The 57,671-nt window shown below is 69.5% G+C and carries 30 protein-coding genes and 1 pseudogene (1 of these 31 only partly in view); 15 read left to right on the plus strand and 16 right to left on the minus strand.

Annotated features, from left to right (window positions below):
* From VMT65_RS08780 to VMT65_RS08790, 3 genes and pseudogenes are all read right to left on the minus strand, one after another.
* Nucleotides 1-9,604, minus strand: a pseudogene (locus VMT65_RS08780) (type I polyketide synthase); its annotated part reaches 9,023 nt to the left of the window's first position; the annotation flags it as partial.
* Nucleotides 9,601-25,659, minus strand: coding sequence for a type I polyketide synthase (locus VMT65_RS08785; RefSeq protein ID WP_326307555.1), 16,059 nt, complete (start codon nucleotides 25,657-25,659; stop codon nucleotides 9,601-9,603). The gene VMT65_RS08785 and the pseudogene VMT65_RS08780, both read right to left, overlap by 4 nt.
* A gap of 57 nt (nucleotides 25,660-25,716) precedes the next feature.
* A complete protein-coding gene (locus tag VMT65_RS08790) occupies nucleotides 25,717-26,931 on the minus strand; it encodes an FAD-dependent oxidoreductase (protein ID WP_326307556.1) in 1,215 nt (404 codons plus the stop codon).
* Nucleotides 26,932-27,474: 543 nt separating this feature from the next.
* Here VMT65_RS08790 and VMT65_RS08795 point away from each other — a divergent pair.
* Entirely contained in the window at nucleotides 27,475-28,785 is a 1,311-nt protein-coding gene (locus VMT65_RS08795) for a S1 family peptidase (RefSeq protein ID WP_326307557.1), read from the plus strand.
* Nucleotides 28,786-28,794: 9 nt separating this feature from the next.
* On the opposite strand, the gene VMT65_RS08800 is transcribed toward VMT65_RS08795, so the two are convergent.
* A complete protein-coding gene (locus VMT65_RS08800) occupies nucleotides 28,795-30,096 on the minus strand; it encodes a carotenoid oxygenase family protein (protein WP_326307558.1) in 1,302 nt (433 codons plus the stop codon).
* A gap of 26 nt (nucleotides 30,097-30,122) precedes the next feature.
* The gene (locus VMT65_RS08805; RefSeq protein WP_326307559.1) at nucleotides 30,123-30,383 is read right to left on the minus strand and encodes a hypothetical protein; all 261 of its coding nucleotides are present in this window, start codon (nucleotides 30,381-30,383) and stop codon (nucleotides 30,123-30,125) included.
* 98 nt (nucleotides 30,384-30,481) lie between these two features.
* Here VMT65_RS08805 and VMT65_RS08810 point away from each other — a divergent pair, with 98 nt between their 5' ends.
* The gene (locus VMT65_RS08810) at nucleotides 30,482-31,003 is read left to right on the plus strand and encodes a PadR family transcriptional regulator (RefSeq protein ID WP_326307560.1); all 522 of its coding nucleotides are present in this window, start codon (nucleotides 30,482-30,484) and stop codon (nucleotides 31,001-31,003) included.
* 13 nt (nucleotides 31,004-31,016) lie between these two features.
* Here the strand turns inward: VMT65_RS08810 and VMT65_RS08815 are convergent, their stop codons facing one another.
* Nucleotides 31,017-32,024 (minus strand): alpha/beta hydrolase, encoded by a 1,008-nt coding sequence (locus VMT65_RS08815; protein WP_442790235.1) that lies wholly within the window; start codon nucleotides 32,022-32,024, stop codon nucleotides 31,017-31,019.
* A gap of 190 nt (nucleotides 32,025-32,214) precedes the next feature.
* On the minus strand, nucleotides 32,215-32,622 hold the full coding sequence (locus VMT65_RS08820) for a hypothetical protein (RefSeq protein ID WP_326307562.1): 408 nt from the start codon (nucleotides 32,620-32,622) through the stop codon (nucleotides 32,215-32,217).
* 184 nt (nucleotides 32,623-32,806) lie between these two features.
* Between VMT65_RS08820 and VMT65_RS08825 the strand changes: the two genes are divergently transcribed.
* Nucleotides 32,807-34,225 carry an amidase gene (locus VMT65_RS08825; protein WP_326307563.1) on the plus strand — a complete coding sequence of 473 codons (1,419 nt, stop codon included), beginning with the start codon at nucleotides 32,807-32,809 and terminating at the stop codon, nucleotides 34,223-34,225.
* Nucleotides 34,226-34,279: 54 nt separating this feature from the next.
* Nucleotides 34,280-34,684 (plus strand): SRPBCC family protein, encoded by a 405-nt coding sequence (locus tag VMT65_RS08830; RefSeq protein WP_326307564.1) that lies wholly within the window; start codon nucleotides 34,280-34,282, stop codon nucleotides 34,682-34,684.
* Nucleotides 34,685-34,761: 77 nt separating this feature from the next.
* Here the strand turns inward: VMT65_RS08830 and VMT65_RS08835 are convergent, their stop codons facing one another.
* The 3 genes from VMT65_RS08835 to VMT65_RS08845 form a co-directional block, all read right to left on the minus strand.
* Nucleotides 34,762-35,049: a hypothetical protein gene (locus VMT65_RS08835; RefSeq protein ID WP_326307565.1), complete on the minus strand. Its 288-nt coding sequence runs from the start codon at nucleotides 35,047-35,049 to the stop codon at nucleotides 34,762-34,764.
* A gap of 161 nt (nucleotides 35,050-35,210) precedes the next feature.
* Nucleotides 35,211-35,735, minus strand: coding sequence for an Ltp family lipoprotein (locus tag VMT65_RS08840; protein WP_326307566.1), 525 nt, complete (start codon nucleotides 35,733-35,735; stop codon nucleotides 35,211-35,213).
* Between the two features lie 414 nt (nucleotides 35,736-36,149).
* Nucleotides 36,150-36,728 carry a TetR/AcrR family transcriptional regulator gene (locus VMT65_RS08845; RefSeq protein WP_326307567.1) on the minus strand — a complete coding sequence of 193 codons (579 nt, stop codon included), beginning with the start codon at nucleotides 36,726-36,728 and terminating at the stop codon, nucleotides 36,150-36,152.
* A gap of 71 nt (nucleotides 36,729-36,799) precedes the next feature.
* Here VMT65_RS08845 and VMT65_RS08850 point away from each other — a divergent pair, with 71 nt between their 5' ends.
* Entirely contained in the window at nucleotides 36,800-37,663 is an 864-nt protein-coding gene (locus VMT65_RS08850) for an SDR family NAD(P)-dependent oxidoreductase (protein WP_326307568.1), read from the plus strand.
* Here VMT65_RS08850 and VMT65_RS08855 read toward each other — a convergent pair.
* The 4 genes from VMT65_RS08855 to VMT65_RS08870 form a co-directional block, all read right to left on the minus strand.
* On the minus strand, nucleotides 37,621-38,511 hold the full coding sequence (locus VMT65_RS08855) for a tetratricopeptide repeat protein (protein WP_326307569.1): 891 nt from the start codon (nucleotides 38,509-38,511) through the stop codon (nucleotides 37,621-37,623). The genes VMT65_RS08850 and VMT65_RS08855 overlap by 43 nt on opposite strands.
* A gap of 105 nt (nucleotides 38,512-38,616) precedes the next feature.
* On the minus strand, nucleotides 38,617-39,849 hold the full coding sequence (locus tag VMT65_RS08860; RefSeq protein WP_326307570.1) for a cytochrome P450 family protein: 1,233 nt from the start codon (nucleotides 39,847-39,849) through the stop codon (nucleotides 38,617-38,619).
* Between the two features lie 35 nt (nucleotides 39,850-39,884).
* Nucleotides 39,885-41,084, minus strand: a complete 1,200-nt coding sequence (locus VMT65_RS08865) for a cytochrome P450 (RefSeq protein ID WP_326307571.1) — start codon at nucleotides 41,082-41,084, stop codon at nucleotides 39,885-39,887.
* A gap of 171 nt (nucleotides 41,085-41,255) precedes the next feature.
* On the minus strand, nucleotides 41,256-42,737 hold the full coding sequence (locus VMT65_RS08870) for a serine/threonine-protein kinase (protein WP_326307572.1): 1,482 nt from the start codon (nucleotides 42,735-42,737) through the stop codon (nucleotides 41,256-41,258).
* Between the two features lie 178 nt (nucleotides 42,738-42,915).
* Between VMT65_RS08870 and VMT65_RS08875 the strand changes: the two genes are divergently transcribed.
* Complete coding sequence (locus tag VMT65_RS08875) at nucleotides 42,916-43,362, plus strand: hypothetical protein (RefSeq protein WP_326307573.1); 447 nt, start codon at nucleotides 42,916-42,918, stop codon at nucleotides 43,360-43,362.
* On the opposite strand, the gene VMT65_RS08880 is transcribed toward VMT65_RS08875, so the two are convergent.
* Nucleotides 43,321-44,085, minus strand: a complete 765-nt coding sequence (locus VMT65_RS08880) for a FadR/GntR family transcriptional regulator (protein WP_326307574.1) — start codon at nucleotides 44,083-44,085, stop codon at nucleotides 43,321-43,323. The two genes, VMT65_RS08875 and VMT65_RS08880, sit on opposite strands and share 42 nt — an antisense overlap.
* Before the next feature lie 124 nt (nucleotides 44,086-44,209).
* Here VMT65_RS08880 and VMT65_RS08885 point away from each other — a divergent pair, with 124 nt between their 5' ends.
* From VMT65_RS08885 to VMT65_RS08910, 6 genes are all read left to right on the plus strand, one after another.
* A complete protein-coding gene (locus tag VMT65_RS08885; RefSeq protein ID WP_326307575.1) occupies nucleotides 44,210-45,622 on the plus strand; it encodes a GntP family permease in 1,413 nt (470 codons plus the stop codon).
* 9 nt (nucleotides 45,623-45,631) lie between these two features.
* Nucleotides 45,632-46,168 (plus strand): gluconokinase, encoded by a 537-nt coding sequence (locus VMT65_RS08890; protein WP_326307576.1) that lies wholly within the window; start codon nucleotides 45,632-45,634, stop codon nucleotides 46,166-46,168.
* A 47-nt stretch (nucleotides 46,169-46,215) separates the two neighbouring features.
* Nucleotides 46,216-47,169: an extracellular catalytic domain type 1 short-chain-length polyhydroxyalkanoate depolymerase gene (locus VMT65_RS08895; protein ID WP_326307577.1), complete on the plus strand. Its 954-nt coding sequence runs from the start codon at nucleotides 46,216-46,218 to the stop codon at nucleotides 47,167-47,169.
* A gap of 131 nt (nucleotides 47,170-47,300) precedes the next feature.
* Nucleotides 47,301-51,203 (plus strand): Pls/PosA family non-ribosomal peptide synthetase, encoded by a 3,903-nt coding sequence (locus VMT65_RS08900; RefSeq protein ID WP_326309129.1) that lies wholly within the window; start codon nucleotides 47,301-47,303, stop codon nucleotides 51,201-51,203.
* On the plus strand, nucleotides 51,203-52,558 hold the full coding sequence (locus tag VMT65_RS08905; protein WP_326307578.1) for a M1 family metallopeptidase: 1,356 nt from the start codon (nucleotides 51,203-51,205) through the stop codon (nucleotides 52,556-52,558). Before VMT65_RS08900 ends, VMT65_RS08905 begins: the two co-directional genes overlap by 1 nt.
* Before the next feature lie 223 nt (nucleotides 52,559-52,781).
* Nucleotides 52,782-54,413: a DEAD/DEAH box helicase gene (locus tag VMT65_RS08910; RefSeq protein WP_326307579.1), complete on the plus strand. Its 1,632-nt coding sequence runs from the start codon at nucleotides 52,782-52,784 to the stop codon at nucleotides 54,411-54,413.
* Between the two features lie 36 nt (nucleotides 54,414-54,449).
* On the opposite strand, the gene VMT65_RS08915 is transcribed toward VMT65_RS08910, so the two are convergent.
* Nucleotides 54,450-54,779, minus strand: a complete 330-nt coding sequence (locus tag VMT65_RS08915) for a hypothetical protein (RefSeq protein WP_326307580.1) — start codon at nucleotides 54,777-54,779, stop codon at nucleotides 54,450-54,452.
* Nucleotides 54,780-55,042: 263 nt separating this feature from the next.
* Between VMT65_RS08915 and VMT65_RS08920 the strand changes: the two genes are divergently transcribed.
* The 3 genes from VMT65_RS08920 (at nucleotide 55,043) to VMT65_RS08930 (ending at nucleotide 57,525) form a co-directional block, all read left to right on the plus strand.
* Entirely contained in the window at nucleotides 55,043-55,207 is a 165-nt protein-coding gene (locus VMT65_RS08920) for a hypothetical protein (RefSeq protein WP_326307581.1), read from the plus strand.
* A gap of 46 nt (nucleotides 55,208-55,253) precedes the next feature.
* Nucleotides 55,254-55,655: a nuclear transport factor 2 family protein gene (locus VMT65_RS08925; protein WP_326307582.1), complete on the plus strand. Its 402-nt coding sequence runs from the start codon at nucleotides 55,254-55,256 to the stop codon at nucleotides 55,653-55,655.
* 130 nt (nucleotides 55,656-55,785) lie between these two features.
* Nucleotides 55,786-57,525, plus strand: a complete 1,740-nt coding sequence (locus tag VMT65_RS08930) for a sensor histidine kinase (protein WP_326307583.1) — start codon at nucleotides 55,786-55,788, stop codon at nucleotides 57,523-57,525.
* Nucleotides 57,526-57,671 lie beyond the last annotated feature (146 nt).

Here is a 57,671-nt window from a genome sequence, read left to right on the forward strand (position 1 = left end):
TCTCGGTGTGGGACAGCAGTCGTTCGGCCTGCGCCCGCAGCGCGTTCCGGTCGCGGGCCGAAATCGGCCACGCCACCATCGATCCGGTCTCGGGGTCGCCCGCCGTGATCGCGGCGTCCTCGGTGAACTGTTCGAGAATGACGTGGGCATTGGTGCCGCTCACGCCGAAGGAGGACACACCCGCCCGATGCGGGCGGTCGTGGTCGGGCCAGGGGCGGGGTTCGGCGAGCAGTTCGACCGCGCCCGCACTCCAGTCGATGATGGGCGAGGGCACCTCGACGTGCAAGGTCTTGGGCAGCAACCCGTTTCGCATGGCCAGGACCATCTTGATGATCCCCGCGACACCGGCGGCGGCCTGCGTGTGGCCGATGTTCGACTTGATCGATCCGAGCAGCAGCGGTGTCTCGCGGTCCTGTCCGTAGGTGGCCAGCAGCGCCTGCGCCTCGATGGGATCACCCAGCACCGTCCCCGTACCGTGCGCCTCCACGGCGTCCACGTCCGACGCCGACAAACCGGCATTCGCCAACGCCTGACGGATGACTCGTTGCTGCGACGGACCATTGGGCGCGGTCAAACCATTCGACGCGCCATCTTGATTCACCGCCGACCCGCGCACGACGGCCAGCACCCGATGGCCGTTGCGGCGCGCGTCGGACAGCCGCTCGACGAGCAGCATGCCCGCGCCCTCGGCCCACCCGGTGCCATCGGCTCCGGCCGCGAACGCCTTGCAGCGGCCGTCGGCGGCCAGCCCGCGCTGGCGGGCGAATTCGGCGAAGATCTCCGGGGTCGAGATGACGGTCGCGCCGCCGACGAGCGCGAGGGTGCTTTCGCCGCGCCGCAGCGATTCCCCCGCCAGGTGCAGCGCCACCAGCGAGGACGAGCAGGCGGTGTCGACGGTCAGCGCGGGCCCCTCGAGACCGAAGGTATAGGCGATGCGGCCCGACAGCACGCTGGCCGCGCCGCCGGTGAGCGCGTAGCCCTCCGCGCCCGACATGGGTTGCCGCGCCGCGTATCCGGAGGCCACCGCCCCGATGAACACCCCGGCCCGGCTGCCGCGCAGCGAGGTCGGGTCGATGCCCGCGCGCTCGAAGACCTCCCACGCGGTTTCCAGCAGCAGCCGCTGCTGGGGGTCCATGGCCAGCGCCTCGCGCGGGGAGATGCCGAAGAATCCGGCGTCGAATTCGGCCATGTCGTGGACGAATCCGCCCTCGAGGGTGGTGGAGCTGCCCGCGGCGGCGGTGTCGTAGAGGTGTTCGAGGTCCCAGCCGCGGTCGGTCGGGAAGGCCCCGACGGCGTCCACCCCGTCGGTCAACAGCTGCCAGAGTTGTTCGGGCGTGCCGACTCCGCCGGGGAAGCGGCAGGTCATGCCGATAATCGCGAGCGGCTCGTCGGATGCGGCCGACACCGTCGCGGGTGTGGCCTCGGCCCGGGTTCCGGCCAGCCGGCCCAGCAGGTGGTCGGCGACGGCGGCCGGGGTGGGGTGGTCGAAGACCAGGGTGGCGGGCAGGCCGAGTCCGGTCGCGGTGTCGAGCCGGTTGCGCAGTTCCACGGCGGTGACCGAGTCGAATCCGATGTCGCGGAACGGCTGTCGGGCGGGAACCGCGTCGACCGTGGTGTGTCCGAGCACGGCGGCGACGGTGGACCGCACCAGGTCGAGCGCCGCCCGTTCCCGGTCGGCCGCGGGCAGTGCGGCGAGCGTGCCCGCCCACCCGGTGTCCTCGGCGGGTAGCGGCATCGAGGCGGCCGCGACCTGCGGGCTGCCCGCGGCGGGTGCGTCCAGCCAGTAGCGTTGGCGCTGGAAGGCGTACGCGGGCAGGTCGATTCGGCGCGCACCGGTCCCGGTGAACACGCTCGACCAGTCGACGGACGCGCCGTAGCTATAGGACTGCGCGACGGCCGTCAGGAACTGGTCGTAGCCGCCCTGGTCACGGCGCAGGGTACCGACGACGGCGGCCGGATCGGGGGTGTCGTCGAGGGTCGCCTGCACGGCGGGCACCAGCACCGGGTGCGGGCTGCATTCGACGAACAGTCGGTGCCCGTCGGCGACCAGGCCGCGGATCGCGGTCTCGAATCGCACCGGGCGACGCAGGTTTTCGTACCAGTAGTCGGCGTCCAGCGTCGTGGTGTCGGCCCAGTCGCCGAGGGTGGCGGAGAAGAACGGCACCGAGGCGGCCCGGGGCGTGAGGTCGGCCAGGGCCGCGAGCAACTCGGCGCGGATCCGCTCGACCTGGGTGGAGTGCGAGGCGTAATCGACGGGGACCTGGCGAATTCGAATGTCGTGCGCGGCACAGTGTTCGACCAATTCGGCCACCGCGGCCGGATCGCCGGACACCACGACCGCCGACGGTCCGTTCACCGCGGCGAGTTCGAGTCTGCCGTCCCATCGGCTGAGCAGCGCGGTCGCCGCCTCGGCGGTCATCGCGATCGAGGCCATGGCTCCGCCACCCGCCAGGGCCGTGAGCGCGCGGCTGCGCAATGCGACAACCTTGGCCGCATCGGACAGACTCAGGGCACCGGCCACACACCCCGCCGCGATCTCACCCTGCGAATGACCCACCACCGCAGCCGGTTCCACACCGTGCGCACGCCACAGCTCCGCCAACGACACCATCACCGCGAACAACACCGGCTGCACCACATCGACGCGTTCCAGCAGGTCGTCGTCACGCAGCGCGTCCAGTAGCCGCCAATCCACGTGGGGTTCCAGGGCGGCGGCGCATTCGGCCATGCGGGCGGCGAACTCCGGTGCGGACTCGAGCAGTTCGCTCGCCATCCCGACCCACTGTCCGCCCTGTCCCGGGAAGACGAACGCGACCCGGCCGCCGACGGCGACACCGCGCACCACGCGCGCGGATTGTTCACCGCGCGAGAGGATTTCGAGTTCGCGGCACAGCTCGTCCCGGTCACCGCCAAGGACGACTGCGCGGTGGTCGAAGGCGGCGCGGGTGGTCACCAGGGAGAAGCCGACATCCAGCGGGTCGGCCGTCCGCGCGGTCGACAGCAGCCGGGCGGCCTGGGCGTGGAGTGCGTCGGCGCTCTTGCCCGACAGCACCCACGGAATCGGTTCGACCGCGTGACGTTCGGGGGTATTCGACTGTGCCGCAGCGGCTTCGATCGGCACGCCCTCGACGATCACGTGAGCATTGGTGCCGCTGATGCCGAACGAGGACACCGCCGCGCGGCGCGGGCGCTCGTGCGCGGGCCATTCGATCGCCTCGGTGAGCAGTTCGACCGCGCCTTGGGACCAATCGACCTGCGGGGTGGGCGCATCCACGTGCAGGGTCTTGGGCAGGGTGCCGTGCCGCATGGCCATGACCATCTTGATCACCCCGCCGACGCCCGCGGCCGCCTGGGTGTGGCCGATATTGGACTTCAGCGAGCCGAGCCACAGCGGGTGGCCGTCGGGGCGCTCCTGCCCGTAGGTGGCGAGCAGGGCCTGCGCCTCGATGGGGTCGCCCAGCACCGTCCCGGTCCCGTGCGCCTCCACCGCGTCCACATCCGACGCCGACAAACCGGCATTCGCCAACGCCTGACGGATAACCCGTTGCTGCGACGGACCATTGGGCGCGGTCAAACCATTCGACGCACCGTCCTGATTCACCGCGGACCCGCGCACAACCGCCAAGACCCGATGGCCGTGGCGGCGTGCGTCCGAAAGTCGCTCGACCAGCAGCATGCCCACGCCCTCGGCCCAGCCGGTCCCGTTGGCGGCGGCGGAGAAGGACTTGCTGCGACCGTCCGGCGCGAGCGCCTGCTGCTTGCTGAATTCGACGAATACCGCCGGGGTGGGCATCACGGTCACGCCACCGGCCAGCGCCATGGAGCATTCCCCATTGCGCAACGCCTGACACGCCAGATGCAAGGCGACCAGCGAGGAGGAGCAGGCCGTGTCGACGGTGACCGCCGGGCCTTCCAGTCCGAACACGTACGACACCCGGCCCGAGGCGATGCTAGCCGCCCCGCCGGTGCCCACGTATCCGGCCAGTGCCTCGGGCACGGCGTGCAGGCGGGAGAGGTAGTCGTGGTACATGACACCGGCGAAGACGCCGGTGCGGCTGCCGCGCACCGTGTTCGGGTCGATTCCGGCGTGTTCGAAGGCCTCCCAGGTCGCTTCGAGCAGCAGCCGCTGCTGCGGGTCCATGGCGGTGGCCTCGCGCGGGCTGATTCCGAAGAAGCCCGCGTCGAATTCCGTGGCGTCGTAGAGGAATCCGCCCTCACGGACATAGCTGGTGCCGGTCCGTCCCGGATCGTCGCTGTATTCGACGCGCCAGCCGCGGTCGGCGGGGAACGCGCCGATGGCGTCGGTGCCCGCGGCCACCAGTCGCCACAGGTCGTCGGGTCCGGTGACGCCGCCGGGATAGCGGCAGCTCATGCCGACAATGGCGATCGGGTCGTCGGCGGTCGCGGCGGCCACCGTGATCGGGGCCGGTGCGCTGGTTTCGCCGAACAGTTCGGCGCGCAGCCAGCGGGCCAGCACCAGCGGTGTCGGGTGGTCGAAGACCAGGGTGGCGGGCAGGCGCAGGCCGGTGCGCTCGGCGAGCCGGTTGCGCAGTTCGACCGCCGTCAGTGAGTCGAATCCGAAGTCCCGGAAGGCCCGGGTCGCCTCGATCTCGCCGGATCCGGTGTGCCCCAGTACCACCGCGACCTCGGCGCACACCAGGTCGAAGACCACGCGCTCCTGTTCGACCTCGGCGAGGCCGGAAAGCCGTGCGGTCAGGGATGATTCGGCCGTCGCCCGCTTCGCCGGCACCCGGACCAGGCCGCGCAGCAGGGGCGGCAGCGACCCGTCGGCGGCCTGGGCGCGCAGCACGGACAGGTCCAGGCGCACGGGCGCGAGGACCGCTTCCTCGGAGGTCCACGCGGCATCCAGCAACGCCAGACCCTCGCTCGCGGACATGGTTCCGGAGCCGATTCGGGCGAGGCGGGCGGCGGTGGCCTCGTCCAGGTCCGCGGCCATGCCGTCGCTCTGCTCCCAGGTGCCCCAGGCCAGCGAGGTCGCGGGCAGGCCGCGGTCGCGGCGGTATTGGGCGAGGGCGTCGAGGAAGGTATTGGCGGCCGCGTAATTGCCCTGCCCGGACGCGCCCAGCACACCGGCGGCCGAGGAGAACAGCACGAAGGCGGAAAGCCCACGCTCCGCGGTGAGTTCGTGCAGGTGTACGGCGGCGTCGAGCTTGGGCCGCAGGACGGTGTCGAGACGTTCGGGGGTGAGGGCGGGGATCACGCCGTCGTCGAGCACACCGGCGATGTGCACGATCGCGGCCAGCTCGCGGTCGGCGAGCAGCTCCGCCACGGCGGACCGGTCGGCCAGATCGCAGGCGGCGGCCGTGACGGTCGCGCCGAGTGCGGTGAGTTCGGCGATCTGCTCGGGGCCGGGCGCGCGCCTGCCTACCAACAGCAAGCTGCGGACGCCGTGCTCGGTGACCAGGTGTCGGGCGACGAGGCGGCCCAGTGATCCGGCCGCGCCGGTCACCAGGACGGTGCCCTCGAGGGTCGGGAACTCGGTGGCCGACACCGGCATCGGGGCGAATCGGGGCACCCGATTCTGCCCGTCCCGCAGCACGATTTGCGGTTCACCGGTCGCCAGCGCGCGGGCCAGGAGTTCGGGGGCCGCGCCGTCGTGGTCGAGCAGCACGAACCGGCCGGGGTTCTCGGTCTGTGCGGAGCGCACCAGGCCCCACACCGCGGCATCGACCAGATCGGTGATCTCCGGTCCCGCCGCGCCTCGGGTCAGGAAGACCAGCGTGGAGTTCGCGAATCGCTCGTCGGCGAGCCAGGTCTGGATGGCGGCCAGCGCGCGATGGGTTGCGGTGTGCGCGGCCGCCACGACGTCCCCGCCGGTTCCCGGCTCGAAGGTCAGGGCCACATATTCCGCTGCGTCCGTGTCGATTTCGTCCAGCTCGCGAGCGAACTCGAGTGTCACCGGGTTGGGTGCCGCCGCGACCGTCGGCCAGTCGATGCGGAACAGTGACTGCCGCCGCGCCGTGCGGGGGCGTTCGAGTCCGGCCGCCGAGACCGGCCGTAGCGCCAGCGCGCCAATGGTGGCCACCGGGGCACCCGTGCCGTCGGCGAGGTCCAGGGCGACCGCGTCGGCCCCGGCCGGGGTCACGCGCACGCGCAGTGCGCTCGCGCCCACCGCGCGCAGGGCGATATCACGCCAGGAGAAGGGAACCCGACCCTGTTCCGCGTCGCGTCCGAGGCCCAGGGTGTGCAGGGCGGCGTCCAAGAGCGCGGGGTGCAGTCCATAGCGTTGGGCCTGTTCGGCATCGGGCAGTTCGACCTCGGCGAACAGTTCCCGACCGCGTCGCCATGCCGCGCGCAGCCCTTGGAACATCGGTCCGTAGTCGAATCCGACTGTCTCGCTGGCCCATTCGTAGTAGTCGTCCACCGCGAGGGCTTCGGCTCCGGCGGGCGGCCAGTCGGTCAGCGCTGCCGCTTCGAGGGACCCGGTGGCCAGCACGCCGGTGGCATTGCGGGTCCACGGCTCGTCCGCGTCGGCGTCCTCGGGGCGGGAATGCACGGTGACCGCCCGCCGTCCGGTGGCGTCGGGCGCGCCGACCAGCAACTGCACCACCATCCCGGTGCCGTCGCGCAGGATCAGCGGCGCTTCGAGGGTGAGTTCCTCGATGCGGTCGCAACCGACCTGATCGCCTGCCCGCGAAGCCAATTCGACGAACGCGGCACCGGGCAGCAGCACCCGGCCCAGCACGACGTGGTCGGCCAGCCACGGATGCGTGCGGGTGGACAGTCTGCCGGTCAGCAGCACCGAATCGGCGTCGGCCACGGTGATGGTGGCGCCCAGCAGCGGATGCTCGGCCGCGCCCAGGCCGGCCGCGGTGACATCCCCGCCCCCGGCGGGCGGCTGGATCCAGTACCGCTGCCGATCGAAGGCGTAGGTGGGCAGTTCGACACGGTGCGCGCCGGTCGCGGCGAGGACCCCGGTCCAATCGACCGGTGCGCCATGGACGTACGCCCGCGCGGCGGCGGTCAGGAACTGGTCGTAGCCGCCTTGATCGCGGCGCAGGGTGCCGGTGACGGCGGCGGGATCGGCATAGCCGTCGAGGGTTTCCTGCACCGCGGGCACCAGCACCGGATGCGGACTGCACTCGATGAACAGCCGGTAGCCCTCATCGAACAGGCCCCGGATGGCGGTGTCGAATCGCACTCGCTGCCGCAGGTTCTCGTACCAGTACCCGGCGTCGAGGCCCGTGGTGTCGATCCACTGTCCGGTCACCGTGGAGTAGAACGGCACCGTGGCGCGGCGCGGTGTGATCCCCGACAGCAGGGTCAGCAGTTCGTCGCGGATCTGCTCGACCTGGGCGGAGTGCGAGGCGTAATCGACCGGGATGCGCCGGGTTCGAATGTCGTGTCGGTCGCAGTGGTCGATGAGTTCGGCCATGGCGTCGGGCGCGCCGGAGATCACCACCGAGGTCGGTCCATTGACCGCCGCGAGCGCGAGTCGCCCATCCCACCGGGCCAGCAGGGTTTCGGCGGCCTCGGGGGTCAGGGCGAAGGACACCATGGCCCCGCTGCCCGCCAGCGCCGTCAGCGCGCGGCTGCGCAGCGCGGCGATCTTGGCCGCGTCGGTCAGGCTCAGGGCACCGGCGACACACGCGGCCGCGATCTCGCCCTGCGAATGCCCCACCACCGCAGCCGGTTCCACACCGTGGGCGCGCCACAGCTCGGCCAGCGACACCATCACCGCGAACAGCACCGGCTGGACCACATCGACGCGCTCGAGCAGTGCGCTGTCGTGGATCGCGTCCAGCAGTCGCCAGTCGACGTAAGGCTCCAGGGCCGCAGCGCATTCGGCCATTCGAGCGGCGAACACGGGCGATGACTCCAGCAGCCGCGCGGCCATACCGACCCACTGTCCACCCTGGCCGGGGAACAGGAAGGCGACACCGCCTTCGGCGACCACGCCCGTAGTCGTCCCGGGCGCGGGCGTGCCGTCGGCCAACGCGGTCAATTCGGTGAGGAGTTCGGCACGATTGCGGACCACCGCCACCGCGCGGTGCTCGAGCACGGCGCGGGTACTCGCGAGGGAGAACGCGACGTCGGGCAGCGCCAGATCCGCATGGGTGGTGAGATGGGACCGCAGCCGATCGGCCTGGGCCCGCAGCGCGGTGGCGGTGCGGCCGGACAGCATCACCGGAATAGCGTCCGGCACAAGCGCTTCCGTCGTCGGCGCGTCCGTCTCGGCGCTCGCGTCCCGCTCGTCTGCGACGGGAACGTCCTGTTCGAGGATGACGTGCGCGTTCGTGCCGCTGACGCCGAACGAGGACACCCCGGCGCGGCGCGGCGCACCGGTCCGCGGCCACGGCAGGTGTTCGGTCAGCAGCGACACCGCGCCCGCGGACCAGTCCACGTGCGGGGTCGGCTCGTCCACGTGCAGCGTGCGCGGCAACTGGCCGTGCCGAATCGCCATGACCATCTTGATGAGACCGGCCGCGCCCGCGGCGGCCTGGGTGTGACCGATGTTCGACTTGACCGAGCCCAGCCACAGCGGGCGTTCCCGGCCCTGGCCGTAGGCGGCCAGCAGTGCCTGCGCCTCGATGGGATCACCGAGCGTGGTTCCCGTGCCGTGGGCTTCGACCGCGTCGACCTCGGCGGCAGTGAGCCGCGCGTCGGCCAGCGCCGCCCGGATCACCTGCTGCTGTGACGGCCCGTTCGGGGCGGTCAGCCCATTGGACGCACCGTCCTGATTGACGGCCGACCCGCGTACCACCGCCAGCACCGGATGCCCGTGGCGGCGGGCGTCGGAAAGCCGTTCCAGCAGCAGCACTCCCGCGCCCTCGCCCCAGCCGACCCCGTCGGCGGCGCTGGCGAACGCCTTGCTGCGGCCGTCGGCGGCCATGCCGCCCTGGCGGGAGAACTCCACGAAGATGGTCGGGGTGGTCATGACGGTCACGCCACCGGCCAGGGCCATCGAACATTCGCCGCGCCGCAGCGCCTCGGCCGCGAGATGCAGGGCGACCAGCGAGGACGAGCAGGCGGTGTCCACGGTGAGCGCGGGCCCGGTGAATCCGAACGTGTAGGAGATGCGACCCGACAGCACCGCGGCGGTGGCGGCGGTGGCCAGGTAACCCTCGGTGAGCCGGGGCGCGGCCGTCAGCAGGTTCGCGTAGTCCTGCCCGTTGGTGCCCGCGAAGACGCCGATCTCCTTGCCGCGCACCGAGTCCGGGGCGATTCCGGCCCGTTCGAACGCCTCCCAGCAGACCTCGAGCAGCAGTCGCTGCTGCGGATCCATCAGGACCGCTTCGCGCGGCGAGATCTTGAACAGGCTCGGATCGAATGCCGCCGCGTCCGCAACGAAAGCGCCGTGGCGCGTGTGGGATCGGCCGGGTCGGGTCGGGTCGGTGCTGGCGAGGGCGTCCAGGTCCCAGCCGCGGTCGACCGGGAAGTCCGCGACCGCGTCGCGGCCCGCGGCCACGAGATCCCAGAGCTGCTCGGGTGATTCGACACCGCCCGGAAAGCGGCAGCTCATGGCGACCACGGCGATCGGCTCGTGCCGGGCATCCTCGGCCTCGCGCAGCTGGCGGCGGGTCTGCCGCAGCTCGGCGGTCGCCCACTTGAGGTGCTCGAGTAGCTTGCTCTCATCGCTCATTGCACGTCACCCACCGATTTCCCGAATTCCCTGTGGAGAATGTCGAACAGTTCTTCCGCTGTGGCGGAATCGATTTCGTCGACCGCATCGCCCTGGCCCGCCGCGCGGTCGGGCGTTCGGTCGTGCCGCTTCCAGGCGGCCAGCAGTTCCTCGAGCCGGGTCGTGATCGTCGCGTACTCGGCCGCCGTGGGCTCGAGGGCGGCGAGGGTCCGCTCCAGCGTGTCGAGGTGGTCGAGGCCCGGCGCGACCGGATCGGTCGGCTCGGGAATCAATCGCGTGCGCAGGTTGGTGGCCAGCGCCTGCGGTGTCGGATGGTCGAAGACGACCGTGGCGGGCAGCCGGACTCCGGTCGCGGCGGCGAGCCGATTGCGGAATTCCATGGCCGTCACCGAGTCGAAGCCGAAGTCGGTGAAGGGACGGGTCGATTCGATGGCACCGGCGTCGGCGTGCCCGAGCACGGTCGCCACCTGGGCGCGGACCAGGTTCACCAGCAGCCGATGCTGTTCCGCCGCACCGGATTCCGCCAGGCGCGCCAGCAGGTCGGTGGCGTCGGTTTCCGGTTCGTCGTTCGCTGCGGCGGGCTGTTTGCGGGCCTCCGGCAGGTCCGCCAGCAATGGGCTCGGCCTGGTCGCGGTGAACGCGGGCAGGAAGCGATCCCAGTCGATGGCGGCGACGGTCAGCGTCGTCTCATCGCCCGCGAGGGCCATGCGCAGCGCCGCCAGCGCGAGCTCCGGGGCCATGGCGGGCACGCCGTGGCGGCGCGCGGTATCGCCGCCCTCGTGGTCGGCCATGCCGCCGCCCGCCCAGGGACCCCAGGCAATGGCGGTGGCGGGCAGGCCCTGTGCGCGCCGATGCTGGGCCAGTGCGTCCAGGTAGGCGTTGCCGGGCGCGTAGTTGCCCTGGCCCGGTGTGCCCGCGACCCCGGCGAGGGACGAGAACAGCACGAACGCCGACAGATTCCGGTCGGCGGTCAGCTCGTGCAGGTGCCACGCGGCCCGCGTCTTGACGCGCAGCACCCGGTCGACCTGCTCCGCGGTCAGCGCGTCGAGCACCGCGTCGTCCAGCACCGCGGCGGTGTGCACCACCGCGTCCAGCACCGGGAGCCGCGAGAGCAATTCGGCCAGTGCGGCGCGGTCGGCCACATCGCAGGCGGCCACGGTGACATCGACACCGAGAGCGCGCAATTCGGCTTCCAGCTCCGTCGCACCCGCCGCCGCGGGTCCCCGGCGACTCACCAAGACCAGGTGATCGGCTCCGGCGGCGGCCAGCCACCGCGCGGTGTGCGCGCCCAATGCGCCGGTGCCGCCGGTCACCAGGACGGTGCCCGCGGGCTGCCAGCCGTCGGCGGCGGTCGTCGAGGGCCCGTGGGTCAGGCGTCGGCCGTAGACGCCCGAGGAACGCACGGCGACTTGGTCTTCCGCGCCGGTCAGCACGGTCGGCAATGCCTCGCCGACAAAGTCCGGCAGTCGCTGTCCGGCCGCTTCCGCGGGCAGGTCCAGGAGTCCGCCCCACCGTTCCGGGTGCTCGAGTGCGGCGACTTGGCCCAGGCCCCAGAACAGGGCCTGGTCGGGTCGCACGTCCTCCCCCGCCACCGCTGTCGCGCCGAACGTCGCACACCACAGCGGGGCATCGAGGCCCGCGGCGCCGAGGGCCTGCCACAGCGCGAGCGTCATCGCGTATCCCGCTGGGACAGCGGGGAATTCCGGCATCGGCTGGTCGTCGAGCGCCAGCAGCGACAGCACACCGTCGACCGGTGTCGTGGGCAGTCGCCGGGCGAGGTTCTCGCGATCGGCGTGCGTCAGTTCCATCTCGACCACGCTCGCCCCGTGCGCGGTCAGCGCGTCCACCACGGGACACGAATCGGCTCCGGTTGGCGATACCACCAGCCAGGTACCAGTCAGCGGCTGGAATTCGGTGTGCGCGAGCGCCTTCCAGGTCACCTTGTACCGCCAGGTGTCCACGGCCGAACGCTCGCGCAGGCCACGTCGCCAGGCCGATAGGGCGGGCAGCGCCTCGGCCAGCGGACGATCGGGCGCGACCCGCAGCGCGGATTCGAGGAAGGCCAGGTCGTCGTGTTCCACCGCTTCCCAGAAGCGGGCGTCGACGGGGTCGGCTACCCGGCGGGGTTCGAGCCAGAAGCGTTGGCGTGCGAAGGGGTAGGTGGGCAAATCGACCGTGCGGGCGGGCCGGAGGACGGTTCGCCAGTCGGGGCTGATGCCGCGCACGTGCAGGTGGGCCACCGCCGTCAGCAGTGCCTCCGATTCCGGCTGTCGCCTCCGCAGCAGCGGCACGAATCCTGCCTCGGGCACGCAGTCCTGGCCCATGGCGGTCACCGTGGCGTCCGGGCCCAGCTCCACGAAGGTGGTCACACCCAGCTCCGCCAGGGTGCGCATGCCGTCGGCGAAGCGAACGGGCTGGCGCACGTGCCGGACCCAGTAGTCGGCGTCGTAGGCGGCCACGGGCGCACCGGTCAGGTTGGATATCACGGGGACTCGCGGCGGCGCGTAGGTCAGGGCCTCCGCGACCTCCCGGAATTCGGCCAGCATGGGATCCATGCGATGCGAGTGGAATGCGTGACTCACCCGCAGCCGCTTGACCTTCCCGTCCTCGAACAGCAGCGTGATCTCCTCCACCGCGTCCTCGTCGCCCGAGATCACCACCGCCTCCGGCCCATTGAGGGCCGCGAAGCCGACCCGCTCCGACAGCAGCGGGGCGATCTCGTCCTCGGTGGCCTCGATGGCGGCCATGGCTCCCCCGGCGGGCAGCGCCTGCATGAGCCGGGCGCGGGCGGCGACCAGCGTGCACGCGTCGTCGAGGGAGAGCACCCCGGCCACATGGGCGGCGGCGAGTTCGCCGATCGAGTGGCCCATCAGCTGATCCGGGACGATGCCCCAGTGCTCGAGCAGTCGATAGAGCGCCACTTCCAGTGCGAACAGGCCGGTTTGGGTGAACATCGTGCGATCGAGCAGCGCGCCGTCACCGTGGAGGACCTCGCGCACCGCGGGGTCGAAGCGGTCGCAGATCGCGTCGAACGCGGCGGCGAACACCGGGTGGTGGGCATAGAGCTCCTGCCCCATCCCGGCACGCTGGCTGCCTTGACCGGCGAACAGGAATCCGAGCTTGCCGGGCACCACCGAGCCCCGAATGGTCGGTGCGGCAAGTTCTTTCAGAAATTCCTCGCGGTCACCGGCGAGCACGACCATTCGATGCGGATGCGCGGCCCGGGTGGTGGCCAGCGACCAGCCCACATCGGCCACGTCGAGATCAGGGTGCCGCTCCACATACGCGCGCAAGCGTGCGGCCTGCTCACCTAGTGCCGCAGCGCTTTTCGCCGACAGCACCCAGGCAACGTTCCCACCCGTCATTCCGGCATGCTGTTGGCCGGAATCCACCAGGCGCTGCGGCTCCCCCGCATTCCCCGGTCCTTCGTCCCGTTGCGCGTAGGACTCCACAATGACGTGCGCATTGGTGCCGCTCATCCCGAAGGCCGACACCCCGGCCCGGCGCGGCCGTCCCGCGTCCGGCCACGGAATCTGTTCGGTCAGCAGCGAAATCGCACCCGCGGACCAGTCCACGTGCGGGGTCGGCTCGTCGGCGTGCAGGGTGCGCGGCAGGACGCCGTGGCGCAATGCCAGCACGGTCTTGATGATGCCGCTCATCCCCGCCGCGGCCTGCGCGTGACCGATGTTCGACTTGACCGAGCCCAGCCACAGCGGCCGTTCCCGATCCTGGCCGTAGGTGGCCAGCAGCGCCTGCGCCTCGATGGGATCACCGAGTTTCGTTCCGGTGCCATGCGCTTCGACCGCGTCGACCTCGGCGGCGGTGAGACGCGCGTCGGCGAGCGCGGCCCGGATGACCCGCTGTTGCGCGGGACCGCTCGGCGCGGTCAGGCCATTGGACGCGCCGTCCTGGTTCACCGCCGACCCGCGCACCACCGCCAGCACCCGGTGCCCGTGACGGTGCGCATCCGAAAGCCGTTCCACCAGCAGCATTCCGACGCCTTCGGCCCATCCGGTGCCGTCGGCCGCGGCGGCGAAGGACTTGCACCGGCCGTCGGCGGCCAGTCCGCCCTGGCGGGCGAAGTCGATGAACGCGCCCGGCTGGGACATCACCGCGACGCCGCCGACCACCGCCAGCGCGCACTCGCCGTGCCGCAGCGACCGGGCGGCCAGATGCAGCGCCACCAGGGACGAGGAGCAGGCGGTGTCGAGGGTGAGCGCGGGTCCCTCCAGCCCGAAGGTGTAGGCGAGGCGGCCCGAGGCGACCGCGGTGACGCTGCCGGTCAGGGCGTAGCCCTCGGCACTGTCGGCGGCACCGCTGAGCCCGGGTCCGTACTCCGAGTTCGACGCGCCGATGAAGACGCCGGTCTGGCTGCCGCGCAGGGTGGCCGGATCGATTCCGGCCCGCTCGAACAACTCCCACGCCGATTCCAGCAGCAGGCGCTGCTGGGGATCCATGGTGAGCGCCTCGCGGGGCGAGATGCCGAAGAAGTCGGCGTCGAAATCGGTGGCATCGTGGACGAATCCGCCGGCGCGCGGGCGGTCGGGCAGGGTGTGCGGGTCCCAGCCGCGGTCGGCCGGGAATTCGGAGACCACGTCCACGCCGTCGCTGACGACCTGCCAGAGATCCTCGGGCGAGGCGATGCCGCCGGGGAAGCGACAGCTCATGCCGACGATGACGATCGGGTCGTCGTCCGCGGGCAGGGTTGTCGTGTCGATGCGCACGGGTGTCCGTCGACCGCGCAGCTCCCCGGCCAGATACTCCGCGACCGCGCGCGGGGTCGGGTGGTCGAAGACCAGGGTCGCGGGCAGCGCCACCCCGCTGTCGGCGGTGAGCCGGTCGCGCAGTTCGACGGCGGTCAGCGAGTCGAATCCGATGTCGTGGAAGGACCTTTCGGGTTCGACGGCCCCCGCGCCGGTGTGGCCGACGACCTCGGCGACCCGGGCGCAGACCAGATCCAGCAGTGCGCTGTCGTCCATGGCGACCGGCTGGTCCGTCGCGGTCGGCGCGGCGGGTTCCGGCGTGGGTGTCGCCTCCGGGATTCCGGCCAGCAGGGGGCTGGGTCGTTCGAGGGTGAACAGCGGGGCGAATCGGGCCCAGTCCACCTCGGCGACGGCGAGCGTCACATCGTCGTGGTCGAGTGCCTGTTGCAGTGCGGCCAGCGCCCGTTCGAGGGCGAGGACCGGAACACCGCGCCGCCGCAAGGGGTCTCGTTCGCCTTGCGCTTCGACCATGCCGCCGTCGTCCCAGGGTCCCCAAGCGATGGAGGTGGCGGTGCGTCCGCGAGCCCGGCGCTGCTGGGCCAGGGCGTCCAGGTAGGCGTTCCCGGCCGCGTACGCGCCCAGCCCGCCGACGCCCCAGACCGCGGAGACGGAGGAGAACAGCACGAAGGCGTCGAGGTCGCGGTCGCCGAGCAGTTCGTCGAGATGCCGTGCGCCCAGCACCTTTCCGGCCGCGATGGCGGCCACCTCGTCCGGTGTGGTGCCCGCGAGGGGCGCGATATGGCTCAGTCCGGCGGCGTGGACGACGGCGTCGGCCGGATGCTCGGCCAGTACCGCCGCCAAGGCCGCGCGGTCGGCGACATCGCAGGCGACGACGGTGGCCGTCGCTCCCAGTGCGGTCAGCTCGGCGATCAGGTCGGTCGCGCCGGGCGCGGCGGGGCCGCGCCGCGAGGTGAGCACGAGCTGCCGCGCGCCATTGCGGGCCAGCCAGCGCGCGACGTGTGCGCCGAGCGCACCGGTGCCGCCGGTGATCAGGACGGTGCCGCGCGGCCGCCACGTGGTGGGGGCCAAGGTCTTTCGCGTTGTCCGGGTCAGGCGGCGTCCGTACAGGCCGGACCCGCGCAGCGCCACCTGATCGTCCCCGGCCGCGCCGGAGAGCACCTGGACCAGGCGGTCTTGGGCCGATTCGTCGAACTCCTCGGGCAGATCGATCAGGCCGCCCCAGCGGGTCGGGTGTTCGAGGGCCGCCGCTCGGCCCAGTCCCCAGATCTGCGCTTGCGCAGGGCTTTCCAGTCGATCGGCGGCATCGATGGAGACAGCGCCGCGAGTGAGGCACCACAGCGGTCCCGTGGTCGTGGACGCCAGCAGGGCCAGTGTGTCGGCGACCGCCCGCGTCTCGTTCAAGGCCGCCAGTGACAGCACACCGTCGGCGGCGAGGCCGCGAATCTCCGCGGCCGTACTCACGATGCGAACGGTCGCGCCGTGACGTTCCAGTGTTTTCGCGCAGGTCTCGGTCAGGTCCGTCTCGGCCGGGCCGACCACGAGCCAGGTGCCGGTGAGCGCCGGTACGCCCGTGTCGGGCAGCGGCCACCAGTCGATCCCGTACAGCAGCGAGTCGACGGGCGACTCCGCGCTCACCGGCCAATACCGCCGACGCTGGAAGGCGTAGGTCGGCAGGCCCACGACGCGTGCGCCCGGCAACATGGCCGCCCAGTCCGGGCCGATCCCGCGTATATAGAGCTGCGCCACGGCGGACATCACCGCTTCGGACTCGTCACGGTCCTTGCGCAGCGCGGGGGTGAAACCGGCCTCGGGCACGCAGTCGCGGCCCATGGCGGCGAGCGTGCCATCGGGACCGAGCTCGAGGAACGTGGTCACGCCCAGATCGGCCAGGCATCGCATGCCGTCGGCGAATCGCACCGCCTCCCGCGCGTGCCGCACCCAGTATTCGGCGTCGTAGTGCTCGACCGGCTGCCCGGTCACATTGGACACCACCGGAATTCGCGGAGGCTGGTAGGACAGGCCCGCGGCCACCCGCCGGAACTCGTCGAGCATCGGTTCCATGCGCGCGGAGTGGAAGGCGTGGGATACCCGCAGCCGCTTGGCTTTCCGGTCACCGACCACCGACCACACGGCATCCTCGTCACCGGACAGCACGATCGCGTTCGGGCCGTTGATCGCGGCGATGCTCACCCCGGCCACCAATAGCGGTCGCAGTTCGTCCTCGGATGCCGCCACGGCGACCATGACGCCACCGGCGGGCAGCGCCCGCATCAACCGTCCGCGCGCCGTCACCAGTGCGGCCGCGTCCGGCAGGGACAGCGCACCGGCGATATGCGCGGCCGCCAGCTCGCCGATCGAATGGCCGAGCAAGAAGTCCGGGTACACGCCCCAGCCTTCGAACAACCGGAACAGCGCCACCTCGAGGGCGAACAGCCCGGCCTGCGCGAAGTCGGTCCGGTTCAGCAGCTCGGCATCCTCACCCCACAGCACCTGTCGCAGTGGTAAATCCACCGCCGCGCACACGTCGTCGAAGGCCCGAGCGAAGCCAGGGAAGGCCGCGTAGAGCTCGCGGCCCATGCCCAGCCGTTGCGAGCCCTGGCCGGAGAACAGGAAGGCCAGTTTGCCCTCGACGGCCGTACCCGCGACGACTCGCGCCGAGGGGGTTCCGTGCGCCAAGGCCCGCAGACCCGCGAGCAAATCGGCCCGGTCTGCGCCCAGGACGACCGCGCGGTCCTCGAGCGCGGCACGCGTCGTCGCCAGCGAGAACGCGATGTCCACCGGCGACTGTTCGCCGGATTCCATAGCTTCGAGCAAGCGCGCCGCCTGCGCCCGAATCGCGTGGTGGCCCTTGCCCGACAGCACCCACGGCACGACCGCGGCGACTTCGGTTTCCGCGATGAGCCCCGGACCGGGTTCCGGCTCGGATGGCGTCTCGGCCGGGTCCGCCTCCAGAATCACATGCGCGTTGGTGCCGCTGATCCCGAACGCCGAAATACCCACGCGCCGCGGCCGATTCGCCTCCGGCCACGCCTGCGCCGCGGTGAGCAGCGCGACCGCGCCCTCGGACCAGTCCACGTGCGGTGTGGGCGTATCGGCGTGCAGGGTGGCGGGCAGGATGCCGTGGCGCATGGCCATGACCATCTTGATCACCCCGGCCACGCCCGCGGCGGCCTGGGTATGGCCGATATTCGATTTGATCGAGCCCAGCCACAGCGGCCGGTCGCGATCCTGCCCGTAGGTGGTCAGCAGCGCCTGCGCCTCGATGGGATCGCCCAATGTCGTTCCGGTGCCGTGCGCTTCGACCGCGTCGACGTCGCGCACCGACAGTCGCGCGGTCGCCAGGGCCGTGCGGATGACCCGCTGCTGCGACGGCCCGTTCGGCGCGGTCAGACCGTTCGACGCGCCGTCCTGATTGACCGCGGAGCCGCGCAGCACCGCCAGCACCGGATGTCCGTGGCGGCGCGCGTCCGACAGCCGTTCCACGATCAGCACGCCGACGCCCTCACCCCAGGCTGTGCCGTCCGCGTTCGCGGAGAACGGTTTACAGCGGCCGTCGGGGGCGAGCCCGCCCTGGCGGGAGAACTCGACGAACAGATCGGGGGTGGACATGACGGTGACGCCGCCCGCGACCGCCAGCGCGCACTCGCCCTTGCGCAGGGCCTCGGCCGCCAAATGCAGTGCCACCAGCGAGGACGAGCACGCGGTGTCGACGGTGACGGCGGGGCCCTCGAATCCGAAGGTGTAGGCCAGCCGCCCGGACAGCACCGCCGCCGAAGTTCCGGTGGCCAGGTAGCCGTCGAATCGGTCGCCGCCGTCGGAGCGCAGCACCGCGCCGTAGTCCTGGCCGTTGGTCCCCGCGTACACGCCGACCGCCCGGCCGCGCAGCGAGCTCGGATCGATGCCGGTCCGCTCGAAGGCTTCCCACGCGGTTTCGAGCAGCAGCCGCTGCTGGGGGTCCATGGCGACGGCCTCGCGCGGCATGATGCCGAAGAACTCGGCGTCGAATTCGGTTGCGTCGCTGAGGAATGCGCCGGACCTGGTGGTGAGGCGGCCGGACTCGGCCAGCCGGTCCACATCCCAGCCGCGATCGGCCGGGAAACCGGAGACGACCTCGCGTCCGTCGAGCACCAGGCGCCACAGGTCCTCGGGTGAGCGCACCCCGCCGGGGAACCGGCAGGCCATGCCGACTATGGCGATCGGCTCGTCATCGGTGGCCGCCGCCGCTTCCGGGGTCGTCGTTTCGCCTGTGCCGCCGAGGAATTCGGCGAGTGACCGCGCGGTCGGGTAGTCGTAGATGGCCGTGGCCGGTAGCCGCTGACCGGTCGCCGCGACGAGGCGGTTGCGCAGATCCACCGCGGTCACCGAGTCCAGGCCGAGGTCCTTGAAGACCTTGTCGGCGGGCACCGATTCGGCGTCGGCGTATCCCAGGACAGTCGCGACCTGCTGGCGCACGACCTCCAGCAGCGGCCGCGCCTCGTGCGCGGTCACGGGTGTCTCGAGCGCGGGGATCAGTTCGCTCAGCAGCGGGCTGGGCCGGGTGGCGGTGAAAGCGACACCGAAACGGTCCCAGTCGATATCGGCCACCAGGACACCGGATTCCGCGCGCAGCAGCGACTGCTCCAGCGCGCGCAGCGCAGCCCGGGGCGGCAGCATCGGCACGCCGTGTCGACGTGCGACGACCCCGAATTCCCCCTGCCCCATGCCTTCTCCGGCCCAGGGTCCCCAGGCGATGGCCGTGGCGTGCAGGCCCAGCGATCGGCGGTGGCTCGCCAGAGCGTCCAGGTAGGCATTGCCGGGCGCGTAGTTGCCCTGGCCCGGTGTCCCGACCACCCCGGCCAACGACGAGAACAGCACGAACGCCGACAGATTCCGGTCCGCGGTCAACTCGTGCAGGTCCCACGCCGCCCGCGCCTTGACCCGCAACACCCGATCGACCTGCTCGACACTCAGCGACTCGATCACGCCGTCGTCGAGCACGGCCGCGGTGTGCACCACCGCATCCAGGACGGGCAGGCTCGCGAGCAAATCGGCCAGCGCCGCTCGATCGGCCACATCGCAGGCGCGGACCGTGACCCGGGCACCGAGTTCACGCAGTTCGGCCGTGAGTTCGTCGACGCCCTCGGCCCGCGGTCCACGTCGGCTCGCCAAGACCACATGCTCGGCCCCACCGGCGGCCAGCCATCGCGCCGTATGCGCGCCCAGCGCCCCGGTTCCGCCCGTGACCAGGACGGTTCCCGACGGACGCCAGCCGTCGAGTGCGGTGAGCGGCAGCGGAGCGCGGACCAGCCTGCGGCCGAACACTCCGTTCGGACGTATGGCGACCTGATCCTCGGCTCCGGCGACGACCGAGGCGATGGACTGCGGAATCGACTCGTCCCACCGCTCGGGCAGGTCGATCAATCCGCCCCAGCGGTCGGGAAGCTCCAGCGCCGCAACCCTTCCCAGTCCCCACCACAGGGCCTGTGCGGGCTGGACGTCTTCGTCCGACACCGACACCGCACCCCGAGTGACGCACCACAGCGGGGCCTCGACGCCCGCCGCGCCCAAGGCTTGGATCAACGCCAGGGTCATCGCGTAGCCGCGGGGCACGGCCGGGTATCGCGGGTGTGGTTCGGCGTCCAGCGCCAGCAGCGACAGCACCGCGTCGACCGGGCCGATCCCGGCGAGTTCGGCGGTCAGGTCGTCGCCGGGCGCGACGCGCAGCACGCGAGCTCCGCGTTCGGACAATCCGGCGGTGATTTCGTTCTCGTCGGGCGGGGCGATCACCAGCCACGTGCCAGCCTGAGAATCGTTGTGCGCCAGCCGCTTCCAGGTCACGCGGTAACGCCACGACTCGGACGCCGACCGATCTCGATCGAGTTCCCGCGGCGCGGTCAGCCAGTACCGTTCCCGCTGGAAGGGATACGTCGGCAGCTCCACTCGCCGGGCACCGGGGAACATCGACTCCCAGCGCACCGGGAGACCCCCGGCGAACACCTCGCCCAGCGAGGTCAGGAATCGGCGCAGACCGCCGTCGTCACGGCGCAGGGACGCGGCGACCAGGCCGTCGATATCCTTGGCGTCCAAGGTTTCCCGGACCGCCGCCGCCAGCACCGGGTGCGTACTGGTCTCGACGAATACGCGGTGTCCGTCGGCGAGCAAGGCGGCGGTGGCGCGCTCGAATCGCACCGTCTCGCGCAGGTTCCGGTACCAGTACTCGCCGTCCAGTCCAGCCGTGTCCATGGGCGCGCCGGTGACGGCCGAATAGAACGGCACCTCGCCGGTGCGCGGCCGCACCGGTGACAACAGCTCGGCCAACTCCGCGCGGATCGACTCCACGTGCGCGGAGTGCGACGCGTAATCCACCGGAATCCGGCGGGCGCGAACGCCTTCCGCCGCACATCGCGCCTCCAGCGCGTCGAGGGCGGCCGAATCCCCGGATACCACCACGGATTCGGGTCCGTTCACCGCGGCGAGGGACAGCCCCTCCCCCAGCATCGACCGCAGCGTGTCGGCGGACAGCGCGACCGACAGCATGCCGCCGCGGCCCGACAGCGCCAGCAGGGCCCGACTCCGCAGGGCCACCACCCGCGCGCCGTCGGCGAGGGAGAGCCCACCCGCGACCACCGCGGCGGCGATCTCACCCTGCGAATGTCCCACCACCGCGGCCGGTTCGATGCCGTGGGAGCGCCACAGGGCGGCCAGGGACACCATGACGGCCCACAGCGCGGGCTGGACCACGTCGACGCGTTCCAGCGCGGCCTCGTCGGTGAGGACGTCCCACAGCGACCAGTCCACGAATTCGTCCAGCGCCGCCGCGCATTCCGCGAGCCGCGCGGCGAACACCGGTGCGTGCGCGGCCAATTCCACGGCCATGCCCGGCCACTGCGAACCCTGCCCGGGGAAGACGAACACGACCTTGTCGTTCTGGTCGACGACTCTCGGAGCGGCCGGGGCGTCGGCGAGGGCGGCCAGCGCGGCCAGCATCTCGGCGCGGTCCGCCCCGACCACGACCGCGCGGGTATCGAACACCGACCGTGCCGTCAGCGTCCGACCGACGGACGCCAGCTCCAGGTCGGGTTCGTGATCGACGAACGACCACAGCTGCCGTGCCCGATCACGCAGCGCCGCCTCGGTTTTGGCCGACAGCACCCACGGCACGACCGGTAGTACCGGGTCAGCGGGCAGGTCGGCGGGAGCGGCGGGCTCCTCGATGATCACGTGGGCGTTGGTGCCGCTGATCCCGAAGGACGAGACACCGGCCCGGCGCGGGCGGTCGGTCCGCGGCCAGGGCACGGGTTCGGTCAGCAGCTCGACCGCGCCCGCGGTCCAATCCACATGCGGCGACGGCGCGTCCACGTGCAGGGTCTTCGGCAGCAGCTCGTGCTGAAGCGCCAGCACCATCTTGATCACGCCCGCGACGCCGGCGGCGGCCTGGGTGTGTCCGATATTCGATTTCAACGAGCCCAGCCGCAGTGGGTGATCGCGGTGCTGGCCGTAGGTTGCGAGCAGGGCTTGCGCCTCGATCGGATCGCCGAGCGTGGTCCCGGTGCCGTGCGCCTCGACCGCGTCCACCTCCGCGGCCGACAGGCCCGCATTCGCCAGCGCCTGCCGGATGACCCGCTGCTGGGACGGCCCGTTCGGCGCGGTCAGCCCGTTGGACGCGCCGTCCTGATTGACGGCCGAGCCGCGCACCAGCGCCAGCACGCGGTGCCCGTTGCGCTGCGCGTCCGAGAGGCGTTCCAGGACCAGCAGTCCGGCCCCTTCGCTCCACCCCGTGCCGTCCGCGGCGGCCGCGAACGCCTTGCATCGCCCGTCGGGGGCGAGTCCGCGCTGCCGCGAGAACTCCACGAACATGCCCGGATTGGCCATGACCGTGACGCCGCCAGCCAGCGCCAGCGACGATTCGCCCTGCCGCAGCGACTGACACGCCAGGTGCAGCGCGAGCAGGGACGACGAACAGGCCGTGTCGACCGTGACGGCGGGCCCTTCGAGACCGTAGACATAGGCCAGCCGACCCGACGCGACCGAGGTCAGCGTGCCGGTCAGCGCGAAGCCGTCGGTCGAATCGTGCAGGCGCGGACCGTAGTCCTGTGCCATCGCGCCGAGGAAGACGCCGGTCCGGGTGCCGCGCAGGGCGGCCGGGTCGATACCGGCGCGTTCGAGAGCCTCCCAGGAGATCTCGAGCAGTACCCGCTGTTGCGGGTCCATGGCGAGCGCCTCGCGCGGTGCGATGCCGAAGAAGGCCGGATCGAATTCTGTTGCGCTGTCGAGGAATCCGCCGAATCGGGTGTAGGAGGTGCCTGGGTGCTCCGGGTCGGGGTCGTACAGCCCGGCCAGGTCCCAGCCGCGATCGTCCGGGAACTCGCCGACCGCGTCGCCGCCCGCGGCGACCAGCCGCCACAGCTGTTCGGGTGAATCGATGCCGCCGGGCAAGCGGCAGCTCATGGCGACAATGGCGATCGGCTCGAGCGCGGTGGCCGACGGCGCTTCCGGCGCGACGAATTCCCCTGCCGCACCGGTGTTCTCCGCATTGAGGAAGGCGGCCACGGCGGTGCAGGTGGGGTGGTCGAACAGCAGCGTGGCGGGCAGCGGCAGTCCAGTTTCGGCGCTGAGTCGATTGCGCAGTTCCACCGCGAGGTGCGAATCGATGCCGAGGTCCCGGAACGGGAGATCGGCATCGATGATCTCCGGGTTCGGCTGTCCGAGGACGGCCGCGGCGTGGGCGCGGACCAGGTCGAGCTCCGCGCCCGGCGTCAGCGATACGGCCGAGATCGCCTCGGCGGCAGTGTTTTCGGCCTCGTCGAACCAGTACCGTCGGCGTTGGAAGGCGTTGGTCGGCAGGTCCACCCGCCGTGCCCCGGTGCCCGCGAACAGCGTCTCCGGATCCACCTCCAGGCCGTGTGCCCAGGCCCGACCGACCGAGGTGAGGAACCGCCGCCACCCGCCGTCGTCGCGGCGCAGCGATTCGACCACGACGGCGTCGGCCGCGGTTTCCTGAATCCCGCCGGCCAGCACCGGATGTGGGGCGACCTCGAGGAAGATCCGTCGCCCACGGTCGGCGAGTGCGCGCACCGCGCGGTCGAGCCGGACGGGCTCCCGCAGATTCCGATACCAGTAGTCCGCGTCCAGCGTGGTCCCCTCGACCCACTCCCCGGTGACGGTCGACAGCATCGGGATCTGCGCCCGGCCCGGACGCAGATCCGAGAGTTCGGCCAGCAGATCGGCTCGGATCGGCTCGACCTGCGCCGAGTGGGACGCGTAGTCGACCGCGATCCGCCGGGCCCGCACACCCGCGGACTGATATCTGGCCACCAGCGCATCCACCGCATCGGACACACCGGAAACCACAACGGAATTCGGGCCGTTTATCGCGGCGATGGACAGCCCGTCGCCCAGGTCGACGCGCTCGGCGGGCAGCGCGATCGAGGCCATGGCCCCGCCGCCCGCGACCCCCGCCAGCAGTCGACTGCGCACCGCCACCACGCGCGCCGCGTCGGTGACCGAGAGCGCGCCCGCCACACAGGCCGCGGCGATCTCGCCCTGTGAATGGCCGACGACCGCGGACGGCGTCACACCCAGCGATTGCCACAGCTCCGCCAGCGACACCATGACCGCCCACAGCGCGGGCTGCACCACATCGACCCGCTCGAGCGCCCGCACGTCGCGCAGGACCTCCGGCAGCGACCAGTCGACGTGCGGTGCCAGCGCGTCGGCGCACTCCTGCAGCCGATCGGCGAAAATGGCCGAGCACGAGGCCAATTCGATGGCCATGCCGGGCCACTGCGAGCCCTGACCGGGGAACACGAACACCGCCGTACCGTCCCCGGCCACCCCGCGCACCAGATCCGGGACGGGAGCGCCGTCGACGAAGGCGTCCAGCAGCGCCCGCGGATCGTCCGCGATCAGCGCGGCCCGGTGCGCGAAGGGGGTGCGGGTGGCAGCCAGGGAGTATCCGATGTCCGCCGCGTCGGCGCTCGCATCGGCGCGCAGGTGTTCGCGCAGTGATTCCGCCTGTCCGCGCAGGGCTTTCGCGTCGCGGCCGGAGAGGGTCCAGAGCACGGGCGCGGGCGTCGCCGGTTGCCGCGGTCGCGGATGCTCGGCGGGCACGTGCTCGGCCAGCACGACATGGCAGTTCGTGCCGCCGACACCGAAGGAGCTGACCCCGGCCACCCGCGGCCGCGTCGCCGTCCACTCCGCGGTGGTCTGCTGGACCCGCAGGTTCAGGGCGTCCAGCGGGATGTCCGGGTTGGGGGTGGCGAAGTGGAGGCTGGCGGGCAGCACGCGATGATGAACGCTCAGAACGGCTTTCAGCAATCCGGCGATGCCCGCCGCGCCCTCCAGGTGCCCGATATTGGTCTTCACCGAACCGACGGCCAGCGGTGCCCCGCCGCGTCGGGCCGCGCCGATCACCGCACCCAGCGCCGCGGCCTCGATCGGGTCGCCGATCCGGGTTCCGGTGCCGTGCAATTCGACGTAGTCCACCAGGGCCGGGTCCACCCCCGCCTCGCGGTAGGCGGCCCGCAGCAGTTCCTGCTGCGCGAGCTCGTTCGGTGCGGTCAGCGTGGCCCCGCCGCCGTCATTGTTGACGGCGCTGCCGTGGATCACGCAGTAGATCCGGTCGCCGTCGGCGAGGGCGTCGGCGAGTCGCTTGAGCACGACCAGGCCGCCGCCCTCGCCGCGGACGAAACCATTGGCACGCGCGTCGAAGACGTAGCACGTCCCGTCCGGGGACAGCCCGCCGAAACGGTCCACGCGCAGGGTGCTCTCCGGCGCGAGGTTGAGCTGCACGCCGCCGGCCAGCGCGAGCTCCGACTCCCCGCGGCGCAGGCTCTCCACTGCCAGATGCACGGCGACCAGCGAGGCCGCCTGTGCCGCATCGACCGTCAGGCTCGGGCCGCGCAGACCCAGCACATACGACAGCCGGTTGGCGATCAGTCCCCGATTGGTCCCGGTCAGCGAGTGCTGGCCGACGACGCCGTGGCGCTGCGCGAGGGTGGCGTAATCGTCGGAGATCGCGCCGACGAAGACGCCGGTCGCCGTGGCGGTCAGCCGGGCGGGCACCAGGCGCGCGTCCTCGAGGGCCTCCCAGCCCAGTTCCAGCATCAGTCGCTGTTGCGGGTCCATGGCGGCGGCCTCGCGGGCGGAGATCCCGAAGAAGTCCGCGTCGAATTCGCCTGTGCCGGTGAGGAATCCGCCACGCGTTCCGGCGAGGGCGGGGTGTCGGCGGTCGGCCGGGATGTCGGTTACCGCGTCGCCGCCGGTACGCAGCAGACGCCAGAATTCGGCAGGTCGCGACGCCCCCGGAAAACGGCAGGAGGCACCGACGACCGCAATGGGGTCGGAGAGCATGGTGTGTGAGACCTCGTCGTGGACGCTTCGATCAGCGCGAGTGGCCGGATTCGGGAATCAGGAATCGGAGCGGGTGACGGGTATGACGCGCGCGTCGAAGTCGATGTGGTGTCCCTGTATCCACATCAGCGATTTACCACCGTCTTTGGCGGTCTTACCGAGAATGACGGGCATCATCAGATCCCGCAGGAAGCGGCCGATCGCGCCGGGCGGCTCGGGATTGCGGCCGTGCTTGACGATCTTCGTCACGCGGTCGCGGCGCAGGGCCTCGAAGGTGGTGAACGCGGTGGGCACATCGGGGCAGTCGCGCAGGCATTGCGCGAGGACGACGGCGTCCTCGATGGCGAGGGCCAGGCCCTGACCCGCGGTGGGCGAGGTGACATGGGCGGCATCGCCGATGATCACCATGCCGTGGTTGTCGTGCCAGCGGCGAGCCACCGGCAGGGTGTAGCTGGACCAGCCGAACAGGGGCGCGGGCGCAGCGTCGACGATGTCGTGCGCGAGCGCGGTCTCCCCGGCCATGATCTCGTGCAGCCAGCGGCGCAGCGCGGCGTCGTCGCCGTCGGACAGGACGCCGTCGGGGGTGTCGCCGGTCTTGGGCGGGTTGGCGAACCAGGCCGTGCCGCCGTCCGGGGTGCGCAACCAGGCGAAGGAGCAGCGCGTGCCGAGGTTGATGTGCAGATCGCGCTCGGGGGCGGCGATGGTGAAGTCGGGGATGTAGCCGCCGGTGGTCAGGACCGGCACCGGGCCGGGTGCGGGAGCGTCCGGGTCGATCAGGGTGCGCACGGTGGAATGCACACCGTCACAACCGATCAGGAGATCGCCGTCGGCGGTGGAGCCGTCGGCGAAGACCGCCTGTACGCCCCCGCCGGGTAGTCGCACCACGTCACGCAGCGTCTTGCCGTACTCGACCGCGATGCCGCGTTCACGGGCGGTGCCGTCGAGCGCTTCCCGCAGGGCCGCGCGCGGCACCATCATGGATTTCAGGCCGTCGGGCCGGGCCGGTATCGGCATGCGGCCCAGGGACCGGCCGCGGCTGTTGGCGAAACTCATGGTCTCGACCTCGTAGCCGAGCTTCTCCACCGGTCCCGCGGCGTCGATGGCGCGCAGGGCGTCGATCCCGTTGGCGGACTGAAAGTTCAGCCAGGAGCCGTCCTCCCCGACCCCGGCCGCATCACCCTCGAAAATCCGGGATTCGATGTCGGCCTGCTGTAATGCCATCGATAGCACCGGACCGGCGACGCCGGACCCGATGATGAGTGCGCGGGTCATTCGCGCTCCTAACGGGAATGCGGTCGAACATGTGGACGCCGTGCTCCATGGCGGCTCGTGGCCGCCACCCGTCTTTCGAATTGCCCTGGTAGGGAACATGATTCGTCAACGGCCGCGACCCGGCCGGCCGGCGCGCACGTACGCGCTCGAACGATTGAGCCGCGCGAACAAAAAGTGAGCCTAATCACCCCGTTCGAAGCGTGTCAATCAAATCCGTTGCGGCTGAACAATATGCGCAAGGCGAGTCCTCACCACGCGCTCCCCTGAAGCAGATTGATTAAACTGAACACTCGTCCAGCGGCAATGTGCCCAGCCCCCTCGACCAAGAGTGGTGCACCGCAACATGTTTCACACCCCCTGATGCCCCTCGGGCACGACAGGTCGGCGATCTCGTTGACTCATTCGTAGCCAACCTCCCGATCCGCGACATGCTCGAAGTCCGATTCGCCCGCTTCGATGCGACGGTGGACTAGCATTCATGATCGGTATAACGCCTGTTCGGAGTTGGTGTCCATCGCACATCTGATCCTGGGAGAGGCGAAAATGGGTCGGGCCAAAGTCGTTTCGCTGTGCGCGTGCTGCGCGGCCATGTTCACCGCCGTCATGCCGATATCGGGGGCGGCACCGGTCGATCCGAATCCGGACGGGGTGACGACCGATCTGGCGGCCGCGGTCCGCCGCGATCTGCACATCGAGATGGCGGAGTATCTGTCCCGGGCCGCGACCTCGCAGCGGCTGGCCGACTTCGAGAAGCTCGCCCGCGTGGCGTATCCGATGGTGTTCGCCGGGGTGCGGATGGACGGTGCGCGGGCACTGGTGTCACTGAGCGACGGCACGGGACTCGACGCCGCCACCGATGCCGCGCGCAAGGCCGGGTTCGAAGTGGTTCGGGTCGGGTCCAGTACGGCCGCCCTACAGCAGCGGCGGGCGGCGGTACGGCGCTGGATCGACGCCCAGCCTCCGCGGACCGGGCCATCCACGGATGATTCGGAGATTCCGGTGACGGTCGCCGCGCCCGGCGAACCGTTCAAGGGCGGCCAGCCCTATGGCATCGGCTTCGACGCGACGCATTACGGCAACTGCTCGTTGGGATTCAACGCGACCGATGCCGACGGACACGACGTGGCGATTTCGGCCGGGCACTGCGATCCGAACAATCTGGTCGATCCCGCAGCGAAAACCACCGAGCCGCACAAGATTTACGACTACGCCGCCGACGGTCTCGGCGACGAACTGGGCTATTTCGGGACGACGGAGTTCGGGCCGCACGACTACTCGATCCTGCGGTTCAACCCCGACCAGGTCGCGCGCTTCCGCAACAATCTGGTCGTCGCCGGTCCGTCGGAGAAGCCCGGACCCGCACCCGACGCCCCGACCTCTCCCACCCCCGGCGGCGGTTCGTCATCGAGCGGCAGCTCGAGCAGCACCAAGACCGAGCACCTGTCCTCGGGCAGCAGCCTCCCGGCGCAGGGCATCGGCGTCGAGACGACCGCGGCAGCCGCGACGATCGCCATCGACGGTGTCGCCAGCCCGGTCACCGGCATGCCCGCGTGCAAATCCGGTGCGATCACCGGATACACCTGCGGCACGGTCGATATGGTCGGCCAGACCTTCGAGGAGGGAGGTCTGCCGGGCACGGACCGGAAGGTGCAGGTCGAGGGCTTCTTCACGGTGACCACCTGCAGTGTGCAGGGCGACAGCGGCGGGTCGGTCCTCAGCGGGACCAAGGCACTCGGCCTGGTCAGCGGCGGCACCAGCAAGAATCATCAGTGCGCCGCCAACGACATCCTCACTTCCCAGCCGATCGACGCCGTGCTCGCGGCGAATCCGGGCCTGCACCTGCGCACCAGCTAGCCGAACGAGTCAGTGATCGGGCAGCCAGTTGCCGTGGAAGCCGTAGGGAACGCGGCGCGGTAGTCGGATCGTGGCCGTTGGCGGTGCGGACAAGTCCGAGGCGTCGAGAATGACCAGATCGCTGCGGTCCTCGGACTGGTCGTAGACGTAGGTCATGAGATAGCCGTCCCCGCCGGGGGTTTCGTCGGCGGGGACGAAGGACGCCTCCGACGGGATACGGCCGGGGCCGAATTCGTGGGCCGCGCCGCTGCCGGTGTGCAGGTCGTAGCGCAGGAGCGTGCCCCCACCGTCGGAGGCAGTCACCACGTGGCCGTAGCGGCAGTCGAGTCCGGCGAGGCGGTCGTCGATGCGGGGGAATTCGGCGGCGCGGTCGTCGAGTTGCTCCTCGCGGACGGTTCCGGTGGTGAGATCGATGGTCCAGCGCCACAGGGTCGCGCCCTCGTCGAAGGTGCGGGAATCGGTGCGCCACATGCTCGAATAGCGCATGACGTAGACGACGATGCGGTCGCCGTCCTCGTGGGCGTTCAGGGTGTGGAAGACGTAGCACGGGTCGATCGGGAACCAGCGGACGGCGCCGAACGGGTCATCGCGGCGCAGCACGCCGAGGCGGGCCTGGTAGTCGTCGCTCCAGCGGAAGGGCAGACCCGCGCCGGACATGGCGGTCGCGGCGTCGAAGAGCACCGGCAGGTCCATGAAGACGACATGCGCTGCGGTCAAGACGAAGTCGTGGTGCATGGTGGCGGCGGGGACGTCGATCGGGCGGCTGATCTCGAGATTGCCCGCGGCGTCGGCGCGATGGTAGGTCAGGTACGGCTCGAGGAAGTCGTAGCCGAAGAAGTGCAGTTCACCGGTGGTGGGGCAGGTCTTCGGATGCGCGGTCATGGCGGTGGTCAGCTTGCCGTCGAAATCGTGCGGCCCGACGGTGTCCAGCTCGCAGGTGATCTCGTAGGGGAACGAGGATTCCACGAGGGCGAGGGTGCGTCCGGCGTGCCGGACCACATGCGTATTCGCCACACCCGCCGCGTAATCCCGGTTGCCCTGGGCATCGAACATCGGCGCGTTGTCGGTGAACGTGCTGGTGCGCACCCATCTATTGCGGTACGACACCGCGCGGCCACCCTCGACACGGACGCCGTGCACCATGCCGTCGCCGAGGAACCAATGCGCTGACGCACCGGCGTGCGGGTTGGGTCCGTTGCGCAGGTACCAGCCGCTCAGCTCGTCCGGAATCGTTCCGGTGCAAGGCAATTCGTAGGCGGTCACTTCCTCGGTGACGGGTGCGTAGTTCCCGGTGAGATGCGGGACGGTCATGATCGGTTCCTAACTTCGGGCGAGTGCTAATCCGCGAGCGCGGCGCGGGCCTTGCCCTGGATGTGAGCGACATAGCGGATCGTGAAGACGACGGGGATGACGAAGGCCAGCACCTGCGCGGTCACCCGCGGCCCGGCCGAGCCGTGGGCCAGCGCGGCGAGGACGACACAGGCGATCACGAAGCTCGCCGCCCACACCGAGGTGAGCACGTAGGCGGTCCGGATGAACAGCGGCTGGTCCCAGAACTCCCGGACGATCCAGGGGGCGAAGGTCCGGAGATAGGACACGGCGAGAACTCCTCGGCGACAGCACATTCCAGTTCTGACATGTCCAAGACTGAGCCTCCTATACCGACATGTCAATAGTGGAATGTAAGGTGATCCGCATGAGTCTCCGGTACGCCCTGCTCGGTCTGCTGTCCGACGGCCCCGCCAGCGGCTACGACCTGCTGCGAACCTTCAAGCACTCGCTGGCCAATGTCTGGCCCGCGACGCAGAGCCAGATCTATACCGAGCTCACCAAACTCGCCGACACCGGTCTCATCGAGATCAGCGACGAAGGGCCACGCGGCCGCAAGGAATACACCCTCACCGCCGCCGGGCTCGACGACCTGCGCACCTGGTTGACGACGACCAAGCCGAAACCGGTGGTGCGCAACGAGGCCCTGCTCCGCATCTTCTTCCTCGGCGTCGTCCCCCGCGACCAAGCCCTCGCCTACCTGGCCGACATGGAAGAGCGGTCCTCCGCGGCCCACGAGGAACTGACCGAGCTGGAACGCCAAATCGATTGGGACGACAGCAATCTCTCCCGCTACGGTCGCATCGCCCTGGAATACGGCGAGCGCCTCACCGCCACGAACCGCGAATGGGCCCGCTGGGCGATCGAACAACTCCCACCCGAGGACTAGCGCTCGAGGGTGGTCAGAGGCCGAGGCCGTGAGCGAGAACTGGCCAGGAGGCGGGGAACTCGTCGTCCCAGTAGCCCCAGGAATGGGTGCCGTAGGGATGCAGTTCGACCGTCGCCGGAATGCCGAGTTCCTTCAGCCGGTCGGCCATGTCGCGGGTGCATTGGTCGACGGCCGCCTCGAGGATGCCGCCCACGAGTAGTTGGTTCGCGAGATTGTCTCCGCCACCGGCGAAGTGGCGATCCCCCGCCTGGTCGTGCGGGCCGGGCAGACCGTTGCCGCTCGACAGGTATAGGTCGACTCCGCGTAGCGCGTCGGCGTGCAGGTACGGATCTTCTGCCGCCCACATGGGGTCGTTGAAGGGGCCGTACATGTTCGCGGCGTCTCCCCCGCCGAAGCCGACGGTGATGCGAACGAAGGCCTGTCCCACCGGGTCCGCGATGCGCGCGCAGCCGCTGTAGGCGGCGACCGAGCGGTACAGGCCCGGCTTGGCGATCGGGAGTTGCAGGACCGAGGTGCCCGACATCGACACTCCCACAAGGCCGTTCACGCCATTGGTGGCAAGGGCGGTGTCGATGAGCGGGGGTAGTTCCTCGGTGAGATAGGTCGTCCACTTCATGACGCCCAGCCGCGGGTCGGGCAGTCGCCAGTCGGCGTAATAGGAGGCCGCACCACCGATCGGCTGCACCACATTCACGTTCTTGTCGGCCAGGAAGTCGAAGGCATTGGTGCGGCTGTCCCAGGACGCCGGGCCCTTGCCGCCGCTGCCGCCGCTCAGCAGGTAGAGCACCGGGCGCGGGGCGGAATCATCGGCGGCGCGCTGGACGTCGACGGGGAAGTCGGCGTTCATGGCGGCGGAGTGGACCGTCAGCCGGAGGTGGCGGTCGTCGATGACGCGGGTGCCGACAATGGTCGAACCATCCGGTGCCACCGGCGAATCGGTGGGGGCCACGATGTCCGGTTCGGCCATGGCGGCCCGGTCGAACGGCGTCGAGGACAGGGCGACCAGCATTGCCGCCGCCATAATCGCCGCGCTGCAGATGATCGAGCGGAATCGCACGTCCGGGTCCTGGTTCTCTGGGGCCGCCGCGCCCCCGATCCGGTGCTCATCGGGCGCGCGGCGGCGAGTCTGGCACCTCGCTTCTAACGGCAGGTTTCCGGTTGCTTGCGCGCAGCGAACACCTTGCGCACCGAGGACTCGGGCGTGCGGGGGCTCAGTCAAGGGTGAGGAGTTTGGCGGTGCCGGAGACGACGGTTTCGCTCTGGTCGACCAGGGCCACGCGCACCTGCACCGGCGTGCCGGAGGTCAGGGGCGTCTCGCCCGCCATCGGGGTCAGCGCGATGGTGGCGGTGTGCGGGGAGCCGTCGCAGGTGACGGTGGTCTGACTGCCGGTGGCGGCCGGTCGATCCGCGTTCGGGTCGCCGACCATGGCGTCGATACTCGCGACGCCCGCGGCGGATTCGCAGGTGTAGTCGATGCCGACGGCCGAGGGTTTGGCCGCCTCGACGGTGACCGAATTGGCGGCCAGCGCCGGCGCGGCGGCGAGCAGCCCGGTCAGGCCGAGGGTCGCGAACGCCATCACGACGGCCGTGGCGCGTGCGGGAATTCGTGTGGTGACCATGGGTTTCGTTCCTCCTGGGCTCGACATTCGTTGAACACAGCGGACCTCCATGGTCCACCGTCGGAGCCCCATCTGGCGGGAAAACCGACCGGCCGGAAAATCACGAATCGGGGACCGTATACGGTCGCGGGCGCGGGTCTCGTGGGAGACCATGGAGGCGCAGGGCGAATGATGAGGAGCGCCTGTGGATTCCGATCTGTGTTACGCCTCGGCTCGGGAACTGGCCGGCTGGCTGCGGCGGCGCGAGCTGTCCGCCGTGGAGGTGGTGCGGGCTCATCTCGACCGCATCGAGCGACTCAATCCCAAGGTCAATGCCATTGTCACCCTGGTGGCCGAGCAGGCGTTGGACGCGGCGCACGCGGCCGACAAGCGACTCGCCGACGGGGTGGAGCCCGGTCCGTTGCATGGGATTCCCATGGCGCACAAGGACACCCACGACACCGCGGGGATTCGCACCACCTACGGCAGCCCGCTGCTGGCGGAGAACGTTCCGGCGCGGGACGAGCTGGTGATCGAGCGGCTGAAGGCGGCCGGGGTGATCACCCTCGGCAAGACCAATGTGCCCGAATTCGCGGCGGGCTCGCACACCGTGAACCCGGTCTTCGGCGCGACCCGAAACCCCTACGACCTCGGCAAGTCTGCGGGCGGCAGCAGTGGCGGCGCGGCGGCCGCCCTGGCGTGCGGCATGCATCCGCTCGCCGACGGCAGCGATATGGGCGGCTCGCTGCGCAATCCCGCCTCGTTCTGCAATGTCGTGGGTTTCCGCCCCTCCCCCGGCCGGGTGCCGACCTGGCCGGATCCGGCGGCCTGGCAGACCCTCGCGGTGCAGGGGCCGATGGCACGCACGGTGTCCGACGCGGCGCTGCTGCTCTCGGTGCTGGCGGGCCCGGATCCGCGCAGCCCCCAATCGATTTCGGAGCCGGGATCGATCTTCGCGGCACCCTTGGAGCGCGATTTGCGCGGGCTGCGCGTGGCGTGGTCACCCGACCTGGGCGGGACGGTTCCTGTCGATCGCGCGGTCCGTGACGTCCTGGAACGCGCCGTCCACGTGTTCTCCGACCTCGGCGCGATCGTCACCGTGGACTGCCCCGACCTCTTCGGTGCCGAACAGGTCTTCCGAACCCTGCGGGCATGGTATTTCGCCCTCGGCCTGGGACCGCTATTGGCCCACCGCGACCACATGAAGCCCACCCTCGTCGCCAATATCGAAGAGGGCCTGCGTCTCACGGGCGACGACATCGCCGAAGCCGAAGTCCTCCATACGAATCTGTTCCACCGAGTCCGAGAGTTCTTCGAACGCTACGACATTCTCCTGCTCCCGGTCAGCCAGGTCCCGCCCTTCGACATCGACCTCGACTATCCAGAAGAGATCGCGGGCGAGCCGATGCACACCTACCTCGACTGGATGCGCTCCGCCTATTTCATCAGCGCCACCGGCTGCCCGGCATTGTCGGTCCCGGGCGGCTTCACCACCGCGTGGCTCCCGGTGGGCCTCCAAATCGTCGGCCCGCACCGCTGCGACCGCCTGGTCCTCGAGGTCGGCCACGCCTTCGAACAGGCAACCGGCTTCGCCACCGTCCGCCCCACCCTCGCCACCCGCTGATCGAAAACCCCAATGCCACGCCGTCTTCCCGAGACAGGCTGCAATGATCACCTCATGGCTTCCATCTCCCGAGAAATCCTCATCGACGTCCCACCCGACCAGGTCTGGGAAGTGGTCTCCGACTTCATCAACGGCCCCCTCCGCATGGCCCCCACCCTCGTCACCGCCACCACCGACCTGGGCGACAACACCCGCGAAGTCACCTTCACCCACGGCACCGTAGTCCGAGAACGCCTCATAACCCTCGACCCGGATTCCCACCGCTTCGTCTACTCCGTCTACTCCGGCACCCCCACCCCCCTCCACGACAACGCCGTCATGCAAGTCTTCCCCCACGGCCCCAACGCATCCCGCTTCATCTGGTCCCGAGACATCCTCCCCGACTCCCTCGCAGCCCCCTACGCAGCCACCATGGACCAAGCCCTCACCCTCTTCAAGAAAACCCTAGAATCCGCGTAACCCACGAGCATGCAATCCAGCAGACGTCTTCTCGACGTTTACCCGCCAAATTGCATGCTCGTGGGCTGAGCTACTACTCAGTCGAACACCACGCCGCGCAGTCGAGCCGTGTACTGGGCAGCTCGCTGCATCGCATCCCCGGCCGCATCCAATTCGATCAGCACCTCCTCCAACACCTCCCGAGCCCCGGCCACACAGTAGCCCGGCGTCGTAAGGGCACCAGCGCCAACGGTATCGATAATCACCCCAGACTCAGGCAGCGCCGCATACTCCTCAGACAGCTCCGCAACCGCTCGACGCAATTCACTCAACTGCGCCAGCAACCGTCCGCGCCGAACTTCGAGTTCGATCGGATCCTCCACCACGGTCTCCAGTCTGCATCACCGTGCAGGCGCGGGCGTTCTCGAACCTTCCAGCGGCGGTACGTGAATCGCCCGAAGCGCGGCCTCCCGCGCGAGCACTGCGACCGGCTGCGCGCCGCAAGTGCTCGCTTCTCTCCAATAGGAGTTCCCGCCGAAAGAGGTTGTCAGTAGGAGGCATTGACTCCGTACTCGGCCTGGGCGCGTGTAAAGCCGTCGTACACCAGCTGATCGATCAGTCCGGACCGAGAGAACGAGGTGTAATCGAGGTACTGCTTGGCGCACTTTGCCGCCTGCTCGTTCCAGTCCACGTTCAGGCTGTCCACTGCGAACGTAGCGTCTTCGGTGGAGAAGCCCTCGTACTCCAGCTGGTGGATCAGACCGCTACGGGAGAAGGCAGAGTAGTCGAGGTACTGCTGGGCAGACTGGATGGCGTTGCGCTGGCTGGAGGTGATGTCCTGCTTGGCGGGAGAAAACTCGACCGCGAGTGGCGAAACGGGCGCCGCGATATCCGGTTGAGCGTGATCAGCCGCTGCTAAAGCGCTGTTCCATGCCGGTGCCGCCAGGGCGAGAGCCAATACCGGGGCCCCAACCAACCACACCCATTTCTTCTGCTTCCTCGGCCCGTCCGCGGCCGACGGGTAGCTGGGCTGCGGGGCGGGCAACGGCTCGACGCGGGTCGGTGTGTTCACGGGTATCCATTCGTCAGGTGATGGGTGAAGCATCATGCAGTCGTGCCATCTGCTGACGTCAGAGTGTTGTTAGCCGGTCAGGCGCGGTGAGCGCCGGTTAGGCACGCGATGTCGGTGGGATGGCAGTCCATGTCCCCTGAGCATTTACTGGTCCGCCGGCACGGACTCGGCGCAACACATCGCCCGGCCGACTGGTGGCCACATAAGTGCTCAGAACCGAACGGCCGGTATATCTTTCGCCGTGCGGCGGCTGGGCAAGCCTGTGTCGATGGACGGTTCGATCGTGGTTTCTGCCATCGATGTACAGATCTTGCATTTGCGTCGCACGTCGTCAGTGTGCCCGAACAGCCTGTCGCGCGCTCTCCCGCAGCCGTGAACGAAGCGCGTATCAGCGGCTTACCGTGTCCGGTGCCATCAGGGGCGACGGCCGCGGGGCTTGTTGGCGGTGGGGGCGGCAATACCGTGGAGGAGGATTGTCATTACCGTGTCGGCAGCTTGCTCGACTCCGATACCCGGTTCGGCGGTCATCGTGAGGCCCATGTCCAGGAGTCGGCCGTAGACGTTCACGAGTGTGTCGATCGGTAGGTCGGTTCGTAGTGTGCCGGTGTCGATTCCGCGCTGCAGCACGGTTCGCACCGGTGCGTCGAGGGTTGGTTCGACGTGTGTCGGATCGGGTTTGTGGCCGAGGCGCATCAAGGCGAAATACTTGCTGCCTGTTGCGATGAGGGCGCGGGTGAGTCTGGCGATCGCTTCGGTGGTGGGGACGGTTTCGAGGCGGGCGTCGGTGATCCGGTCTCCGAGTTCGTTGATCGCGGCCCTTGTCATCTCCTGGACCAGAGCGTCTCTGTTGGGGAAATGGCGATACAGGGTTGCCCGGCCGATCCCGGCCGCGTCCGCGATGTCGGCCATGCTGGCGTCTTCACCCTTGTCGGCGATGACCATCGCCGCTCGCTCGATGATCAGCGTCGCCGTTCGCTCTCGGATCGCACCCATTGATCGAGCGTAGCCCGCAGAGATGCACTACTCTCGAAATGAGACAGATGGTGTCTCACTGGAGGTGGGTTATGAAGGGTCCGGTACTTGTCACGGGCTGCTCGTCCGGCATCGGGCGTGCCACAGCGTTAGCGCTGGTCAAAGCCGGTCTACCGACGTGGGCCTCGGCGCGGCGGCGCGAATCGCTCACCGAACTGGAGGCCGCGGGCTGTCATACCATCGAACTGGATGTGACCATCGAGGAATCCCGCGTCAATGCGGTCGCAACGATCGAGAACGCCGCTGGGCGGCTGGGCGCGTTGGTCAACAACGCCGGGTATTCCCAGATCGGCCCAGTCGAGGAAGTGTCACTCGAGAGCCTGCGTCAACAATTCGAGACCAATGTCTTCGGCCTGATCCGGCTGTGCCAGTTGGTATTGCCGGGCATGCGGGAGCAGCACGGCGGCACCATCGTGAACCTCGGCTCCGCCGCCGGCCTGGTCACCCCGCCCGCCTCGGCCGCCTACAGCATGACCAAGTACTCGTTGGAAGCACTCAGCGACGCATTGCGTTTCGAGGTCCGCGACTTCGGTGTTCGGGTGGTGCTGTTGGAACCGGGTGCGGTCCGCAGCGAGTTCATCGCGACCGGGCAGGCCACCATGCCCATCGGTAGCGGCCCCTACGAGGCGTTCAAACACAACGTGATCACCATGATCGAACGAACCCACCGACCTACCGCAGGTGGTGTTCTCGACGCGAACACAGTCGCCGACGTCATCGTGAAAGCGATCACCGCCAAATCGCCCAAAGCGCGATATCGAATCGGTTCCCAGGCCCGTGTCATGCCCCGGGTGCGACACCTACTCGGCGACCGCCTCTGGGACGCAACGATGCGGCGACTCGTCCCGACCGGTCAATCGGCACCGGTCGCCTGGTCGCGGAGCCAGCGGGAGTAGGCCGGGTCGATGTCGGGGGCGAGGCGGTCGAATTCACGAAGTGCGGCTGCGGTGCCGGTCAGACGAGCGTGGTGGGCGGCTCGAGCGGCGAGCAGCTTGGGTTCGTTCGGTGCGTGGGTCAGGCCCGCCTGGGCGACGGCGAGGGCGGCGGGATGGTCGCCGCGCTCCGCGTGCAGGTCGGACAGGTCGAGATATAGAGACCAGTTGTCCGGCTCCAGGGCGAGTGCGCGGTGGAATGCCGCGGCCGATTCGTCGAGGTTTCCCAGTAGCCGCCAGGTCCCGCCTCGAACGACCTCGGTCAGCATGGTTCGGCCGATACGGTCGGCGCGGTCGCACAGCGCCAGCGACTCGTCCGTCCTACCCAACAGGCGAAGCGAGATCGCCAGCCCGGCAAAGTCTTCGGGACCCAACTCCGGCCGAGCCGTGATCGTCTCGATCGCCCGCGACCACGGCACCGCGGCGGCATCCTCGGGCACCGCCGCATGGTCGAAGAGCAGACACACGGCCTCCCGCACGGCTTCGATACTTACCGCGGACAGGAAGGACACGTCGGCGAACCACGGCGCGTCGGCCCACGGTATGTGCGGACTGACGCCGCTGAGCGCACCGAGAGTGACAACGGCATCGTCCAACCGACCGTCCAAGAAGTGGGCGAAGGCCAACAGCGGCGCGACAGTCGCATCATTGCCGGGCAACTCACCGAGGGTGGGTAGCAACTCGACCGCAGCCGCGTAAACCTCGGCGTCGGACGGCGCGGCGGCGATCGCACGAGACAGATAGCGGGCGGCCCGTTCACGATCACCACCGCAGTGAGCCAACACATTCGCCAGGACGACATCGACGGACATCCGACCACAGTATGGGATACAGACCCGCCGTCCAGACCCGAAATATATTGGGAGAGTGCGGTTGCCGTGTGCGGGCCGGGTTGGGCCGGCCCGCGAGGGCGGCGGTTACTCCGCAGGGGTGAGGAAGACCGGGAGGGCGGTGTGGCCGTTGGAGATGAAGCTGCCGAGGGGGGTCAGATCCTTGGCCTCCGTGGCCAGGCGGAGGTCCGGGAAGCGGGCGAACAGGGCCGGGAGGGCGATGGAAGCTTCCAGGCGGGCCAGCGGCGCGCCCAGGCAGTGGTGGGCGCCGTGGCCGAAAGCTACGTGTTGGTCCTTGGTTTCGCGGTGGATGTCGAAGGTGTCGGTGGTTTCGCCGTGGATTTTGGGGTCGCGGCTGGCTCCGGCGTAGGAGGCGAGGATGGCTTCGCCCTTGGGGATGGTGTGGCCGTCGATGTCGATGTCCTCCACCGCATATCGCAGCGGCAGGTGGGCGACGGGGGCCTGATAGCGCAGGGTCTCCTCGATGACGTCGCTCCAGGACGCGCGCTCGGCGAGCACGTCGGCCAGCTGCTCGGGATGGGCGAGCAGCGCGACCACGGCCTGGCCGAGCAGGTTGACGGTGGTCTCGTGCCCGGCATTGATGACCAGCATGAGGGTCGCGACCAGTTCGGCCTCGCTCAGCTGCGAGCCGTCCTCGTCGTCGCGCGCGGCAATCATGGCGGAGGTGATGTCGTCGCCCGGGTTGTCGCGGCGGTAGGCGACGAGTTCGCCGATGCGCTCGGCCATTTCGAGGTAGTTGGCCATCGACTCCTCGGCCGTCAACGAGCCGTCGAAGAAGCCGTCGACGCACTTGTGGATGGCCTCGTCCAGATGCTCGGGCACACCCATCAGGCTGGAGATCACATTGATCGGCACCGGGTAGGCGAACAGCGAGCGCAGGTCCACCTGCGAACCCTCGGGCAGCGCGGCCAGCTCGTCGAGCAGCTCGGTCACGATGGCCTCGATGCGCTCGCGCATGGCGGTGGTGCGGCGGTTGGTGAACGCCGGGGACACCAGCTTGCGCAGGCGGCGATGGTCGGAACCGTAGGCGGTGAACATGTTCTCCGCGATCACCCACGGCAGCAGCGGCCACGCCTCGGTGATCTCGCCATTGCGGAACGCCGCCCAGTGCTGGCGCGGGTCCTTCGACACGCGCGGGTCGGCGAGCAGGCTCTTCAGCACGGCCTGATCGGTAACCGACCACGCCGGCACACCGCCGGGCAACTCGACCAGCGTGACCGAGCCCTGCTCGCGAATCCGCGCGGACTCGCCCTGAATATCCGCGCCGGTGACATCCAGCACGATCGGGCTGTTGGACATAGGTAGTGCTCCTTGATTTCGCGCGTAGCGCGGGTTTACACCGCGCGCAGCGCGGGGGTGATCGGGAATTCGACCGGCAGTGCCACCATGGCGCGGTGGAACGGCCCTGGACGCCAAGAGATTTCGTGCTTCGGAACCGACAGCTGCATATCGGGCAGCGCATCGAGCAGCTGGTCGATGGCGGTCTGCACGACCAGATAGGCGACCGAGCGGGCGGGGCAGGCGTGCGGTCCCGCGCTCCAGGCCAGATGCGAGCGGTTGCCGGTGCGATCGCCGCCCGCGATCTCCGGATCGTTGTTGCAGGCCGCGAGGCTGATCATGACCGGCTGATGCGCGGGCAGCCAGGTGGTGTCGATCAGAATGGGCTGCCGCGGATAGCTGATGGCGAAATTGGCCATCGGCGGGTCGTTGAACAACACCTCGTCGAGCGCGTCCCGCGTGGATAGGCTGCCACCCAGCACATCTCCGCCGAACCGGTCGTCGGTCAGCATCAGCAGCAGGGTGTTACTGATCAGATTCTGCATGGGCTCGATGCCCGCGCCGTAGAAGCTGACCAGCTGATACAGCATCTCCTCGTCATTGAGACGCGCCGCGTGATGGGCCATTCGGGAGGTGACGTCATCGCCCGGCTCGGCGCGCTTGAGCGCGATCAACTCCAGCAGCGCCTCCCCCAGCGTTTGCATTCCCCACGCCGCGTTGACGGTATCGAACAGCGCCGCCATCCCGGTGGCCACCCGCTGACCGATATCGGCCGAGCAGCCCACCAATTGATTGAGCACCTCGAACACCAGCGGCAGCGCGTACTGCGACACCAGATCCGCCGCGCCCTCGGCCTCGATCGCCGCGATCAACGGCCCCGCGATCTGCTCGACGGTGAAATGCACCGCGTGCAAATCGATCCCGTCGATGGCCGCGGTATAGGCCTGCCGGTACCGCGCGTGCTCGGCCCCGGAGTTGCGCAGCGCGTTCGGATACCACTGCATCATCGGCTTGACCGGCGAATCGTCGGGAATCCCCTCCTGCCACACCCGCGGATCGGCGGGAAAGTGTTCGGGATCATTGAGAATCCGCAAGGCGGTCCGGTAGTTCACCACCAGCGTCGCCGGCACACCCGGCGACAGTTCGATGGGCACCATGGCGCCGTGCTTGCGCCGCATCTCCCGATAGGCGCCGTGCGGATCGGCCGCGAATTCCGCTGTCCCCAAGGGAATCCGAGGCACCTCCCCCCGACTCATCACCGGACAACCCGCCGATGCCCCCGAGAAATCGCGCCACGACCCCGTCGTCTCCAACCGAAACTCCCTACCGAAGAACAGCTTTCACCAACCCACCGAGTCACCCCGATCGAGCCAACGCTTGGCACACTAGCAGCCCGCCAGCACACCCACCGTCTTTGTCGCGCGGTGCTATTCGTCGATCGAGGTGATCAGCGTCCGATTGCCGTCGGTGCGAGTGGTGACGGTCTGGGTGAACACGTCGGGCAGCTGCCCCGGCGGCTGCTGGGTGATCTTGACCGACCAATGGTCGTTGTCGGTGGGCGAGATTCGGCTCACCTGAACGCAGTAGCGGGTGCCCAACGGGACGGAGTCGATGCCGGACTGGATCTTCGGCGCGTCGGCCACGCTCGCGGAGTCGTCGGCCACGAATTGCCGTGCGGCGGGACCGGAGCGCAGCACGTAGTAGGCGTATTGGAAGCCGAGGATGGCGTCCGGCCCGGAGGTGGTGTTGCCGGAATCGATTCCGGACACGCCATCGGGCGTCCGGCGCGACGGGCAGCCGTCGGCGGCCAAACTCGCGGAGGTGGTGAGCGAGGCGGGCGCGCTGCTCGGAACCGACTTGCTCGCAGCGGTGGTGGTGAGGATGGCCGCCGAATGCGAACTCGGCGTCACGAGCGACGAGATCAGCCCGACAACGGCCGCGGTGGCACCGGCCAGCAACGCGACCGCCGAGAAGGCCAGGACGGTCCGCGATCGCCGCCACGACCGCGATACCTCGTTCGCGCTGTGCCGACCCGTTTCTCGCGGCGGCGGGGCGGGCGGGCGCGGCCGAGCCGCGGCCAGCGCCGCGTTCACCGCGGCCGCTAGCTCTGTGCAGGTGGCGAATCGGTCGCGCGGGTTCTTGGCCATGGCCCGCGCCAGAATCGGATCCAGGGCGGGCGGCAGCGCCGGATTCAGCGGGCGCACCGAGGGCACCGGCGCACTGACGTGCCCATAGATCAGGCGCGGCAGATCCCCGTCGGCGTACGGCGGCACACCGGTGAGCATGGCGAACAGCGTGCAGCCCAGCGAATACACATCCGAGCGCCGATCCACCCGCGCCTCGCCGTGGAATCGCTCGGGCGCGGTGTACTGGAAGCTCGCCATCACCTCACCGTTCTCGGTGATGCCGCGCACCTCGTGATTGGACTGGGCGATCCCGAAGTCGCTGAGCAGCGCCCATTCTCGCGGCTGGGCGGTGAGCAGGATATTGGCGGGCTTCACGTCCCGGTGCAGCACGCCCGCGTCGTGGGCGTAATCGAGGGCGCGGGCGACGTCGGCGGTGATGGCGGCGGCACGCTTGGGTTCGAGCGGACCGTTCAGCAGTTCGGCGGCGAGATCGGACCCGTCGACGTAGGCCATGGCCAGCCACTGGCGGCCCTGTTCCTCGCCCCGCGCGTAGATCGTGACGATGTTCGGATGCGCGAGCCGGGCAATGATATTGGCCTCGCGCAGGAACCGCTGCCGGGACTCGTCGTCATCGCCCGCAACGCTGTTGAGCAGCTTCAATGCGACGAATCTGGGTAGGTCTCGGTCATGGGCCAGATAGACCTCACCCGTGCCACCGGTACCGAGCAACCGCTCGACTTGATACCCGGCGAAGATCACTCCCGGCCGGAGTTGCTCAGCCAACCTCTTCCTCCCGATTCACCCGCACCGCAGACAATACCGATCCACGCCGATCGAATGCCCCACGAGTCCGCCATGTCCATGGGCCTCGACCCGCCGGACCGCCCGTGCGACACAGGTGAATTCGATATCCTTCAGATTGGAACTACTCGCGAGTTGTACTCGGCGGGAAGGACATCCGATGAGAACACTGCGACGGATGCTGGCGGGGACGGCGGCGGCGCTGGGGATCGCGGCCGCGGTGTGCGGCGTGAATGCGACACCCGCGCGGGCGGATTGGATACCGGAATTCGCGCCGCTCGGGTCGACCATCCTGACCTTCGGGGACGCGAACTTCTGCGCCGGAGCGATCTATGTGGGCCTGGAGGCCGCGCATGGAATGCCTGGTCACGTGATCGCGCATGTGTCGCCGCTGGGCTACATCAGCGGCCCGTGCGGCAATCACATCGCCCTGGCGTGGCTGGGCTCGGCCGGAACCGGCACCCGAGACGTGTATGTCCACGCGGGGACGACGGCGGGCGAGACCCAGACCGTCGATCTCTGGATGGGCATGGGTCTGGCCAAACTCTTCGCCAACAGTTGGCCGCTACAGGGTCCCTGGGCCGAGTGGTACCTGATCGTGCCCTGACGGCTGCAAGCAGGCGATGGCGGTCGCGGACTCGGCGACGATTTCGCGCATGGCGGCTTCGGCGGCGGCTGCGTCGCCGCCTTGGATGGCTGCGGCGATAGCCGCATGCAATTGCAGGGCCCGCGGATTCGCCTGCGCGGGCATGAGCTCGTGTTCGGTTCTGCCGGTGAGCACTTCGCGCACAATCGGCGCGAAGACCGCGAGCAGCGGGTTGCCGGACGCGGCGAGCAGCGTCGCGTGGAAGGTGACGTCGTGCTCGAGATAGGCGGCGGTATTGGCCGCGCGGGCGGTGGCCGACATGCCCATGACCGCGGCGGTGAGGGTCGCGCACTGGTCGGGGGTGGCATTGGCGGCGGCCAGGCGGGCGGCGAGCGGCTCTATGCCCGAACGCAGTTCGGCCAGCCAGGCCAGCTGCGGAAACCGGTTCGGGCCCGCGAGCTGCCAGCGGATCAGCTTGGGATCGAGGGCATTCCAGTGCGCGGGATCGAGCACCGTGATGCCCGCACGGCGGCGAACACCGACCATGCCGAGGGACTCCAGCACCCGCACGACCTCGCGGGCGACCGTGCGGGAGACCTCGAAGCGGGTCGCGATCTCGTCGGAGGAGATGCGCGCGCCGGGCGCGATCGCGCCGGAGGCGATGTCGGAGCCCAGCCGATCCAGCACCGATTCGTGCAGCGGCAGGGATTCGGCGCTCTCGACCATGGCTTCAGTGTCACACATCTGAGGCATACCTATCGGCATCCCGCGTCGAATACGTAGTACTTATTCGCGCATCGACTTGATATAGTCCTCCATATTAGGTCTCTGTGCCCTGGATCACTCCACCCCGACTCGAAGAAGCGTCATGCACAACCTCACTCCACTCGCCGTGGTGAATCTGGCCGACGCGGCCACCCACCACGCCGGTAGCGCCCAGCTCATTACCGCGGCCCTGATCGGTGTCGCGCTCATCGTCGGCCTGATCACCTGGCTGAAACTGCATCCCTTCCTGGCCCTGGCCATCGGCGCGGTCACCGTCGGACTCATCGCCAAGCTGGGTGCCGCCGACACCGTCGCCTCGTTCGTGAAGGGCTTCGGCTCGACCATGGGCAGCGTCGGCATTCTCATCGGCTTCGGCGCGATGTTCGGCAAGCTGCTCGCCGATTCCGGCGGCGCGGATCAGGTCGTCGACACGCTGGTGAGCCGGGCCGGGCCCAGGGCGCTGCCGTGGGTGATGGGCCTGGTCGGCGCCATCATCGGCCTGCCCATGTTCTTCGAGATCGGTGTCGTGCTGTTGATGCCGGTCATCCTGCTGGTGGCCAACCGGTCGCGACTTCCCTTGCTGGCGGTGGCGATTCCCGCGCTGGCCGGGCTCTCGGCCATGCACGGCTTGGTGCCGCCACATCCGGGTCCACTGGTCGCGGTGTCGGCATTGAAGGCCGATCTGGGGCTGACACTGGGTCTGGGTGTGCTGGTGGCCGTACCGACCGTCATTCTGGCCGGTCCGCTGTTCGGGAAGCTGGCCGCGCGCTGGGTGAATGTGCCGGTGCCGGAGCTGTTCTCGACCGAGGCGGCCGAGGACGAGGAGAAGGAGAAGGAGCAGAAGCCGCGCCCGAGCTTCGCCGCCACGCTGGCGACGATCCTGCTTCCCGTCGTTCTCATGCTCGGCAGCGCCGTGTTCGACGTGGTCTCGCCCAAGTCCGGATCGTCGGTCAAGAAGCTCCTGGACGTTCTCGGCACCCCGGTTGTGGCCCTGGGCATCGCCCTCATTGTCGGCATGCTCGTGCTCGGCCGCGGCGGGCGCATGACCCGGGAGTCCTTGGCCGACACCATGAACAGCGCCCTGCCGCCCATCGCCGGGATTCTGCTCATCGTCGGCGCGGGCGGCGGCTTCAAGCAGGTACTGGTCGACACCGGCATCGCCAACACCATTGCCGACGCGATTCGCGACTCCAGCCTGCCGGTGCTGCTGCTGGCCTGGTTCGTGGCCGCGCTGATTCGCGTCGCCACCGGTTCGGCGACGGTCGCGACCGTGACCGCGTCGGGCATTCTCGCCCCGGTGGCCGCTGGACTCAGCACCTCGCACGTGTCGCTCATGGTGTTGGCGATCGGCTCGGGCTCGCTGTTCCTCTCGCACGTCAATGACGCCGGGTTCTGGATGGTCAAGGAGTACCTGGGCCTGAATGTGGGGCAGACGCTGAAGTCCTGGAGCGTCATGGAGTGCGTGATCTCGCTGGCGGGCCTGGCCGGTGTCCTCGCCCTGAGCGCGGTCGTCTAAGGAGAAGAGATGGAATCCAGCGCGCGACCGCACATCGTCGTCCTCATGGGCGTCTCCGGCTCCGGCAAATCCACGGTGGCGGGCATGCTCGTCAGCACCCTGGGCTGGGACCTCCTCGAGGGCGACGACCTGCACCCGCCCGCGAACATCGCGAAAATGCATGCCGGACACGCCCTCACCGACGAGGACCGCAAGCCGTGGCTGGAGGCGATCGCGCGCTGGATGTCCCAAGAGGTGACGGCGGGCCGCTCGGCCATCGTCACCTGCTCGGCACTGAAACGCTCGTACCGGGATGTCCTGCGCGGCAGCATGATCGGTCATCCCGACGCCGTGCTCACCTTCGTGCACCTGACGGGCTCACGCGAGGACCTGCAACGCCGCTTGACTGCGCGCATGGACCACTTCATGCCGCCCGGGCTTTTGGATTCCCAGTTGCAGACCCTCGAGGCACCGTCCCCAGACGAGCACATTGTCAGCATCGAAATCGGCCCGCCTCCAGGCGAAGTCGCCGCCGCGACGCTGGCCGCCATTCGCGCTCACAGCTGATTCGAAGCTTCAGCTCAGCTTCAGCCGCGATCTCTACGATCACCTGCGTGTACGCACCCAGAATCGCCGCCGCGATCGCACTGTCCACCGTGTTCATGGCCGCCGGGTGCTCGCACCCGCTGGCCCGCGCCGCCGCCGACACCACCGTGACCCTCGAATTCGGCGGGCTCCAGCGGCAATACCTCGTCCACTACCCCGCCAACCGCCCGCCGGGCCCGCTGCCGGCCGTGCTGGTGTTCCACGGCGGCGGAGGCTCCGCCCAGAACACGGCCTCCGCCTTCGGTTTCGACAAGCTCTCCGACGCGAACGGTTTCATCGCCGTCTACCCCGAAGGCTATGAGAAGTCCTGGAACGACGGCCGCGGCGACGACACCAATGCCAGCGCCGCCAATATCGACGACGTGGGTTTCATTGCCGCCGTGATCGATCGCGTCATCGCCGACGACTCGGTCGACCCGTCACGCGTGTACGCGACCGGCATGTCCAATGGCGGCATGTTCACCGAGGATCTCGGCTGCCGCCTGTCCGACAAGCTCGCCGCCATCGCGCCGGTGGCGGGCCCGCTGCCGGAGGCCGACGTATCCGCCTGCGCCCCAACCCATTCCCTGCCGGTCCTGGAGATCCACGGCACCTCCGATCCGATCGTGCCCTACGACGGCGGCGTCGTGCGCATCACCTCCGGCCATCACGGCGCGGGCTCGAGCCCGGTCCTGTCGGTCGACGCCACCCAACAGCTGTGGCGCGAGAAGAACGCCTGCGACGCCGTATCCACCACCCAACTCCCCCAGCGCACCGACGACGGGACCTCGGTGACCGTGCGGTCCTCCGAATGCGCCAACGGGGCCAAGGTGCAGCTCTATTCGATTGCCAATGGGGGTCACACCTGGCCCGACGGACCCCAGTATCTGCCCCAGGCCCTCGTCGGCAAGGTTTCCCACCAATTCGACGCCTCCGAGGTGATCTGGCAGTTCCTGTCCCAGTTCCGCAAACAGCCCGGGTGAACAACGGACAACATGGACGTACCGGTACGGTGAGCTGATGGCCGCCACAGAGTTTGCCTGCCGGTAACTCTCGTGTGAAACAACCAACGAACAAGCGCCGGAGGGTTCCACGAGAGGTGGGCACGTACGTGATGCCGCAGTCGCAGGCACAGACCGAGACCGAGATCGCCGCCGACCCCATGCTGCGGGCGGCGTACGCACCCCCGGCCCGGACCCTGGTCGACATTCTCGCCGCGACGACGGCGGCCCACCCGGACGCACCCGCCATCGACGATGGCGAGGAGGAACTCACCTACGCCGAGCTGCGCGAGGAGATCGCGCTGGTCGTCGAGAGCCTGGAGGCGGCCGGGGTGCGGGCGGGCGACCGGGTCGGCGTGCGGATGCCCTCGGGCACGCGCGGGCTCTACATCACGATTCTCGCGGTGCTGCACGCCGGAGCGGCCTACGTGCCGGTGGACGCCGACGACCCCGACGAGCGGGCCCGGCTGGTGTTCGGTGAGGCGAAGGTCTCGGCCATCGTCACCGCGGACGGCATCCAATCGACCGGCGCGGCAACCGAATCCACCAACGCGACGACGACGGCCGAGCCGACACCGGCCGACGACGCCTGGATCATCTTCACCTCCGGCTCCACCGGAACCCCGAAAGGCGTTGCGGTGACCCATCGCAACGCCGCCGCGTTCGTGGACGCCGAGGCGCGCCTGTTCCTCCAGGACGCGCCCATCGGCCCCGGCGACCGCGTGCTCGCCGGACTCTCGGTCGCCTTCGACGCCTCCTGCGAGGAGATGTGGCTGGCCTGGCGGCACGGTGCCTGCCTGGTGCCCGCGCCGCGCGCACTGGTCCGCACCGGCGCGGATCTGGGCCCGTGGCTGGTACGCCGGGAGATCAGCATTGTCTCCACCGTCCCGACACTGGCGGCGACCTGGCCCGTCGAGGCCCTGGAACCGGTCCGGCTGCTCATCTTCGGCGGTGAGGCGGTGCCGCCGGAACTGGCCGAACGGCTTGCGGGCAACCAGGATTCCGAGCGCGAAGTATGGAACACCTACGGGCCCACCGAGGCCACCGTGGTCGCCTGTGCCGCGCTGCTGGACGGCGGTTTTCCGATTCGCATCGGCCTGCCCCTGGACGGCTGGGATCTGACCGTCGTCGACGCGGCCGGAAACCCGGTGGGCGAGGGCGAATCCGGGGAACTCGTGATCGGCGGCGTCGGCCTGGCCCGCTACCTCGATCCGGCCAAGGATGCGGAGAAGTACGCGCCACTGCCGTCGGTGGGCTGGGAACGCGCCTATCGCAGTGGCGATCTCGTGCGCAACGACCGCGAGGGTCTGGTCTTCCTGGGTCGCGCCGACGACCAGATCAAGCTGGGCGGCCGCCGCATCGAACTCGGCGAGATCGACAATGCGCTCCAGCACCTGCCGGGTGTCACGGGCGCGGCCGCCGCCATCCGGACCACCAAGGCGGGCAACAAGATCCTGGTGGGCTACCTCACCGGCCCCGAACCCGGCTACGACCTCACCGCGGCGAGAAACCTTCTCGCCGAACAGCTTCCGGCACCGCTGGTCCCCCGCCTGGCCGTGGTCGACGACATGCCGACCCGCACCTCCGGCAAGGTCGACCGCGACGCCCTGCCGTGGCCGCTGCCCAAGGCCACCGCCGCCACCGCCGACAGCGGACTCTCCGAGACCGAGCAGTGGGTTGCGGGCCTGTGGGATTCGATCCTCGGCGCGGAGGTCAGCGACCCGAACGCCGACTTCTTCGACCTGGGCGGCGGCTCGCTCGCGGCGGCCCAGCTCGTCGCCGCGCTGCGGGAACGCCAGCCGCACATCGCCGTCGCCGACCTCTACGACCATCCGCGCCTGGGCGCACTGGCCGCGTTCATCGACGCCGCCGCGCCGATCGCGGCCGTCGAGGAACGGCACGTACGCCCGGTTCCCCTACCCGCGCAACTGTTCCAGGTGCTCGCCACCATCCCGCTGACCACCCTAACCGGTCTGCAATGGCTCACCTGGCTGGCCATCGTCGGCAATATCGCCGCCTGGTCCGGGTCGCTGCCATGGCTGCCGCATCTCTCGTGGTGGTGGACCCTGGCGGCCTTCCTGCTGTTCATCTCCCCGCCCGGCCGAATGGCGCTCTGTGTGGCCGGTTCCCGCCTGCTGCTGAGCACGGTCGAACCCGGCAGCTACCCCCGCGGCGGCCACGTGCACCTGCGGCTGTGGACCGCCGTGCGACTCTCCGAAGCCAGCGGGGCCGAGAACCTCTCCGGCGCACCGTGGATGGTGCCGTTCGCCCGCGCACTCGGCGCCCGCGTCGGCCGCGGCGTCGACCTGCACACGCTGCCGCCGGTCACCGGCATGCTCGAACTCGGCGACGGATGCAGCGTCGAACCCGAGGTGGACCTGTCCGGCTATTGGATCGACGGCGACCTCGTCCACATCGGCCCCATCCAGATCGGCCCCGGCGCGGTCGTGGGCGCGCGCTCGATGCTGCTGCCCGGCACCAGGATCGGCCGCAATGCCGAGATCGCGCCCGGCTCGGCGGTCTCCGGCAAGGTCAAGGCCGAACAGGAGTGGGCGGGCTCGCCCGCGGTGAAAGTCGGCAAGGCACAGCACCGCTGGCCCGACGAGACCCCGGCACGCGCCTCGCACTGGATCGCCGTCTTCGGCGTCACCTCCATGGTGTTGGCCGCCGTCCCGATTCTCTCGCTGGCCGTCGGCGGCCTGCTCATCGCCTGGTGGATTCGCGACACCCAGACGCTGACAGCCGGTTTCGGCCGCGCCTTCGCCATCCTGCCGGTCGCCCTGCTGCTGGTGTTGGGCGTCTACGCGGCGGTCACCATCGTGGCCGTGCGCCTGCTGAGCATCGGACTCACCGAGGGCTACCACCCGGTGCGCAGCCGCGCCGGATGGCAGGCCTGGGCCACCGAGCGCCTGCTGGATTCCGCACGCACCTTCCTGTTCCCGCTCTACGCCAGCCTGCTCACCCCGGTCTGGCTGCGGCTGCTGGGCGCGAAAGTCGGCAAGCGCGTGGAGGTCTCGACCGTCCTGCTGCTGCCCAAGTTCACCGTCGTCGCCGACGGCGCGTTCCTGGCCGACGACACCATGGTCGCCAGTTACGAATTGGGCGGCGGCTGGCTGCGCATCGGGGAGGCCAAGGTCGGCAAGCGCGCCTTCCTCGGCAACTCCGGCATGACCGCGCCCGGGCGGCGCGTGCCCAAGAACGGTTTGGTCGCAGTGCTTTCCGCGGCACCGTCCAAGGCCAAGGCGGGCTCGTCGTGGCTGGGCAGCCCGCCGACCCGTTTGCGTCGTGCCGCCGAATCCGGCGACACCGCACGCACCTTCGATCCGCCGCTGCGTCTGCGAGTCGCGCGGGCAGTGGTCGAAACCTGCCGACTCATCCCCGTTTTCGTGACCTTCGCCATCGGCCTCGGAGTGCTCTTCGCCCTCGCCTGGCTGGCCCAGCGGCTCGGTCACCTGCCCGCCGCCCTGCTCAGCGGTCTGGTCCTGATCGCGGCGGGCGCGGTCGCCGGAGCCGCCTCGGTCATTGCGAAATGGCTGCTGGTGGGCCGGATTCGGAACGAGGAGCACCCGCTGTGGAGTTCCTTCGTCTGGCGCAACGAGGTCGCCGACACCTTCGTCGAACACGTCGCCGCGCCCTGGTTCGCGCGCGCCGCGACGGGTACGCCCGTCCTGAACCTCTGGCTGCGCGGACTCGGCGCGACCATCGGGCGCGGGGTATGGTGCGAATCTTATTGGCTTCCGGAGGCTGACCTGGTGACACTCGGTGACGGCGCGACGGTGGAACGCGGCTGCGTCGTCCAGACGCACCTGTTCCACGACCGCATCATGGCCATGGACACCGTCACGCTCGGCGCGGGCGCGACCCTCGGACCGCACTGTGTCGCCCTGCCCGCCTCCATGATCGGCGCGGGCGCCACCATCGGACCGGCCTCGCTGGTCATGCGTGGCGACAGCGTGCCGCCCTCGACCCGCTGGTGGGGCAACCCCATCGCGCCGTGGCCCGCCGGGGGTCGCTGATGGCGGACCGGCTCGACGAACCCATCGACGATTACCTGCCGCAGAACGGAAATCGCGGATACCGGGTGTCGCGCTATGACCTGGAGCTGGTCTACAAGATGTCCAGCAACCGGTTGGCGGGGACCGCGGAGATCACCACGGTGACCACCGGTGTGCGAGATCGGTACGCGCTGGACCTTTCGCAATCGCTCGCGGTCACCAAGGTGTTGGTCAATGGGACCAAGCCCGCCAAATACGCGCATCAGCGCGGCAAATTGGTGATCACGCCGCGGCAGAAGATCCCGGCGGGCGGGGTGCTGGTGTTCACCGTGAACTACGCGGGACCGCCGAAGCCCGTGCGCGGGCCGTGGGGTGAGGTCGGGTGGGAAGAACTCACCGACGGGGTGCTGGTGGCCAGTCAGCCCAACGGTGCCGCCTCCTGGTTCCCCTGCGACGACCACCCCAGTTCCAAGGCCAGCTACCGGATTTCGATCACCACCGACTCGCCCTACTACGCGCTGGCCAACGGCACCCTGATGCGCAAGCAGACCAAGGCCAGCCAGACCACCTGGGTATACGAGCAGCCCGAACCGATGTCGACGTACTTGGCCACGATTCAGATCGGCCAGTACCGCAAACAGCGCATCGACGCGCCGCGCGGCACGGTGCCCATGCAGGCCATCCTGCCGCCACGCGTGCGCGCCGCCTTCGAGCACGACTTCGCGCGGCAGCCGCAGATGATGGCCGTGTTCACCGAGAAGTTCGGGCCGTATCCGTTCGAGGCGTACACGGTCGTGGTCACCGACGACGAGCTCGAGATTCCCATCGAGGCCCAGGGCATTTCGGTGTTCGGCGCGAATCACTGCGACGGGCGGCGCGGTTCGGAGCGACTCGTCGCGCACGAGCTCGCCCATCAGTGGTTCGGCAACAGCCTGACCATTCGGCAGTGGCGCGATATCTGGCTACACGAGGGCTTCGCCTGTTACGCGGAATGGATCTGGTCCGAGGCCGCGGGCGGACCCAGCGCCGACCAGCTCGCGCGCACCGCGCACCGCAACCTCTCGCGACTGCCGCAGGACCTCATGCTGGCCGATCCCGGGCCCGAGCTCATGTTCGACGATCGGGTGTACAAGCGGGGCGCGCTCACCCTGCACGCGCTGCGCCTCACGATCGGCGAGGCCGCCTTCTTCGACCTGCTCCGCGCCTGGACCGCCCGGTATCGCCATTCGTCCATCTCGACGGCCGAATTCACCGATCTGGCCGGGCATTACAACCCGGTGCCGCTGCATCAACTCTGGGACGCCTGGCTCTACGCGCGGCCGTTGCCCACCCTGCCACCCCTCCCCGCGTACGGGGCGCAAACCTCGACCGGGTAGACTTTCGGCGAATCAGAAAGTTGATCATGGATGTGGCACGGCCACATCAAGCGTCGTAGTTCGCTCACCGCTCGCATGCACCATCCAGGCTGCGCGACCCCAGGCTTTCCTTACGGCGATCGATTTTGCGCAACCGCAATCTCGCCACCCTGTGCCCCCGGCGCGGAGTTCAGCTCCGCAGACGGCTCGGGCACCCCCGATGCCCGAAAGGCACTGTTACCCAATGAGTTCCACCTCTTTTGCCGATCTCGGTGTGCGCGAACCGCTGGTGCGCGCCCTCACCGCCGCCGGTATCACCGCACCCTTCCCCATCCAGGCCGACACCCTGCCCGACTCGCTGACCGGGCGCGATGTGCTCGGGCGCGGCAAGACCGGCAGCGGCAAGACCCTCGCGTTCTCCATTCCCATGGTCGACCGGCTCGGCGCGCAGGGCGGGCGCAGCGCCGCCAACCACCCGCGCGGGCTGGTGCTCGCGCCGACCCGCGAGCTGGCCACCCAGATCGCGGCGACCATGGAACCGCTCGCGGCCGCGTACCGGATGTCGGTGACGACCATCTTCGGCGGTGTCTCGCAGCATCGGCAGGTGCAGGCGCTCAAGCGCGGCGTGGATATCGTCATCGCCTGCCCGGGGCGGCTCGAAGACCTCATGAAGCAGGGCGTGATCAGCCTCGACGCGGTCGGCATCACCATTATCGACGAGGCCGACCACATGGCCGATCTGGGCTTCCTGCCCGGGGTCACCCGCATCCTGGCCGCAACGCCGGAATCCGGTCAGCGACTGCTGTTCTCGGCCACCCTCGACAATGGCGTGAACAAACTGGTCAAGCGCTTCCTGCCGGATGCGGTGAAACACTCGGTCGACGAGGCGAATTCGCCGGTCGCCGCCATGACCCACCATGTGTTCGAGGTGTCCTCGGCCGAGGCCAAGCGGGCGGTCGTGCACCGGCTCGCCTCCGGGTCCGAGCGCCGAATCCTGTTCACCCGCACCAAGCATCAGGCCCGCAAGCTGGCCAAGCAGCTCACCACGGCCGGGATTCCGGCCGTCGATCTGCACGGCAATCTCTCCCAGCCCGCCCGCGACCGGAACCTGGCCACCTTCTCCTCCGGCGCGGCCAAGGTCCTGGTGGCCACCGATGTCGCGGCGCGCGGCGTCCACGTCGACGGCGTCGAGCTGGTCGTGCACGTCGACCCGCCCGCCGAGCACAAGGCCTACCTGCACCGCTCCGGCCGCACCGCCCGCGCGGGCAATGCCGGTGACGTCATCACCCTGGTCCTCCCCGATCAGCGCAGCGACATGCACGCCCTGATGCGCAAGGCGAAAATCACCGTCACCCCGCAGTCGGTCACCCCCGACTCCCCCGCCGTCGCCCAGTTGGTCGGCGATGTCGCCCCGCTGGTGGCCCTCACCGAGCCCACCGCGACCCGCCGCGCGAAGCCCGCCGCCGAGGGCCGGACCCGTTCCGAGTCCGGCCGGATAGCGGTCGGCGGCGTGAGGTCGGGTCGTTCCCCGCGACGCGCCAGCGGGTCCGACCGCGGCGAAGAGCGAAACCCTGTGCGCGGCAACCGTGCCGAGAGCGATGACCGGCGCGGTGACCGCGGACGCCCCGGCGCTCGTCGTCAGCGCGGTGCCGCCCAGGGCACCGAGTCCTACAAGCACAGCACCCACGGCGATGCGGACCCGGGTCTCACCAAGCCCGGTACGCGCGGTCAGTCCGCCGGTCGCCAGCAGACCGAGCGCGCCACGTCGGGCTTGGCGCGGCAGGGCGGTCGGGGTGCGGCACCGGCCGGAAGCACCGGCGGCCTGGCCGGGTTCTCCCGCGCGGGCGGCGGTCCGCGCCGCCGCCGCAACGGCTGACCCGGCGGCTCGCAGCTCCGGGCGGTCGGTCCGGTTTCAGATGGTCCAGGTCATCGGGTAGTTGATGATGGGGCGCTCGAACTTGCCGCCGATCGCCTCCATCTCGCCGCGCGCGACCACGGCCATCAGGGTCAGCTCGTCCATCTGCTTGGCGTGCTCCTCGGAATCCCAGACACTGATCTGGACCGTGGAGCCGTCCGGCGACACTCCAGTGAACCAGTGGATGAGCCCCGGCAACTCCTTGATGGCCGGGACCAGGTAGTCGGCCTGCTTCCTGATGAGCGCCTCGAACTCCGCGTAGTCGCTCGGATCGAAGCTCGCGCGTCCCACGCGGACCACCGCGCCCGCGGGCAATGCCTCGGTCATGCCAATCCCTTCGTTTCGTCATCGGGTTCGAACCCGGCCGACACTGCCCGTCGGCCCTGGCAGTTCGCTGGCAGCACCCATGGCACGCCGGAACCCGAACGGCACGCCCGAGCGCGGGACACGGCCGAAGAATGGGACAATTGCCCATATATACGCAGTGCTGAGTTTTCTACAGTTAATCCAGAGCAAGCAGCTGCCCGCTTTGTGGTTTTGGATTTACTTCAATCGTCTCGGACGCTTTCACAGGGTCAAGAGAGGGAGTCATGAATGCTCAAGCACCACTCAACGAGCGGGCCATCGTCAAGTTCGAGCATCTCGAAGACCGATACAAGGTGTCGGTGACACCAATCGACCGACTCAACTGGCGAGTCGGATACGCCCCGGACATGAAGGCCGCCGTGGCACTAGCCCACGAACTCGTGAACTGACATAAACCACTGGCCACCGGACCCCGCCCCGGGCGAGACTGCACCCATGCCGTTCACCACAGCCGACCGCCTGGCCATTCACGAATTGCTCGCTCTCCACGGCCATCTCAGCGACAGCGGCGAATTCGACCGCTTCGGCGAGGTCTTCACCGACGACATCGTCTACGACATGACCGCCTACGACGCGGGCCACCTCACCGGCCGCGACGCCCTGCGCGACGCCGCCCTCCAGCTCGGCGACGCCAACCCCCTCGCCCACCACGTCACCAACATCACCGTCACCCCCACCACCGACGACACCGCCGCCGCCCGCTCCAAGGGCCTGGCCGTGAACCTCGACGGCACCACCGCCAGCGTCACCTACGAGGACACCCTCCTCCGCACCCCCACCGGCTGGCGCATCGCCCACCGCCGCATCCTCCCCCGCCGAAAGCCGCTCACCCCTTAGCCTTTCATCGCCGCCTCGGATTCACGCTGCGCACCGGCCGGCACCGAGCCAGGCAAACGCCGACACGAACCCGCTGGCATGTTTGCGCTTCGGTGTCTGTCGCGTGATCCGGGGTGCGAGAATCTGCCGCATGTCGGGTGGCTCCGTGCCGCGATTCGGCGACAGGACTCCGATGGTGGAGGCACTGTCGCAGTGGCGGCTGCGCGAACTGCTGGCCGAGGTGCAGGACCGGATCGCGCAGGTGGTGGATGTTCACGATCGGATGGATCGGCTCATCGACGCCATGCTGGTCATCACCTCGGGCCTGGATCTCGACGAGACCCTGCGCACCATCGTGCACACCGCCATCGAGTTGGTGGACGCCCGTTACGGTGCGCTCGGGGTGCGGGAGACGCGCAGCAGCGGCGACAACCTGTCGGAGTTCGTGTACGAGGGCATCGACGATCGCACGCGGGTGCTGATCGGCGAACTCCCGCACGGGTGCGGGGTGCTGGGTCTGCTCATCGAGCAGCCGAAACCGTTGCGGCTCAAGGATTTGTCCAATCATCCCGCCTCGATCGGGTTTCCGGCGCACCACCCGCCGATGCACAGTTTTCTGGGTGTTCCGGTCAAGGTGCGCGACGAGGTGTTCGGCAGCCTGTACCTCACCGAGAAGGTCAATGGCCAGGAGTTCACCGAGGACGACGAGGTGGTGGTGCGCGCACTGGCGGCCGCGGCCGGCATCGCGGTGGCGAATTCCCGGCTGTACGCGCAATCGCAGCTGCGGCAGCTGTGGCTGGAGTCCATTCGCGATGTGGCCACCGAACTGCTGGGCGGCGGCGATCCGGCCGAGGTGATCGAGCTCATCGCCGATCGCGCACTCGCGCTGACCGATTCGGTGTGTACCTTCGTGGCCCTCCCCGAGGACCTGGAGCTCTCCGATGACGCGGTGACCGAGCTGATCGTGTCGGCGGGCGCGGGCGTGCCCGCCGCGGCCATGCTGTCGCGCCGCATACCCATCGAGGGCTCCCACACCGGCAGCGTCTTTCGCAGCGCGGAGTGTCTGGTCACGGAGGGCTTGGCGCACAACCCATTCCCGGAATTGCACACGGAGTTCGGCCCGGTGCTGCTACTCCCCCTGCGCGCCCGCCAATCCATGCTCGGTGTGCTGGGCGTGCTGCGCGCCCCCGGCGAACCCGATTTCGACGCGTCCGCGATCGCCATGATGACGGTCTTCGCGGGTCAGGCCGCGCTCGCTCTTCGCTTGGCCGACAATCAATTCCGCATGCGCGAGCTCGACGTCCTCTCCGAACGCGACCGGATCGCCCGCAATCTGCACGACCGCGTCATCCAGCGCTTGTTCGCCACCGGACTGGCGGTGCAGGGCACGGCGCAGCGCATCCGGTCCCCGGAGATCCGGGATCGCCTGTACCAGAGCCTCGATGACCTGCAATCCATCGTCCAGGACATCCGCCAGTCGATCTTCGACCTGCACGGCCCCGCCATCGGCCAGGTCCCGCTGCAACAGGGTCTGCACGATCTGGTCGCCGAGATGACCGCGGAAACCAAGCTGCGCACCACGGTTCACGTCTCCGGTCCCCTCTCGGTCATCCCGGTCTCCCTGGCCGACGATGTGCAGGCGGTCCTGCGCGAGGCGATCAGCAATGTCGTGCGCCACGCCGGAGCCGATTCCCTCACCATCGCCCTCAGCGTCGCCGACGACGTCACCGTCGATGTGAACGACAACGGCGCGGGCCTCGACCAAAGCTCTTCCCGCCGTAGCGGTCTGGCCAATCTCGAGGTCCGCGCACGCCGCCGCAACGGCACCTTCACCATCGAACCGGGCGAATCCGGTGGCACCCGCGTCCACTGGTCGGTACCGCTGCCCTGACAAGCGAAAGCCCCCGGCACGCGGACTCTGAAGTCTCGGGGGTGCGTGACGGGGGCGGGGTCACCGCGTATCGGGTCCGATCGATCGACCACCTCCTTCCCGCTCGGGCGACCGACGGCCGACATGTTCAGGAACTCCGATCGGTG

Origin of the sequence: Nocardia sp. CDC153, assembly GCF_035818515.1 — a bacterium.
Lineage (GTDB): Bacteria > Actinomycetota > Actinomycetes > Mycobacteriales > Mycobacteriaceae > Nocardia.

Excerpts from the sequence above, each read along its gene's own strand:
- VMT65_RS08785 (WP_326307555.1), bottom strand. The coding sequence starts at position 25,659 with ATGCTCTCCGACCCCATTGCGGTCGTCGGTGCCTCCTGCCGTTTTCCG.
- VMT65_RS08790 (WP_326307556.1), bottom strand. The coding sequence starts at position 26,931 with ATGACCCGCGCACTCATCATCGGGTCCGGCGTCGCCGGTCCGGTGCTA.
- VMT65_RS08795 (WP_326307557.1), top strand. The coding sequence starts at position 27,475 with ATGGGTCGGGCCAAAGTCGTTTCGCTGTGCGCGTGCTGCGCGGCCATG.
- VMT65_RS08800 (WP_326307558.1), bottom strand. The coding sequence starts at position 30,096 with ATGACCGTCCCGCATCTCACCGGGAACTACGCACCCGTCACCGAGGAA.
- VMT65_RS08810 (WP_326307560.1), top strand. The coding sequence starts at position 30,482 with ATGAGTCTCCGGTACGCCCTGCTCGGTCTGCTGTCCGACGGCCCCGCC.
- VMT65_RS08815 (WP_442790235.1), bottom strand. The coding sequence starts at position 32,024 with ATGGCGGCGGCAATGCTGGTCGCCCTGTCCTCGACGCCGTTCGACCGG.
- VMT65_RS08820 (WP_326307562.1), bottom strand. The coding sequence starts at position 32,622 with ATGGTCACCACACGAATTCCCGCACGCGCCACGGCCGTCGTGATGGCG.
- VMT65_RS08830 (WP_326307564.1), top strand. The coding sequence starts at position 34,280 with ATGGCTTCCATCTCCCGAGAAATCCTCATCGACGTCCCACCCGACCAG.
- VMT65_RS08845 (WP_326307567.1), bottom strand. The coding sequence starts at position 36,728 with ATGGGTGCGATCCGAGAGCGAACGGCGACGCTGATCATCGAGCGAGCG.
- VMT65_RS08850 (WP_326307568.1), top strand. The coding sequence starts at position 36,800 with ATGAAGGGTCCGGTACTTGTCACGGGCTGCTCGTCCGGCATCGGGCGT.
- VMT65_RS08855 (WP_326307569.1), bottom strand. The coding sequence starts at position 38,511 with ATGTCCGTCGATGTCGTCCTGGCGAATGTGTTGGCTCACTGCGGTGGT.
- VMT65_RS08860 (WP_326307570.1), bottom strand. The coding sequence starts at position 39,849 with ATGTCCAACAGCCCGATCGTGCTGGATGTCACCGGCGCGGATATTCAG.
- VMT65_RS08865 (WP_326307571.1), bottom strand. The coding sequence starts at position 41,084 with ATGAGTCGGGGGGAGGTGCCTCGGATTCCCTTGGGGACAGCGGAATTC.
- VMT65_RS08875 (WP_326307573.1), top strand. The coding sequence starts at position 42,916 with ATGAGAACACTGCGACGGATGCTGGCGGGGACGGCGGCGGCGCTGGGG.
- VMT65_RS08880 (WP_326307574.1), bottom strand. The coding sequence starts at position 44,085 with ATGTGTGACACTGAAGCCATGGTCGAGAGCGCCGAATCCCTGCCGCTG.
- VMT65_RS08885 (WP_326307575.1), top strand. The coding sequence starts at position 44,210 with ATGCACAACCTCACTCCACTCGCCGTGGTGAATCTGGCCGACGCGGCC.
- VMT65_RS08890 (WP_326307576.1), top strand. The coding sequence starts at position 45,632 with ATGGAATCCAGCGCGCGACCGCACATCGTCGTCCTCATGGGCGTCTCC.
- VMT65_RS08900 (WP_326309129.1), top strand. The coding sequence starts at position 47,301 with ATGCCGCAGTCGCAGGCACAGACCGAGACCGAGATCGCCGCCGACCCC.
- VMT65_RS08905 (WP_326307578.1), top strand. The coding sequence starts at position 51,203 with ATGGCGGACCGGCTCGACGAACCCATCGACGATTACCTGCCGCAGAAC.
- VMT65_RS08910 (WP_326307579.1), top strand. The coding sequence starts at position 52,782 with ATGAGTTCCACCTCTTTTGCCGATCTCGGTGTGCGCGAACCGCTGGTG.
- VMT65_RS08915 (WP_326307580.1), bottom strand. The coding sequence starts at position 54,779 with ATGACCGAGGCATTGCCCGCGGGCGCGGTGGTCCGCGTGGGACGCGCG.
- VMT65_RS08920 (WP_326307581.1), top strand. The coding sequence starts at position 55,043 with ATGAATGCTCAAGCACCACTCAACGAGCGGGCCATCGTCAAGTTCGAG.
- VMT65_RS08925 (WP_326307582.1), top strand. The coding sequence starts at position 55,254 with ATGCCGTTCACCACAGCCGACCGCCTGGCCATTCACGAATTGCTCGCT.
- VMT65_RS08930 (WP_326307583.1), top strand. The coding sequence starts at position 55,786 with ATGTCGGGTGGCTCCGTGCCGCGATTCGGCGACAGGACTCCGATGGTG.